This window comes from Bradyrhizobium sp. HKCCYLRH1030, from assembly GCF_051168395.1.
In the GTDB taxonomy this organism is placed as follows: Bacteria; Pseudomonadota; Alphaproteobacteria; order Rhizobiales; family Xanthobacteraceae; genus Bradyrhizobium.
The window spans coordinates 55,822-104,253 of sequence record NZ_JBNPUY010000015.1 but is presented as its reverse complement, the minus strand read 5'-3'; the positions used below and the strand labels follow the sequence as shown (position 1 = coordinate 104,253).

Here is a 48,432-nt window from a genome sequence, read left to right as displayed (position 1 = left end):
AACTCCAGCAGAAGCGCTTGACGAGCTGCTGTCACGAATGAAAACACTTGGTGTTGCGACCACCGATTGAGCCCGCCGGGTGTTCTCGGCTGAACCTGTGGTTCCTGCCGCCTGCATTTTTTCCGCAGGCGGGCCATGGGTGCGGCCAGCGCCCGGCATTCCCCGTGCCCTCTTCTCGAAGAGGGCAGGACGAACGGTAAAGCTCGGACGCGAAACGCGCCGCGAGAAGAAGACCGCATGTCTCATCTCTCCGTCATTGCGAGCGAAGCGACCTGTCCGCCAAAGCCCGAAGGGCGACGGCGGAAGCAATCCAGGGCCGCGCCCGCGACTCTGGATTGCTTCGTCGCTTGCGCTCCTCGCAATGACGCGGAGAGATCGAGGTTAAAACACAGCGTGATCGCCGCGCTCGGCGGTCGCCTCGCCGCGGATCAGCCTGGCGTAGTAGTCGAACAGCGTCTCCGATCCGGTCGACGGCGTGGCGTCGGCGTCGTAGCGGCCGGTGGCGGGATCGAGCACCAGCATGGATTCGGTCGCGTAGTAGCGGCCGATGCGGGCGAGCTCCGCCTTGTCGGCCAGCGACGGCACGATCCGCTTGGCGACATCGAGCCCGCCGATGATGACATCGAGCAGCGCCACCGGGACGTGCCGGAAGTGCGGCTTGTGTCCGAGCAGCGCGAACAGATGCTCGCCCTGTTCGATCGGCGTGATGGCGGGGCCTGGGCCGCCGATCGGCAGCACCCGGTTCCAGCGGCGCTCGTCATCGAGACATCCGGCCAAATAGTCGCCGAGGTCCCCGTCGCTGATCGGCTTGCACGCCGTCAACCGGCCGTCGCCGAACACCAGATAGGGCCGGCCCTGCTTCACCCGCGCGACCTGTCCCGACAGCGACTTGAAGAACGCGGTCGGGCGGACGATCGAGTAGGTCAGCCCCTGCTCCATCAGATGCGCTTCGAACGCCAGCTTGGCCCTCTGAAACGCCAGCAGCGGCTTCTGCACGCAGATGGCGGACAGCAGGACGAAGTGACTCACACCGGCACTCCGCGCGGCATCCAGCACGTTCACATGGGCTTGGTAGTCGATCGCCTGGGCATCCCTGGGCACGCCGGTCCGCGAGGCCATGCAGGACACCACGGCGTCGAACCGCTCACCGCCAAAGCCGTCACGTGCGAGGGAGGCGGGATCGGTGACATCCCCCGTCCTGACGGTGGCGCCCGCGATCTTCACGGCGTCATGGCGCGGACGCACCAAGCAGACCACCTCGTGCCCGCGCGCGACGAGCGCGCGTACCGTGGCACGGCCGATCGTTCCCGTCGCGCCAAGCATGAAGACGCGGCGTGGACGGGACACAGTGGCGGGAGCCGGTTCGGAAGGAGAGATCATCGGCGTGGCAAAGACTCCGAATGCCGTTCCGACCTATATCACGGGCGGCTGGCCCATGACGCCGTCGGCTCCGCTTCGACCTCACCGCGCCGCGCGCGGCGTCTTCTCGAGGATCAGCGTATGGATGCCGCAGGTGCCGCTGTACAGGCTCATCACCCGTGTGCCCGGCTTGCGGCCGGCGCGCGGCTCGGAGACCTGCAGGCCGGCGGCGAGCAGCCGCGCGCGCGTCGCCTCGATGTCGGCGACGCGCCAGCTCAGGCCCCACAGCTTGTCATGGGCCTTGTCGTTGCCGGCGACCGGCCGCTTCACCACTTCGACGATCAGGTCGCCGCAGCGGAAGAACATCAACTGGCCCCATTCCTGATGGCTGCGGTCGAGCGCCATGTCGAGGCCGAGCCGCGCGCCGTAGAGCGCGGCGGCGCGTTCGGGATCCTCGGTCGAGATCACGATATGGTCGAGGCCGAGCACGGCCGTATCGGCGGTCTTGGCGGACGGCGGGCGCGGCTCGGCGAGCTCGAGGAAGAACATGCGCACGCCACGCGTGAGATCGGTCATGGCGCGGGTGCGCTTCCAATGCAGCGTCTGGCCCGAGATGCGGTCGGTGCTGTCGACCTCGGCAATCGGATCCGGCTTCAGCGCGACCCGCTCGAGCCGCCGATGCATCTTGCCGATATCGCCGGTGGCGAAGCAGATACTGGCGAGCCCCTCGCCCCAGATCTTGATCACGTTGCGGATGCGGTCGGCGGCCACGCCCTGGCCCGCCGGCGCCATCAGCTCCAGGCTCATATTGTCGAGCGTGAACAGGACGCGATCGGCGCCCTCGCCCGAATTCTGCCAGGACGGCTTGCGCGCCAGCAGCGTCTCGAACGCGGCGCTGCCGGCCTGGATGTCCTGCAGCAGGACGACGACGTGGTCGAGGCCGGTGATCACGGAAACAGCCCTCGCGAGTTCTTGGCGGCGCGCACCTTCTCCACGCCGATCGCCATCGCCGCGGTCCGGTGGGAGATGCCGTCGGTCTTGCCGCGCGTCAGCATGCGCTCGAAGGCACGGTCAAGGATCTGGTACTCCCTGCGCATCACCTCCTCTTCCTCCCAGAACAGCTGCTGCAGGTCCTGCACCCATTCGAAATAGCTGACGATGACGCCACCGGAATTGCAGAGAATGTCGGGAATGAGGAAGATCTCGTTGCGGCGCTGGTCGAGCACCAGATCGGCATCCGGCGTGGTCGGGCCGTTGGCGGCTTCCGCAATGACGCGGCATTTCAGGTTCGCCGCCACCTTGGCGTCGATCACCCGCTCGACCGCGGCCGGCACGAGGATGTCGCAGGCCAGGGTCAGGATCTCCCGCGGATCGAAGGCGAGCTCGGTGGAGAAGCCGGCAATGCTGCCGTGCCTGGCGGCGTGCGCCATCAAGGCCGGGATGTCGAGGCCGCGCGGATCATGGAGGGCGCCGGTGTGATCGCTGACCGCAATCACCTTCATGCCCATCTGGTGGAAGCCGAGCGCGGCATACGAGCCGACATTGCCAAAGCCCTGCACGACCGCGGTGGACTTGGTCGGGTCGATGCCCAGCTCATCCATCACCCGCCTCGACACATGGGCGACGCCGCGGCCGGTCGCCTCGCGGCGCCCCAACGTGCCGCCGGAGAACACCGGCTTGCCGGTCACGATCTCCATCACCGTCTGCCCCTGGTACATGGAATACGTGTCCATGAACCACGCCATCACCTGCTCGTTGGTGCCCATGTCGGGCGCCATCACGTCGGTATGCGGGCCGACGAACGGGATCATCTCCTGCATATAGCGGCGCGACAGCGATTCGAGCTCGCGCTTCGACAGTTTGGAGAGATCGACGTTGATGCCGCCCTTGGCGCCGCCATAGGGCAACCCGACCAACGCGCATTTCCAGCTCATCCAGATCGCGAGCGCGGCGACCTCGCCAATGTCGACCGTCGGAGCGAACCGCGTGCCGCCCTTGGTCGGCCCCATCGTCAGCAGATGCTGGACCCGGTAGCCTTCATAGACCGCGATCGTGCCGTCATCCTTGTGGATCGGACACGAGACGGTGATCGCCCGCTTCGGCAAGAGCAGCCGGTCCCGCTCGTCGGCTGGGATGCCAAGGTGGTCGGCGATCACGTTGAACTGATTGGTGGCCATCTCGAAGACCGGACCCGCATAGACAGTCATATTCCACTCCCGAATCTGCGCTTCTGCAGGCCGGCAACCATAGCGCGACCCGAGCGCCGGCGGCAGGGGGCCACCGGTAGCAGACGGCCGATCTCAACCACCAAGGTGACGATTTGGCGAAGAATTTCAGCGTTGATCCGCTTTGACCGCTTGCTAATCTGCGGCGCCGGGGCCGCGATCACCCCTTAGTGAGACAGAAATGGCAATGCAGGCCCTCTTCATCGGACAGACCTACATCGACGTGACGTTCATCACCGACCACATGCCGACGGGGGACGAGAAGCACGTGGCATCCGACTATGCCGTCTCGTTCGGCGGCAATGCGGTGACTGCGGCATTTTGCTGCGCCAAGCTCGGCATCGTGCCCGACCTGATCGCCACCGTCGCGAATGACTGGCTCGGGCGGATGTTCCAGGACATGACCGCGAAATACGGCATCTCCGTCCATCCCCGGAAGGTCAATGCCTCCTCGCTGTCCTTCATCATGCCGAAGGACGGCAAGCGCGCCATCGTGCGCTGCCGCGACGATGCGCATATCCACCCGTTCCCGCTGCTCAATCTCGGCAATTGCAAGGCGCTGCATGTCGACGGCCACCAGCCCGACGCGGCGTTGCATTATGCCAAGCTGTGCCGCGAGGCCGGCATCCTGACCTCGCTGGACGGCGGCGGCCTGCGCACTAACACCCATGAGCTCCTGGAATATATCGACGTCGCGATCGTGGCCGAGCGGCTGTGCGAGCAGATGGACCTCACGCCGGAGAAGATGCTCGACTACCTGAAGAGCCGCGGCTGCCGCATCGGCGGCGTCACCCAGGGCGAAAAGGGCCTGCTCTGGTATGACGAGGTCGGCGCCGTGCATACGCTGCCCGCCTATCCGATCCCGCGCGAGCGCGTGATCGACACCAACGGCGCCGGCGACGTCTTCCATGGCGCCTATGTGTATTCGTACCTCGCCAATCCTGCGAAGGGCTGGAAGGAGCATTTCGAGTTCGCCCGCGCGGCCTCGACGTTCAAGATCCAGAAGCTCGGCAACGAGGCCGGCCTGCCGACGCTCGCCGATATCGAGCTGGTCCGGCAGGAATTCGAGGCTCGCGTCTAGCGGTTGTGGGGAGCAGGCGGATGGGGCGGGTCGTCGTCGCCGGCAGCATCAACATGGATGTGGTGGCGGCGGCCGAGCGCCATCCGCGCATCGGCGAGACCGTCGCCGGCCGGTCGGTGATGTACTTTCCGGGCGGCAAGGGAGCGAACCAGGCCGTCGCCGCGGCCAAGCTCGGCGTGCCGACGGCGCTGATCGGCCGGCTCGGTCGCGACGCCTTCGGGGAGCAGTTGCGCGCATTTCTCACGGCTCAGGGCATCGATCTCACCGCCGTGAAGGACAGCGCCAGCGCGTCGACCGGCACCGCGATCATCACGCTGGCCAAGGCCGACAACACGATCGTGGTGATATCAGGCGCCAACGCCGAGGTCAGCGCCGACGATGTGGCGCGGGTGTCTCTTGGCTCGGGAGACGTGGCCGTCAGCCAGTTCGAGATCCCGCAAGCGACGATTGTCGCGTTCTTCCAGCGTGCCAAAGCGGCCGGCGCCACCACGATCCTCAACCCCGCCCCCGCGAGCGCCTTCGACAGCCCGCTGTTTGCGCTGGTTGATGTCCTCGTGCTCAACGAAACCGAGCTCGGTTTCCTGGCCGGCATCGAGCTCGGCGACGCGCCGACGCCGCAGCAGGTGAATGAGGCGGTTCGCGCGCTCAAGCCTCGCGACGACCAGACGGTCTGCGTCACGCTCGGCGCGCGTGGCGCGGTCGCGGTTTCTGGTGCCGAGGCCCGGCTGGTCGAAGGCCGCGCGGTGAAGGCCGTCGACACCACCGGTGCCGGCGACTGCTTCGTCGGTGCGCTCGCCGCGCGGCTGTCGCAGGGCGCTGATATCGCGGATGCGATCGGCTATGCCAACGTCGCCGCCTCGATCTCGGTGCAGCGCATGGGCGCCGGCCCGTCGATGCCGACCGAGGAGGAGGTTCGCGCGTGGCTCTAGGCCAGAGCGCTCTTCAGGTCGAAGCTGGGATCAGCGGCCTTGGCTGCATCCAAGGTGCCGCCCGCAGCCAGCAACTTGCGGCCGAACATATGGTCGCCGGCGCGGTTGACCGACTCGATGCCGACCAGTCGGCCCTCCTTGTAACAGAACGCGGAGAACGCCTTTTGCGCCGGGTCACCGCGCAGAACGACCTGGTCATAGCCGGTGGTGAGCCCCGCGATCTGGAGCTTGTCATTGCCCTGGTCGCTCCAGAACCACGGCTGTCCGTCATAGGGCTTGACGTCGCCCGTCAGCCGCGCCGCGACGCAGCGGGCGTGATCGGTGGCGTTCTGCACCGACTCCAGCCGCAGCGTCCCGCCGAAGCGCTGGCTGACGAACAGGGCGCAGTCGCCGATGGCCGAGATGTGCGGATCGCTGGTGAGCAGATATTCGTCGACGACGATGCCGGAGGCGACCTGCAATCCAGCCTCGGCGGCGAGCTCGACATTCGGCAGCACGCCGACGCCGACCACGACGAGGTCAGCGGGGATGTGCCGACCATCGCTGAGGCTGACGCCGGTGACCTTGTTGCCGTCGGCCTCGATGCTGGTGGCCTGCACGCCGAGATGGATGCGCACGCCGGCTTCCGCATGCTGCTTCTGGAAGTAGTCCGAGATTTCGGCGGTCACTGCCCGCGCCATCACCCGAGCGCCGAGCTCGAGCACGTCGACCTCGAGGCCCTTGATCCGCGCAGTCGCGGCGAATTCAAGACCGATGAAGCCGGCGCCAATGACGACGGCCCGCTTGGCATCGGCGAGCAAGCCTCGCAGCGCTTCGCTGTCGTCGAGAATGCGCAGATAGCGCACCGCTGGGAGATTGGCGTTGGGAATGTCGAGCAGCCGGTTGCGCGCACCGGTCGCGAACACGAGGTGCCCATAGTCGAGCGTCCTACCGGAGGCGAGCAGCACCCGGCGCTGATCGCGCTGAACAGCGACGGCACGATCGTAGACGAGATCGATGGTCTGGTCGGCGTAGAACTTCTGCGGTCGGAACATCAGGGTCTCGGGACCGCCGGTGCCCTTCAGATACGCCTTCGACAGCGGCGGGCGCTGATACGGCAGATGCGACTCGTCGTTGATCAGATGAATCGGATCGGCAAAGCCTGCCTGACGCAGCGAGGTCGCGAGCTGGAATCCCGCATGCCCCGCACCCACGATCACCACCGGTCCCTTCGTCACTGCACCCTGCCCCATTCTGTCATTGTCCACGCCGACGGAACCGGGTTTTGGCAGACTTGTCCGGCATTGTCACCGGTCCCGCCGTACGGTTTAAATGCGGCAACAAAAGCCACGCCCCGGGAGGTATGAATGTCGGACGCCGTAGCGGAACCTGCCCGCCTGAGCATCGAAGGTCCGATCGCGACCATCACGCTCGACCGCCCGGCAGCGTTCAACGCCATCAACCTTGCGATTGCGAAGCGCTTGGAGCTGCTTGCGGCCCAGGTCGAGGCCGACGACACCATCCGCGTGCTGATCCTGAAAGGCGAAGGCCGCGCCTTCAGCGCCGGCGGCGACCTGCAGACGATCGGCGCTGCCGCCGAGGCCGACGCCATCACGCCTGTCGTCAGCGAACTGCTGCATCACTACCATGCCTTCATCGCGAGCCTGCGGCGCATGCCCAAGATCGTGCTGGCGAGCGTGCACGGCTCCGCCGCCGGCGCGGGGATGTCGCTCGCCTTCGCCGCCGACCTCTGCATTGCCGCCGAGGACGCGCGCTTCACGCCGGCCTATGCCAAGCTCGGCGTGTCGCCCGACGGCGGCGGTACAGTTGGCGTGGTCGCCACTGTGGGCATCAGGCGGGCGCTGCAGATCTTCCTGGCGGAGGACAGCTTCACGGCCGCGCAGGCCCGTGAATGGGGCTTGGTCGCGAAAGTCGTCCCCGCCCCCGAGCTCGCGGCAGCCACCGACGCGCTGGCGCAGCGGTTGGCGCAGAATGTGCCGGCGGGGATCGCGGCGACCAAGGCGCTGATCCATCGCGCGCCAACCAGCTCGGTCGAAGACCAGCTCGCCGCCGAGCGCGATGCCATCATCAACTGCATGCACACGGATGAATTCCGCGCCGCCGTGAAGCGGTTCACCAGCAAGGGAAAGTAGGACTGCGCTCACCCCTTCCCTTTCCGGCGCATGAAATCGAAATCGCAGCCGTCGTCGGCCTGCAGGATCGTTTCATGGAAGAGATGCGCATAGCCGCGCTCCGCCCATTCGGGCGTTGCGGCTTGCTTCAGCGCAGCGCGACGCCGGTCCAACTCGGCGTCGTCGACCAGCAGGTCGATGCTGCGCTTGGGAACATCGAGCCGGATCATGTCGCCGCTCCGCACCAGCGCCAGCGGGCCTCCAACCGCGGACTCCGGGGTGATATGCAGCACGATGGTGCCGAAGGCGGTGCCGCTCATGCGCGCATCGGAGATGCGCACCATGTCCTTCGTGCCGCCGCGCGCGAGCTTCTTCGGGATCGGCAGGTACCCCGCCTCCGGCATGCCGGGTGCGCCTTTCGGCCCGGCGTTGCGCAGCACCAGGACGTCGTCGGCCGAGACGTCGAGATCGGGAGCATCGACCCGCAAGGTCATGTCCTCGATCGACTCGAACACGACGGCGCGCCCGGTGTGCTGCAGCAGCTTGGGGCTTGCCGCCGAATGCTTGATGACCGCGCCGCGCGGCGCCAGATTGCCGCGCAGCACGGCAAGGCCGCCTTCCGGCTTGATCGCGTCGTCGCGCGCGCGGATCACGTCCTGCCCCGGCACGTCCTCGGCGGCGGCCACGATGTCGCGCAGCGATTGGCCGGTGATCGAGCGGCAATCGAGATCGATGAGATCGCCGAGCTGCTTCATCAGCTTTGGCACGCCACCGGCGTGATGGAAATGCTCCATGTAGTGATCGCCGGACGGCTTGAGATCGACCAGCACCGGCACCTCGCGACCGATGCTGTCGAATGCATCGAGGTCGATTTTATGCGGCGTCCGGCCGGCGATGGCGGTGAGATGCACGAGCCCGTTGGTCGAGCCGCCGATCGCCTGCAGCACCACCTGCGCATTCCGGAACGCCGCAGGGGTCAGCAGTTCGCTCGGCTTCGGTCCCTTCACCTTGGCCATCTCGGCCGCGACCCGGCCGCTGGCCTCGGCCGAGCGGAAGCGCTCGGCATGCGGCGCCGGGATGGTCGCGCTCATCGGCAAGGACAGTCCGAGCGCCTCGGTGATGCAGGCCATTGTCGAGGCCGTGCCCATCACCATGCAGGTGCCGACCGAAGGAGCGAGCCGGCCGTTGACTGCGTCGATCTCGCTGCCGTCCATCTCACCGGCGCGATACTTCGCCCAGAGACGTCGGCAGTCGGTGCAGGCGCCGAGCACCTCGCCCTTGTGATGCCCGACCACCATCGGCCCGACCGGAATGACCACCGTCGGCAGATCGGCCGACACCGCAGCCATGATCTGCGCGGGCAGGGTCTTGTCGCAGCCGCCGATAACCACCACCGCATCCATCGGCTGCGCGCGGATCATCTCCTCGGTTTCCATCGCCATCAGATTGCGCAGATACATCGAGGTCGGATGCGCAAAACTCTCGGCGATCGAGATGGTCGGAAACACGAACGGCATCGCGCCCGACAGCATGACGCCGCGCTTCACCGCCTCCAGGATCTGCGGCACGTTGCCGTGGCACGGATTGTAGTCGCTGTAGGTGTTGGTGATGCCGACGATCGGGCGATCGAGCGCGTCGTCCGAATAGCCGGCCGCCTTGATGAAGGCCTTGCGCAGGAACAGCGAGAAGCCGGCATCGCCGTAAGCGGTCAGTCCCTTGCGCAATCCATCGGTCATGGTCTTCTCTTCTTTCATTCTCAACGTCATTCCGGGGCGCGCGAAGCGCGAACCCGGAATCCAGACATTGTCTTGCGCTCTCACATCGAGATTCCGGGTTCGCGTCCTGCGGACGCGCCCCGGAATGACGAGGTCGGATCAACCCCAGTCGATGATCCGGCTGGTGTCGCCGTCGAACTCAGTGGTGCAGAACGCGCCGCCCTGGAAATAGTCGCCGATCGGATCGGCGGGCAGCTTGGCCTGCTCGGCCAAGGCGTGCTCGCGGAAATCCTCCGCGCGGCCGGTCGGGCGATAGCCGAGGTCATAGGCACGCTGGTTGTCCCACCAGGCGCGCTCGTTCAGCGATGCGCCATAGAGCACTTCAAAATGGATGTCGGGATGCTCGAGGCCGATGCGGCAAAGTTGCACCAGATCTTCCGGCTTGAGCCAGATCGACAGCCGGCGCTTGTCGAGCGGCTTGTCGCCGAAATTGCCGATGCGGATGCAGGTCACCTTCAGCCCATGCTTGTCGGCATAGAGCGAGCCGACCGCCTCACCGAACACCTTGCTGACGCCGTAGCGGCCGTCGGGGCGCGGCTGCACCTCATTGTCGATCTTGCGGTGCCGCGGGTAGAAGCCGACCGCATGGTTCGACGACGCGAACACCACGCGCTTGACGCCCTTGCGGCGGGCCGCCTCGAACAGGTTGTAGCCGCCGATGATGTTGGCCTGCAGGATGTCGTTCCACGGTCCCTCGACCGAATAGCCGCCGAAATGGATGATGCCGTCGACGCCTTCGCACAGCGCCTCGACCTGGGCGAGGTCGGCAAGATTGGCCGCCTTGAAGGTCTCCTGGCTGGAAAGATCGGCAGGCGGTTTCAGGTCGCTGAGCAGAAGGTCCGGATAGATCGGCGGCAGCAGCTTCCGCAAGGAAGTGCCGATTCCACCGCTCGCACCGGTCATCAAGATACGTGGCATTTCATCCCTCGTGTTGGGTCCGCAGGTTTGCGGTTGTGGCGGGCCAATGATAGCAGAGATCGCAACCGCGCAATAACAGGACCGGCCAAATGTCCGACGGAAACGCTCACGCGCAGGGCTGGCGCCCTGCCACCTTCTATCCCGATCCGGCGATCCAGGCGCTGGATCCGCGCTTCGAGAAATACTGGCTCAAGCTCTCGGCCGTGGAGCGGCTGGCGACGGGCCTGCGCTGGGCGGAGGGGCCAGTGTGGTTCGGCGACGGGCGCTATCTGTTGTGCAGCGATATCCCCAACCAGCGCATCCTCAAATGGGAGGAGGAAAGCGGCGCGGTCTCGGTGTTTCGCAAGCCCTCCAATTTCGCCAATGGCAACACCCGGGATCGCCAGGGCCGTCTCGTCACCTGCGAGCACGGTGGCCGCCGCGTCACGCGGACCGAGTATGACGGCTCCATCACCGTGCTGATCGACTCCTTCGACGGCAAGCGGCTGAACTCGCCAAACGACGTCGTCGTCAAATCGGACGACTCGATCTGGTTCACAGATCCGACCTTCGGCCTGCTCGGCAATTACGAGGGCTACAAGGCCGAGTCCGAGATCGACGCCAACGTGTACCGGATCGACGCGGCCACGGGCCGGGCGACCATCGTCGCCGAGGGCGTGCTGGGACCGAACGGGCTGTGCTTCTCGCCCGATGAATCCATCCTCTACATCGTCGAATCCCGCGGCGTACCGAACCGCAAGATCCTCGCCTATGACGTCTCCGCCGATGGCAGCAAGCTCGCCAACAAGCGCGTCCACATCGATGCCGGTCCGGGCACGCCGGACGGCATGCGCTGCGACGTCGACGGCAATCTCTGGTGCGGCTGGGGGATGGGCTCGCCCGAACTCGATGGCGTCATGGTGTTCGCGCCCGACGGCGCCCCGATCGGCCGCATCGCCTTGCCCGAGCGCTGCGCCAACCTCTGCTTTGGCGGCCTCAAGCGCAACCGGCTGTTCATGGCCGCCAGCCAGTCGATCTACGCGCTCTACGTCAACACGCAGGGCGCGCTGGGGGGATAATTGGCCGTCATTGCGAGGAGCGAAGCGACGAAGCAATCCAGACTTCCTTCCCGGCCCCTGGATTGCTTCGCTGCGCTCGCAATGACGGAGACCAATCAAGCCGCGTTGTAGCCCGCGATGGCCTTGACCTCGAGATACTCCTCGAGACCGAACCGGCCCCATTCGCGGCCGTTGCCGGACTGCTTGTAGCCACCGAACGGCGCGGTGCGGTCGTTCGGGACACCCTGCAGGTTGACGTTGCCGGCGCGGATCTTGCGGCCGACCTCGCGGGCCTTCTCGATCGTCGGGGCCGTGACATAGCCGGCAAGACCATAGGGCGTGTCGTTGGCGATACGCACCGCCTCGTTCTCGTCCTTGGCGCCGATGATCACGAGCACTGGTCCAAAGATTTCCTCGCGCGAGATCGTCATCTCAGGCTTGACGTCGGCGAAGATGGTCGGCCGCACATAGAAGCCCTTGTTGACGCCCTCCGGCAGGCCCGGGCCGCCGGCGACGAGGGTCGCGCCCTCCTCGATACCCTTATTGATGAGGGCCTGGATCTTGTCCCACTGGCCGCGATTGACGACCGGGCCGATCGTGGTGCCCTCGCCGCGCGGGTCACCCGCCTTGGTCTTGTCGGCGACGCCCTTCGCGATGGCAGCGACTTCCTTCATGCGCGCGGCCGGCACGATCATGCGCGACGGCGCGTTGCAGGACTGGCCGGAGTTGTTGAACATATGCATGACGCCGCCGGTCACTGCCTTCACCAGGTCGGAGCCCTCCAGGATCACGTTCGGCGACTTGCCGCCGAGTTCCTGGCTGACGCGCTTCACGGTCGGCGCCGCGCGCTTGGCGACGTCGATGCCGGCGCGGGTCGATCCGGTGAACGAGATCATGTCGATGTCCGGATGCTCGCTCATCGCAGCGCCGACCTCCGGCCCGAGGCCGTTGATCAGGTTGAACACGCCCTTCGGCACGCCGGCTTCATGCAGGATCTCGGCGAAGATCAGCGCCGAGGTCGGAGTGAATTCCGACGGCTTCAGGATCATGGTGCAGCCCGCGGCCAGCGCCGGCGCGACCTTGCAGGCGATCTGGTTCAGCGGCCAGTTCCAGGGCGTGATCATGCCGACCACGCCGACCGGCTCGCGCACCACCACGGACGCAGGCAGCGTCTCCTCGAACTCATACTTCTTCAGCACGTCGAGCGTTGACATCAGATGGCCGAGGCCGGCGCCGGCCTGCAGCTTCTCCGCCATCGGCAGCGGCGCGCCCATCTCGTCGGAGACGGCGGCGCCGATCTCCTTCATGCGGCCCTTGTAGATCGTGATGATCTTCTCGAGCAGCGCGACGCGCTCCTCGCGCGAGGTCTGTGAGAAGGTCTCGAAGGCGCGCTTGGCGGCGGCGACGGCCTTGTCGACATCGGCCTTGGAGCCCAGCGCAACCTCGTACATCGCCTCCTCGGTCGCCGGATTGATGACCTGGGTGGACTTCTTGACGACCGGATCGACCCAGGCGCCGTCGATGTAGAATTGCAGGCGATTGACCATCGGAAAACCTCTTCACGTGGAAGCATCTGGAGGGGGCGGCAGCACGCGGCCGGCATCCTGGCACGCGCGATCCGCGGGATGAACCCGCCACATGCGGGGACCGGGGTTGCGTCCCGCGGATATAGGAGCAAGGCCGCGACCGGCGCAAGCCGACCGGCCTGCGTTTCGTCGCCGCTCCATTTTGCATCGCAGCAACCGCGTGTCCCCTTCGCCCCCTCCAGATCGCCATCATTCCGGATGGCAGAATTCCCGCCGTCGAAGATTCATTTCCAAGATGTGAACTGCTTCACATCGCCGTTCGATCGCTCTGGCTAATCTCCTCTTCATAGACATCCCGGCATCTCGAAAGGACGCCGGATAAGATTTCAGAACCGATATTTTCGCCAGTTCTTATTGCGCAGCCTTTCAGTACGTAGACATTTGATCCAAGTTGCGACGCCGTCTCCTTCATCCAGGTGAGGGAGACGGCGTCCCCGTTCTTGGCCCGCCCTCACACTGCCATCTTGCGATGCCGGACCGGCGCGCCAGTGAGGCTCTCGGCCGCATCGATGATCGCGTTGGCGTCCATCCCATTGTGGCGATAGAGGTCGTCGATCGTCCCGGTCTGGCCGAATTTCTCAACCCCCAGCGCCTCGACGCGATGGCCGCGCACCGAGCCGAGCCAGCCGAGCGTCGCCGGATGGCCGTCGATCACGGTGACGATGCCGCAATCGCGCGGCAGCGGCGCCAGCAGTTGTTCGATGTGGCTGAGATGTTGCACACCGCGCCGATGCCGCCGCAGGCTGCGCGCCGCCGTCCATCCGGCATGCAGCCGGTCCGCCGAGGTGATCGCGAGCAGGCCGACGTCGCGGCGGGACTCGCCGATCAGGCCGGTGGCCTCGATCGCCTCCGGCGCGACCGCGCCGGTATAGGCGACGATCACCTCGGCATTCGGTCCCGGCTTGCGCAGCCAATAGGCGCCGGCGGCGATGTCGGATTCCAGCTCCGGCGTCATGATCCGCTGCGGCTGATCGATGGTGCGCGTCGACAGCCGCAGATAGAGCGAGCCGCCCTCGCCTGCCTCGCGCTGCATGTGGGCAAAGCCCCATTTCATGATCGCGGCGAGCTCGTCGACGAAGGCCGGCTCGAACGACGACAGCCCGTCCTGCGCCATGCCGATCAACGGTGTCGCGATCGACTGATGCGCGCCGCCCTCCGGCGCCAAGGTCACGCCCGACGGCGTGGCCGCCACCATGAAACGCGCATCCTGATAGCAGGCGTAGTTCAGCGCATCGAGGCCGCGCTCGATGAAGGGATCGTACAAGGTGACCACCGGCAGCAGCCGCGCGCCGTTGATGGCGTGCGACAGGCCAAGCGCCGAGGCCATGATGAACAGGTTCATCTCGGCGATCCCCAGCTCGATATGCTGGCCCTTCGGCGAGGCCGCCCAATTGAAGGTCGACGGGATCTTCTCGCTGCGGAACAAATCCGCCTTCTCCGCGCGGGCGAACAGGCCACGGCGGTTGACCCAGGCGCCAAGATTGGTCGAGACGGTGACGTCGGGCGACGAGGTCACGATGCGCGAGGCCAGCGCGGTGTCGCTGCGGGCGAGATCGTTGAGGATCAGGCCAAAGCCCTGCTGCGTCGACATCTGCGCCGCCGCGGTGAAGGTCAGCCGCTCCGGCACGTCGAACACCGCATCATCGAGCCGGCGGCCATCGCGATTGAACGGCACCGACGCGAGGAACGACTCCAGCGTCGAAGCATCCTGCGTCAGTCCCTCGAACTTGTCCCACTCATGGCCCGGGCGAATGTTCTGCTGCGCGCGCCACTTCTCCATCTGGGCGACGGTCATCAGGCCGGCGTGATTGTCCTTGTGGCCCTGGAACGGCAGGCCGACGCCCTTGATGGTATAGGCGATGAAGCACACCGGGCGGTCGTGGTCGATGGACTCGAAGGCATCAAGCATGCTGGCCATGTCGTGGCCGCCGAGATTGCTCATCAGCGCCAGCAACTCGTCGTCGGTGCGCTTGTCGAGCAGCCGGGTCACGTCGCCCTGATCGCCGATCTCGTCCTGGATGTGCTTGCGGAAGGCAGCCCCACCCTGGAAGCACAGCGCCGCATAAAGCGCGTTCGGGCAGTTATCGATCCAGCGCCGCAGCGCCTCGCCGCCGGGTTCGGCAAACGCCTCGCGCATCAGCCGGCCGTATTTCACGATCACCACGTCCCAACCGAAATTGCGGAACATGGTTTCGAACTTCTCCCACAGGCCCTCGCGCACGACGGCGTCCAGGCTCTGGCGGTTGTAGTCAACGATCCACCAGGTGTTGCGCAGGCCGTGCTTCCAGCCTTCGGCCAGGGCCTCGAAGATATTGCCCTCGTCCATCTCGGCGTCGCCGACCAGCGCGATCATGCGGCCCTCGCGGCGGCCCTTCATCCAGCCATGCGCGTGTACGTAGTCCTGCACCAGCGAGGAGAACAAAGTCTGCGCGACGCCGAGGCCGACCGAGCCGGTCGAGAAGTCGACATCGTCGACATCCTTGGTGCGCGACGGATAGGATTGCGCGCCCTTGAAGCCGCGGAAATTCTCCAGCTTCTCGCGCGTCTGCCGGCCGAACAGATATTGGATGGCATGGAAGACGGGGCTCGCATGCGGCTTCACCGCGACGCGGTCCTCCGGGCGCAGCACCGAGAAGTACAGCGCCGACATGATGGTCGCGAGCGAGGCGGAGGAGGCCTGGTGGCCGCCGACCTTCAGGCCGTCGGTGTTCGGCCGGATGTGGTTGGCGTGATGGATGGTCCAGGACGACAGCCACAGCGCCTTGCGGGTCAGCGCGTTCAGGATGTCGAGACGGTCTGACGATGCGGATGGCGTGGCCATGGCGCGCTGCTCCCCGGGGCCTTGTTGGATTCGCCGATTTTAATCCTGTCGCACCGGCCATAATTCTCAATTTTTCGCGTGCAGTTGCCGATTGTTGAGATATTTTCCCATTCAGAATCCACTTTGAGCGATTTTATCCCAATGCCCGAGCTCGACGCCATCGACCGCAAGATCCTCGGCCATCTCCAGGCCGACGGCCGCATCACCATGCAGGAGCTCGCCGACAAGGTCGGGCTGTCGGTCTCGCCCTGCCACCGCCGCGTCAAGCTCTTGGAGGAGCGCGGCGTCATCACCCGCTATCTCGCGACCGTCGACCAGAAGGCGCTCGGGCTGCACGTGTCCGTCTTCATCTCCATCAAGCTCGCGCGGCAGAAGGAGGAGGACCTCAAGCGCTTCGAAAAGGCGATCTCGGCCTGGCCCGAGGTGCTGGAATGCTATCTGATGACGGGAAATCGCGACTATTTGCTGCGCGTGGTGGCGGCTGATTTGTCGTCGTATGAGGCGTTCCTGAAGAGCAAGCTGACCCGCCTCGACGGCATCGCCTCGATCGAATCGAGCTTTGCGCTGAGCCAGGTGAAGTACTCCATCGCGCTGCCGGTGTGAGGCAGGCCATCGCCACGACCTCAGCTGTCGTCCCTGCGAACGCAGGGACCCATACTCCGCGGCAGACGTTGCGAAGAACGACTGGTCCAACATCGTGCGCAACAACATCTCCCTGGGGTTATGGGTCCCGGATCTGCGCGTGCTGCGCACGCTTGTCCGGGACGACGGCGGAGAGCCAAGCGAGACTTTCGGCCATCTCTGGCGCTCGGCCATGAGAGACCTCGCATGAGCCCCTCTCCCTGCGCCGTCATTCCGGGGCGCCCGCAGGGCGAGCCCGGAATCCATAACCACGATCGTGCGTATGGATTCCGGGCCCGCGCCGCTGCGCGACGCGTCCCGGAATAACGACCTTTGTTGTGTCATCGGATTTGCCGACCGGGATGGTCACATGCGTTCTCACTCCCGCGGCGCGTTGCGTCCGGGTGATGCCGATATCATCGCCCTTATGACGTGAAGGGCGCAGGGAAGGCCGGGCGCTGGCCGCGCCCGTGGCCCGCCTGCGGAAAAAATGCAGGCGGCAGGTACCACAGGTCTGGCCGAAGACGCCCGGCCCTCCCTGCGCGATGGTTTTGACGGCTGCTTCGCGTTCTCCCCGGTGCGCCGGCTTTTGGCCACCGTGCGCGACGACGCGCTGTCCGCGCGCCGCCGCGGCGACACCAGCATCGGGGTGCCAGGACCGCGCGACTTGACCGTGCGTGCATCATTGTTCGTCGGCGCGAATGATCACGCTGCAACGACACACGCCCATCGCATTCCGCTGCCGACGTCCATGACGACCGCGATACGTCCCCTCCGACGCAACGGAACGGGCTGGACTGTAATGCTGATTATACGAAATCGGCAAGCGATTTATTTTTTGCCTGACGGCTGGACAGGATTTTAGCGCGCGATCTGATTTGCCCGTCGGGTCGTTATGGCAGCGTCGAAATCATCTGCGCACTGCCCTGATCACGCCCGAACTACGTCACAGCCGAGGCCGTCATTGATCCAGATCAAACGATCTGGAAAAACTGCTCCAGCCCCCGATCAAATCCTTGATGTTCCTCGATTTGATCCAGATCAAACGGCCGCAGGCCGACCGCAGCATGGCCCAGGGACGTCCATATTGGCCGTCAAAAAGCGCCACATCTCGCCGTCAGATTCTGCGTCACAGCATGCGCTGCGACACGAAGTCACAGGGATTGCGGGACTAACAACTCCGCGCCTGTGAACGTGACGTCGGCGCGATCGTGAAGACCAACTCGCGTCCTGGAAAGCAATGCAGAACAACAGCGCTCAACGTTCGCCCCGACACGACTACGCTTCGCAACATCGAGATGCCCGGCCGCTCGCGCACGTGGCGGTGAAGGTGGCTCCCGCCAGGTATCAGCCGGCCGCACAGGCCGGCAGCCGCAGCACCGGACGGGCAGAGCGGCGATTCTGGCTGACGATGCAGACGGTCATGCTGGTCGTCGGCGTGCTGCTGGTGAACCTGCTGCTGTTCTTCCCTCCCCTCGGCATCGCCCTGATGTGGAATCTCCTGATTCCGATCGCGCCCGCGCTGGTGACGATCTCGCCCGGCCTGTGGCGCAACATCTGTCCAATGGCGACATTCCATCTGCTGCCGAACAAGATGGGCATCTCGCAGAACATCCGGATGCCGGAATGGGGCGCGGCGACGCTCGCGGTGATCAGCGTGACGCTTCTTTTCATCGTCGTGCCGATGCGACGAATCGGACTCAATGTCGACGGTCCGCTGACGGCGGTCATGCTGCTGTCGGCCGCGGTCATGGCGTTCGCGATGGGCTCTGTGTTCGAAATGCGCTCGGGCTGGTGCACCTCGCTGTGTCCGATCCACCCCGTCGAGCGGCTCTACGGCACCAACCCCGCCCTGACCTTCAAGAATGCCCGCTGCAACATCTGCGAGGCCTGCAGCAATCCGTGTCCCGACTCCACGCCCGAGCTGACGCCGACGGCGGGCGTGCCCACCAAAGTCCAGCAGTTCCTCGGCAACTTCCTGATCGGCAGCTTCCCCGGCTTCGTCTGGGGCTGGTATCAAGTGCCGGACTATCCGCCGCAGCAGGTCGACCAGGCCGCGATCATCACCGCCTATGTGTGGCCGCTGGGCGCCGCGCTCGTCAGCTACGTCGTCTTCAGGGTCGGCGAGCACATCCTGCGCTACAGGCCCGCCGCCCGCACCCGGATGCATCGCATCTTCGCGGCGGCCGCGATCAGCACCTACTACTGGTATCGCCTGCCCGGCCCGGCATCCTTGCTGCCGGACTGGTTTCCGCTGGTCTCGCATCTCATCACGACGCCGTTCTTCTTCTGGTTCCTGGTGCTGCGTTCGCCGAAGGTGAGCTGGCTGAAGCGGCCGGTGATGGCGTCGAACTACTGGTCGAGCCGGTTCGAGAGCACCGCCAACAAGAATCTCATCCGCGTGTCGCCCGGCAAGGCGTGAATCCCCGCGGTCTCATCCCACCATCGTCACAGCGTATCCGATCGAGGAGTGAACCATGTCGAACTTCAGGACCGTCACCGTCAAGGGCCGCCAGTTCCGCGTCCGCGCGGGTGACGTGCTGCTCGATGGCGCGCTCGCCAACGGCGTCGAGATTCCGTTCGACTGTCGCGCCGGCACCTGCGGCACCTGCATGGTTCACGTCTCCAAGGGCCAGACGGTGTGCGGCGAGACGCATACGCAGGGCATGATCTATGCCTGCCAGGCGCGCGTCGTCTCCGATCTCGACGTCGAGCTGGAGGACGTGCCGGAAATCGACACCAGCAAGGCGCGGCTGGTCGGCCTGCGCGAGGTCGCGCCCGACATCATGGAGCTGATGATCGCTCCGGAGAAGAGCATCAGCTATCTGCCCGGGCAGTACTTCAAGTTCACCTTCAACGGCTATCCGGCACGCGCCTACAGCCCAACGGCGTCGTTCGACGGCCGCATCGGCGGCCGCGTCATCCATCTCAACATCAAGCGCGTGCGCGGCGGCCGCGTCACGACGGCGCTCGGCAGCGGCATCCGTCCCGGCCATCGGCTGCGCATCCAGGGGCCGTATGGGCATGCGTTCCTGCGCCCGGGCGGCACCGGCCGTCTCGTCCTCGCCGGCAGCGGCACCGGCTTCGCGCCGATCTGGGCGATCGCCGCGATGGCGCTGCGCGAGTCCCGCAACCGGCCGATGGTGATCATCGCCGGCGCCAAGAAGCTGCCGCAGCTCTACATGACGCCGATCCTGGCGCAATTGGCGCGGCTGCCGAACGTCACGATCATCCCGACGGTCGAGGAAGGTCCGGTCAATCATCCCTCGATCCGCACCGGACGGATCGAGCCGCACATGCCGACGCTGACGGCCTCCGATGTCGTCTATGCCTGCGGCTCGCCGCGCATGGTGACCGCGCTCGCCGGGATGGTCGAGAAGGCCGGCGCGACGTTCTATGCCGACCCGTTCGATTCCGCGCCACCAGAAGCGCCATCCGGCCTGATCGGCCGCATCAAGACGCTCGTGGCGCGACGTCCGCCCGAGCCTGAGCCGGGCCGTGACGGCGGCAGGGGGCGTGACGCGTCGCTCGATCCGTTCGAGCGGGCGCTGTCGCTGGTGCCGAAGGATCCGATCGACGACGATCTGGGCCTGCGCCGGTCGGAGCCACGGCGCAGCACGGCCGCCGAACGCGACCACGCACTCTCGCTGGTGCGCGAGCGCGCGCTGGGCGACGCCTCATCGCTGCAGGAGCGCCCGCGCCGCGCCGCCAGCCAGATGGCCTCGGGGCATGTGTGAGATGACGCAGGAGCCCCCCAGTCTCTCCGTCACTCCGGGGCGCTCGCGAAGCGAGCGAGCCCGGAGTCCATAACCACCAGCCTGCGTGATGGAGCGCGATCGTAACTCAGGCCGTCTGCCTCACGAGCGCTGCGGCGTATGGATTCCGGGCTCGCGCTGTCGCGCGCCCCGGAATGACATCGTGGGTGTGGAGGCTGCGTGCCTCAGATCAGCTTCCGCCGCGCCAGGCTGCGCATCAGCGCACCCACGCCGAACGTCCACGGCTCGCATTCGTCGCTGTTGCGCATGCGGTTGACGAGACGACCGAGTTGAGGCGCCGAGATCGTGACGATGTCGTCGCGCTTGTGGGTGAACCCCTGGCCCGGTGCGTCGCGATCCTTGACGGGCGCGAACATCGTGCCGAGGAACAGCGCGAAGCCGTCGGGATATTGATGCACGGCACCGATGGTCTGGGCGACGAGGTCGGTCGGATCGCGGCTGATCTTGCTGATGGAGGAATGGCCGTCGAGCACGAAGCCGTCGCTGCCGGTCACGTTCAGCGCCACGTCCATTTTGCGGACGTCATCCAGCGTGAAGGTCTTGTCGAACAGGCGCAGCAAGGGGCCGATGGCGCAGGAGGCGTTGTTGTCCTTGGCTTTCGACAGCAGCAGCGCCGAGCGGCCCTCGAAGTCGCGCAGGTTGACGTCATTGCCGAGCATCGCGCCGACGATCCGGCCGCGGCTCGACACCGCCAGCACGACCTCCGGCTCCGGATTGTTCCAGGTCGATTTCGGATGCAGCCCGGCATCCATGCCGGTGCCGACAGATGACAGCGTCGGCGCCTTGGTGAAGACCTCGGCATCGGGGCCGATGCCGACCTCGAGATATTGGCTCCAGGCGTTCTGCTCGATCAGCACCTGCTTGAGGTGCATCGCCTGGTCGGAGCCGGGCTTCAGCTTGGAGAAATCGTCGCCGACCAGGCGCACCACCTCTTTCCGGATCGCCTCGGCCGAGGCCGGATTGCCGCGCGCCCGCTCCTCGATGACGCGCTCCAGCATCGAGATCGCGAAGGTGACGCCGGCCGCCTTCAGGACCTGCAGGTCGACCGGTGCCAGCAGCCATGGCTTGGCCGGATCGCGGCGATCCGGCGGGGTGTTGGCGAGGATGGCGGCGAGGTCGCCGATGCGCTGCCCGCCCATGCCGCGTAGCGCCGTCGCCGGATCATCCTGCTCGCACAGCGCGCTGACGGTGGGGAAAGCCGAGGTGACGTCATAAACACCGTCATCGCGCACCGCGACCACGGCCGGTCCGTCCACGTCGGGGCGCCAGACCCGGCCAACCAGCGTGCCGCTGGTGCCGTCGTCGGGCAGGACGGTCTCGGGCGTCAGGTTGATCATGGCGTCGTGCTCCCTGTTGTTCTTGTTGCTCAGCGCACCCCTAGCATCGGTGCACGCCGGCTCCAAGCCACACGACGTCGCGCGATCACCAACTGTAGCGCACCACGCCCTTGCCGGCGTAGGAGCGGCTGATGGACGAGAATTCGCCTTCGAAGGTGGCGGCCGCCGACCAGCCGTTGCGCCAGGCGATTTCGGCCGAGGCCGTGGTGAGCGCGAGGTCGCGCGACTGCGCGGCGCCGTTGACGACGAAGCTCGTGCCCGGCAGCGCCTGGAAGCCCGCGGTCATGGTGCGATCGGGGTTGAAATTGTGCGCCCAGGCGGCGCGGCCGCGCAGCGACAGCATGCCGTCGGCGAGCGCTAACGACCGGTCGACGCGCGCGCCGAGCTCGGTGCGCGCATCCGTCACGGTCTTGCCGGCATAGCTCAGCGCGAAGGTGCCCGCGCCGGAGAGCACCTGCTCGGCATAGGACGGCAGCACGTAAGCCGTCGCCTGGCCGCCGAGATAGGGCGTGATCCCGCCCCACGGCGTGGCATAGCGGCGGCCGCCCTCGAGGCGGGCCGAATAGGCCGACGCATCGAAGCGGGCGCGGAGCTGGTCGACGCCGGCGACGGTCACGGCGCGGTCGGTGGTCACGTCGTGCCAGCCATAGGCGAGCGCCGCGGAGAGATAGTCCGGACCAATGCGATAGCGGGCGAAGGCGCCGGCCTGGAACAGGTCGGAGCGGCCGCTGCCGCCGCCATTGACGCCGAAGCTGGTGCCGCCGCCCGACAGCGCGAAGCCGGCCAGCCAGCTCGGCGACACGATGTAATCAGCGCCGGCGGCCAAGGCGACCTCGCGGATCGTGGCGTTGTTCGAGCCGAGCGCGGCGTTGCCATCGGCGAACGAGCCGCCGCCGAACGGCGCCGCCCAGGTGCTCCAGCGCTCGTCGAAGCGCTGGGCCGGTATGGCCTTCACCGGCATGCGCGCGAAGGCATCGCGCGGCGCGGCGCCCTGTCCTGCGTCGGCGAACGCCGCTGCCGGACCGGATGCGTTCGCGCTGCGCCCGGCGACAAAGGGATCGGTCATCAGGCCAAGGAAGATCTTCATCGAGTCGAACATCGCCTGCTGCGAGGCGGTGGCGATCTCGCCGGACGCCTGTGTCAGGCCGGCTGGGGTCAACGCGCCGAAAGCGAGCGGGATGCCGCCGGTGCGGTTGAAATAGCCGGTCGTGGTGTCCGTGACGTTCTGCTGGTTGGTGTTGGTCCCGGCCGTGCCGAGCGTCAGGTTCAGATAGACGTTGTTGGCGTCGTAGCTCAGGCTCGAAGAGAAGTTGGCCGGCAGGTTGGTGTTGATCAGCGTGTTGAAGGTGCCGCTGATGCCGCCGGCGGCGTTGACGATCGTGTACTGCTTGTTGACATAGCTGCCAGGGGCGAACGCCGCCTGCACCGTGGCGCCGCCTAGCGTCGCGGTGCCCGTCACATTGACCCGGTCGGCATTGGCCGGCGACACCTCGACCATGTAGCTCGCGGCCGCCGTGAACACGAGGCTGCCCTGCACGGTGAGCAGCCCGATCGAATTGCCCGGCGCGAGCGCGCCGCCATTGACCAGCGTGCTGCCGACGATGCCGTTGCCGCCGAGCCTCCCGCCGGCATTCACGGTGACGCTGCTGCCGGCGATGGCGCCGTTGACGGCGAGGATGCCGCCATCGACCGTGGTCGTGCCGGTGTAGGTGTTGATGCCGGACAATATCAGCTTGCCGCTGCCGACCTTGGTCAGCGAGCCTGGGCCGATGGTGCCGCACCCGCAAGGATCGGTGTCGCCGATCACGCCGGAGACCTCGGTGGAGAGATTGTTGCCGCCGACCACCAGTGTGTTGAAGGCGCCGATGTAGTAGTTGCCGGAGCCCGCCAGCGAGCCGGCGGTGATGCGGCCGTCGCCATTGACACCCATGCTACCGGAGAAATCGACCACGCCGGTGCCATTGGTGACGAACTGGGCGGTGCCGCCGGTCGTATTGTCGAGGAAGCGGGTGCGGCCGCCATCATTGGTGATGATCGTGGCGGAGCCGGCGCTGGCGTGATCGAAGAACAGCGTCGATCCGCCGTCATTGGTGGTGACGGTCGCGTTCGCCGCGGTGGAATGGGCGTTGAACTGGACCTGGCCGTTCATGTTGTTGATGATGGTGGCATTGCCGGCCGACGGGGTGTCGCTGCCGAAGCCGATCCCGAACATCACGTACGAATTGCCGCCATTGGTGATGACCGCATTGGCGGCCGTGGCGGCATTGACGAACGCCAGCAGGCTGAACGTATCGTTCGTGATCGTCGCATTGCCGGCGCTGGTGTTGGCGTTGAACAGCGTGCGGCCCTGATGGTTGGTGATCACGGCGTTCCCCGCCGTGGCCGTGTCGGTGCCGCCGGCGACGCCGAACGCGGTCGTGGCGATCGACTGGTTCACGATCGTCATCGCACCGGCGGAGCTCGCGCCGAGGAAGTTGGTGGTGCCGCCGTCATTGGTGAGCGAGGTGATGCCGGAGGTGTCGGCCCTGACGATGTTGAAGATGCCGAAATTCGAAACGTCGCCGATGATGCGGGCGGTGTGGGTGGCGTCGCCGAGTTGCAGCGTCGCGACGCTGCCGATGAAGGTGCCGCCGGAATAGGAGTTGGTGCCGAGCAGGATGGTGGTGCTGTTGCCGAGCAGCTCGGCGCGCACGCCGGCAACGGTCTCGCCGAGATTGTTGCCGATCGTGATCGTCTGGCCGGAATTGGCGTTGTTGATGAAGCCCCAGCCGGAGCCGGCGACGCCGAAATTCACGTCGGCGCCGCCAATCGAATAGGACTGGGCGTTGCTGAGGAAGATCCAGGAATCCGGATTGATCGGCGCGGTGACCGTGATGGTCGATGCGCCGGTGGCGCCGAACAGCGCCTCCTGGCCGCTCGATGCCGGCGGCGCGCCGGCCGGCGGGCTCTTCCAGTTGGTCGAGAGATTGTAGTCGGAGGTCGCGGTGGACGAGCCGGTGCCGCCCCAGGTGTAGTCGGTCTGGGCCTGCGCCGACGTCGTCAGCCCGAGCCCACAGAGCCCGAGCATGAGTCCCAGCGCGCCCCACACGGCCCGCGCCGTCCGACACACCGCCGTTTCGACCCGCCTCCGCACGCAATCCCCCGATCTTGCTCTGCACCCCGTGATGCAATCCAAGACCTAGCAGGCGCACGGCGCCCGCCGAGATCGACGGCGCTCCTGTTTCTTGTTTGAAATCAGTGCGTTACGCGTTTGATCGTGGGTGTAGCGGACACGCAACGCATCCACCCAAAAAGTCGCTCCCCCGTAATGGCCCGGGGGCGTGCGACCGATGGCTCACGGATTCGGCGAGCTCTCGCCGGCGACCTGGAGCAGTTGCGAGCGGCGGACGCGCTCGCGATGGGCGGTGTAGAGGCCGCTGGAGACGATGAAGGCGGCGCCGACGATGGTCCAGACGTCCGGCACCTCGCCGAACACCAGGAAGCCGAGGATGCTGACCCACAGGAGCTGGGTGTAGGAGAACGGCGCCAGCACCGAGGCGTCGGCATAGCGGAATGCCAGCACCACGATCCACTGCCCCATGGTCGAGGCGACGCCGACCAGCACGCCGAAGCCGATGTCCTGCCAGGACGGCGTGGTCCATACGAACGGCACGATTGCCGTGAGCACGCAGACGCCGGCAATCGAGGAATAGGTCATGATGGTGATGGCGTGCTCGCGGCCGCTCATCATCCGCGTCATGATCAGCGTGCAGGCCCAGGCGAACGCCGAGACGATCGGGAACAGCGCGGCAAGATGGAACGCGCCGGTGCCGGGGCGGAGGATGATCAGCACGCCGCACAGCCCGACCGCGGTTGCGACCCAGCGGCGCAGGCCGACCTTCTCGCTGAGGAAGATGATTGACAGCGCGGTGACGAACAGCGGCGCGACGAAGCCGGTCGCGGAGGCCTCGGCGATCGGCAGATAGCGTAAACCGGTGATGAACATCAGCGACGAGCCGAGCAGCGCAACGCCGCGCAGCAGCTGGAACTTGAGCTGCTCGGTGCGCATCGCGAACAGCGGCGAGCCCGGGATCATCGCCGGCACCATGATCGCTGCGAATACCACGAAGCGGATCCAGGTGATCTCGATCGAGGGCAGCGTCTTCGACAGATACTTCGCGGTGACGTCCGAGGTGCCGAGGAACACGGTCGACAGTAGGATCAGCGCGATGCCGCGGAACGGCCGGTCGGCGCGCGCGGGCGCGCGCTTGCGCGTGGCCTGCGGCTTCTCCTGCACGGATGTCGGCACGTCGTCGAGGCGCGCGGCGGCGGCCGCACTCGGTGGCGGGGTCACGGTCGAACTCGGAAGTTTGGAAACAGGACGATTCGGTGAGTGGCGACAAGACGCCAATCGCGACGCCGCGACAACCCATCGAAGCGGGCAGCACTTATGCGTTGCTACGCGCCGGGATAGCAAACATCCGTAATTTTCCGTGATGCTGCATTACAGCATGGGCAGCCCACGCGGCTTCGGCCCGCGCGGAAAGGCGCGATCGATTGCGGCGATCTCGGCCGCGGTGAGCTCGATGTCGCCGGCCGCCGCATTCTGCTCGGCATGCCCGGGCCGCGACGCCTTGGGGATCGCGAACAGCGACGACGCCCGCGTCAGGAAGGCCAGCGCGACCTGGCGCGGCGTTGCACCATGCTGCTCCGCGATCCGCTGCAGCACTTCGCCGCCGGCGCCGCGGCGCTCCGGAAAGTCGTCATGGCCGAACGGCGAGTAGGCGACCACGGCAACACCATGCTGGCCGCACCACGGAATGACGGCATGCTCGATGGCGCGCTCCTGCAGATGATAGAGCACCTGGTTGCAGGCGATCTTGCCCTCACCTGCGACCTCCAGCAATTCGTCGAGATCGTCGACGTCGAAGTTGCTGACGCCCCAGGACGCGATCTTGCCGGCCGCCTTGAGCTCCTCGAACGCCGCCACCGTCTCCGCGAGTGGATAGGAGCCCGGCCAGTGCAGGAGATAGCAGTCGAGCCGGTCGGTCTTCAGCCGCTTCAGCGAGCGCTCGCAGGCGGTGACGGTGCCCTTGCGCGAGGCGTTGCTCGGCAGCACCTTCGACACCAGGAACACCTCGTCGCGTCGGCCGGCGATGGCCTCGGCGATGACGAGCTCGGCATCGCCATACATCTCGGCGGTGTCGATGTGGCTCATGCCGAGATCCAGGCCGCGCCGCAGGGTGGCGATGGCGCGGCTGCGATCGGCGTGGTCGAGATACCAGGTGCCCTGCCCGATGACGGAGACGCCGCCGCCGCCGGTTCCGAATGTCTTGTGCTTCATGCGGGCGAGCATAGAGAATGAGGCACGCGGCGTCGATTGGGTGCCCTCCCTGCTCAAGGCATCTGACACGCCTCCACACCCACGTCATTCCGGGGCGACGCGTCAGCGTCGAACCCGGAATCCCGAGCTTGTCTTGCGCTGTTTCATTTCCACCATGTCGAGATTCCGGGTTCGAGGCCGTTGGCCTCGCCCCGGAATGACAGTGTTCTCGGCTAGCTCGCCGCCGCGATGGGCGGGGCGTCCGTGGCCGTCTGCGCGATCAGCCGCTTCATCTCCGGAATGCACGAGCCGCAATTGGTGCCGGCCTTGAGCTGCGCGCCGATGGCGGCGGGCGTGCGCGCACCTGCCGTGATCGCATCGCAGATGGTGTCGCGGCCGACGCCGAAGCAGGCGCAGACGATCGGGCCGCCGCCGACGCCGTCGGGCGCGCGGCCGGACAGCAGCGTGCGACGCTGGTCGTCGTCGAGGCGGTCGGCGGCGAACATCGTCTTCACGACGTTCCAGTCGCCAGCATCATGGCCGGGGCCGACGAACAAACAGGTTTCGATGCGATCGTCGGCGAACGACGCGGCGCGATAGACGCCGCCGCCGACATCCATGTAGTCCGTGACATCGTCGGTGGCGCGCGCCTTGAACCAGGCCGGCCAGCGCGACAGATCGCCGTTGTCGGCGAACAGATAGCCGAAGCCGCCCTGCACCGTCGCGCGCGCCCACCACAGGTTGGACGGCAGCGTGAGCTCGTTGCGCGACAGGATGAAGCCGCGGAATACGTACTCATAAGAACTGATCGCAGCCGGGGTCGCCTTGGCCTCGGGCTGGCCGGAGAACGGATCGGTGTAGGAGGCGACCAGCGCGCCGACGCGGCCATGCGATGAGTTGGTGGCGCTCCAATGGATCGGCGCGAACAGCATGCCGCGCTGCTGGCGCTCGCTGACGACGACCTTGAGGATGCACTGGCCGTGCTCGGTCGTGACCTTGGCGAAACCGTCATGCATCAGGCCATAGCGCAGCGCGTCATCCGGGTGCACCTCGACGAACGGCTCCGGCAGATGCGCTGATAGCCGCGGGCTCAGGCCCGTGCGCGTCATCGTGTGCCACTGGTCGCGGATGCGGCCGGTGTTCAGGCGCAGCGGGCGGGCGGCGGTGGTCTCGCCGCGCAGCGCCGGCACCTCCGGCGCGACGAAGCGCGCTTTGCGATCGTTGGTGAAGAAGGCGCCTTCGGCGAAAAAGCGCGGCTCGGGCGGCTTGCCCGCGCGCGCCGGCCATTGCACCGGCGCCATCGCGTCGTATTCGTCGTCGGTGAGCGTCGCCAGCGCGCCGATGTCGAAGTCGCGCGTGCCGTCGTTCTCGAACGCCGACAACGCCGCGTGCTCGCGGAACACGTCCGCCGCAGAGTTGTAATTGAAGGCGCCCGCGTGGCCGAGCCGTTTGCCGACCTCGCTCAGGATCCACCAGTCCGGCATGGCCTCGCCGGCCGGCGCAAGGAAGGCGCGCTGGCGCGAGATGCGGCGCTCGGAGTTGGTGACCGTGCCCGATTTCTCGCCCCAGGCCTGCGCCGGCAGCAGCACGTGGACGCCAGCATCGACGGTGTCGTTGGAGCGGACGTTCTCGGACACGACGAGCAGCTCGAGCTTCTTGAGCGCGGCGCGGACCAGATCGGCGTCCGGCAGCGACACCGCGGGGTTGGTGCCGATCACCCACAGCGCCTTGATCTCGCCGCGCGCGATCGCCTCGAACATCTGCACCGCCTTGAGACCCTCATGGGTGGCGATGTCCTTGGCCTTCCAGAAGCGGCGGACGCGGTCGATGTCCGGCGGCGTGAAGCCCATGTGGGCCGCGAGCTGGTTGGCGAGCCCGCCGACCTCGCGGCCGCCCATCGCATTGGGTTGGCCGGTCAGCGAGAACGGCCCCATGCCCGGCTTGCCGATGCGCGCGGTCGCAAGATGGCAGTTGAGGATCGCGTTGACCTTGTCGGTGCCCTGCGCCGACTGGTTGACGCCCTGCGAATAGAGGGTGACGACCTTGGGAGTATCGCGGAACAGCTTGAAGAAGGCGGCGACGTCGACCTCGGACAGGCCGGTGGCGAGCGCGGTCGCCGCGGCGCTGCCGGCGAGGCTCCGGGCGCGGGCCAGGGTCTCGTCGAAGCCGCCGGTGTGAGCGTTGATGTAGTCGTGATCGAGCGCACCGCTGTCGGCGAGATGCACCAGCAGGCCGGCGAACAGCGCCGCATCCGCGCCGGGCTTCAATCCCAGGAACAGATCGGCTTCGCTCGACGTGTCGGTGCGACGCGGATCGATGACCACGAACCTGGCGCCGCGCGCCTGCTTGTTGGCCAGCATGCGCTGGTACAGCACCGGGTGGCACCAGGCGGCGTTGCTGCCGACGAAGACCAGCAGATCGGCCTGATCGAGATCCTCATAGGTGCCGGGCACGGTGTCGGCGCCGAAGGCACGGCGGTGGCCGGCGACCGACGAGGCCATGCACAGCCGCGAATTGGTGTCGACATTGGCCGAGCCGAGAAAGCCCTTCATCAGCTTGTTGGCGACGTAGTAGTCCTCGGTCAGCATCTGGCCGGAAAGATAGAACGCCACAGCGTCTTCGCCGTCGCGGGCGACGATGTGCTTCAGCCGGGTCGCGACGTGATCGAGCGCATCGCTCCAGGCCACCCGCTGCATGCCGCCCTTGCAGCGGATCATCGGGTACAGCAGGCGGCTCTCCAGCCCGAGCGTCTCGCCGAGCGCCGAGCCCTTGGAGCAGAGCCGGCCGAGATTGGCCGGATGCGAAGGATCCCCGGAGATCGCCGCGCCGCCGCGACCGTCGGGCGTGGCGAGCACGCCGCAACCGACGCCACAATAGGGACAGGCGGTGCGCACCATCGGCAGCTTCGGATCGAGCGTCGTCATCGTCGTGCGTGGCCCCTTCTCACGCTGCCTGCGGCCGCGCCCCCGCGCGGCCGAACATCATCGCTGTCCGGATCGCTGCGACCGGTTCGCGGCTCCGGATCAGGTCGCGATACCACAACGCGTCCTGAGTCTCACCGATCAGCACGGCGCCGGTGAGGCGTCCCTCGGCGATGACGAGCTTCTTGTAGATGCCGCGCCTGGCGTCGTTGAGCACGATCGCCTCGCTACCCTCGGCGCCCATGAAGTCGCCGGCCGAGAACACCGACACACCCGACACCTTCAGATTGGTCGAGACGACGCTGCCGCCATAGGCCGCCTGGCGGCCGGCGAGATGCCGCGCCAGCACCCGCGCCTGCTCATAAGCAGGTTCGACCAGCCCATAGCAGGTGCCACGGTGCTCGGCGCATTCGCCGAGCGCGAAAATGCCGGGCGCCGAGGTCTGCATCGCGTCGTCGACGACGATGCCGCGATTGACCGCGAGCCCCGCCTCCTTCGCCAGTGTCACATTCGGCCGGATGCCGGCCGCGAAGACCACGGCGTCGGTGGCAAGGCGCCGCCCATCGGCCAGCTCGACTCCTTCGACGCGACCATCGCCATGGATGGCCGCGGTGCTGGCATTGAGCAGAACCTCGATGCCCTTGCGCGCCACCAGCGACTTGAGCAACGCGGCGGCCGGCGCATCGAGCTGCCGCTCCATCAGCCGGTCCATCAGATGCAACAGCGTCACCCTGGCGCCGGCACGCGCCAGGCCATAGGCCGCTTCCAGCCCGAGCAGCCCGCCGCCGACGACCACCACGCACCCCTTCTTCGCCGCCAGCGCCAGAAGCACGTCCGTGTCCCGGCTGTCGCGGAATGTGTGCACACCCGGCAGATCGGCGCCCGGCACCGGCAGCCGCAGCGGCAGCGAGCCGGTGGCGAGGACCAGGCGCGAGAACGCCACGTTCTCGTCGTTCTCGATCCGCAGTTCGCGACGGCCGACATCGATGGCGGTGACGCGCGCACCGTATTTCAACGTTACCCCGCGCTCGCGCCACCAGGCCGCCGGCTTGAGCTCGATCTCGTGGGACGCGGCCTCGCCGGCCAGCACCGACGACAGCAGCACGCGGTTGTAGGCGAGCCGCGGCTCCTCGCCGATGACGGCGATCGCGTAGCGGCCGAGCGCAGTCTGCGACAATTCCTCGACCAGCTTTGCGGCAGCCATGCCGTTGCCGACGATGACGAGCGGTTCACTCAAAGCGCCTACTCCGCCGCCTGCGCCTTGCCATGGGCTTCCGCGATCATGTAGCCGGACAGCGTGCCGTAGGCCGCGGTCCAGGCATCGGCGACATCGGGCGTCCAGCCGTCGCCAAGTCCCTTCTCGAGGGTCCACAGCAGCGCGGCGCCGACCACCGGATAGTGCTCCGGCTTGGCGCCGTAATCGACGTGGCGCTTGGCGAGCGCGCTTGCCGCCGGCAGGATCGCGGGCAGATTCGTCAATCCATTGACGACGACCGCCAAGGTCGCCATCAGCTTCTTGCGCTGCTCGGTGAGATCGTCGGGAAACATCGCGCGCACCTGCGGCGCGACCTCGAACAGCCGATCGTAGAAGATGGTCGCGGCCTGATCGGAGATCGGCGCGACCCTGGCAAAGCTATTCTGAACCAATGCGATCTGAGACGGCGTCATGGGAAATCCTTATGATGGAAACGAGAACCCGTTAGTTGCCCGACGCGGAGAGCGGTTCGATGCGCTCTCCGCTTTCCAATCGTCACGCCGCCTCGACGTAGCGATGCCGCTCATACAGGAACTCCAGCACGCGCTGGCGACACTTGACGTAGGTGGCGTTGGTCGCCAGCTCGAGCCGCTTGCGCGGCCGCGGCAGGGCGACCTCGAGCACCTCGCCGATATGCGCGCTCGGGCCGTTGGTCATCATCACGATGCGGTCGGACAGCAGCACCGCCTCGTCGACATCGTGCGTGATCATCAGGATGGTATTGCCGAGCTTCTGGTGCAGCGCCATCACCGAGTCCTGCAGATGCGCCCGCGTCAGCGCGTCGAGCGCGCCGAACGGCTCGTCGAGCAGCAGCACTTTCGGCTCCATGGCGAGCGCACGGGCAATGCCGACGCGCTGCTTCATGCCGCCGGAGACCTCGTTGGGCCGCTTGTCCTTGGCATGGGCCATCTGCACCAGGTTCAGATTGTGCATGGTCCAGGCGTCGCGCTCGGCGCGGGTCTTGGTCTTGGCGAACACCTTGTCGACGCCGAGCCGCACGTTCTCGTAGACCGTCAGCCAGGGCAGCAGGCTGTGGTTCTGGAACACCACGGCGCGGTCGGGTCCCGGCGAATTGACTTCGCGCTCCTCCAGCAGCACGCCGCCGGTCGTGGCCGTGGTGAGCCCCGCCACGATGTTGAGCATCGTCGACTTGCCGCAGCCGGAATGGCCGATGATCGAGACGTATTCGCCCTTGTTGATCGAGAGGTTGATGTCCTTCAGCACTTCGGTGGTGGCGGTGCCGCGGGTGAAGGTCTTGTCGACGTGGTCGAGCTTCAGATAGGCCATGATCTCTACCTCTCAATTCGTCGCGGTGCCGCGGGTGACGATCTTGCCGACGACCGCAATCAGGCGGTCGAGCACGAAGCCGATGATGCCGACATAGAACAGCGCCAGGATGATCTCGCTGATATGCGAGGAATTCCACGCGTCCCAGATGAAGAAACCGATGCCGACGCCGCCGATCAGCATCTCGGCCGCGACGATCGCGAGCCACGACAGGCCGATGCCGATGCGCAGGCCGGTGAAGATGTAGGGCGCGGCCGCCGGAATCATGATCTTGGCGAAGAACTCCAGCGGATTGAGCTGCACCACCGCGGCGACGTTGCGATAGTCCTGCGGAATGTTGCGGATGCCGACCGCGGTGTTGATGATGATCGGCCATACCGAGGTGATGAAGATGACGAAGATCGCCGACGGCTGGCCGTCGCGGAACGCCGCCAGCGACAGCGGCAGCCAGGCGAGCGGCGGGATCGTGCGCAGCACCTGGAAGATCGGATCGAGGCCGCGCATGGCCCACACCGACTGGCCGATCAGCGTGCCGACACCGACGCCGACGACGGCAGCAATCGCGTAGCCGAAGGCGACGCGGCGCAGGCTGGCCTCGAGATGCCAGAACAGTCCCTTGTCGATGCCGCCATGATCGAAGAACGGATCGAAGATCAGCTCGCGGGTATCGCTGAACACCCGGGAGGGCGGCGGCAGCGCCGAGCCGGCCCGGCGGCAGACCAGCTCCCAAATCAGCAGGAACAGCGCCAGCACGATCAACGGCGGCACCACGCGCACCGCGGCCTCGCGGGCCATCTTTCCATAGCGTTCGGCTTTCGGCGCCTGCTTGGGCGTCATGGTCACGATGGACGCCGAGGTGGACGCCGCCGCGGTCGGCACGACCTGGGGAGCGCTATCGTTGGTCAACGCTGGCATGGACATCGGAAATCTTTCTCCGTGCAATGAGAGAGGCCGCGCGCCTTGCGCGCGCAGCGGGAGGTCCTGATCAGGCGTCGACGCGCTTGATCGACAGCGACTTCAGGTAGGCGGCGGGATCTTCCGGATCGAACACCTTGCCGTCGAAGAAGGTCTCCTTGCCGCGCGACTTGGAGGTCGGAATCTCGGCGGCTGCGACGTTCATCTCCTTGGCGGCCTCGCGCCAGATGTCCTCGCGGTTGACCTTGGCGATCAGCGACTTGGCGTCGAAGCCAGCCTCATACTTGCCCCACCGGATGTCCTCGGTGATGAACCAGAGATCGTGGCTCTGGAATGGATAGGACGCGAAGTCGCGCCAATACTTCATGATGTGCGGCGAGTTCTCGACGACCTTGCCGGTACCGTAGTCGAACTTGCCGGCCGTGCGTCCGGCGACGTCCTCGACCGGGCAATTCATCCACTGCCGCTTGGCCATGATGGTCGCAAGCTCCTGCTTGTTCTCCATCTTGTCGGCCCACTGCTGCGCTTCCATCACCGCCATCGTCAACGCTTTCGCGGCCTTCGGATATTTGTCGACAAAGGCGGCGCGCATCGCGAAGGATTTTTCGGGATGCTTGTTCCAGATCTCGCCCGTCGTGACGGCGGTGTAGCCGATACCCTGGTTGACGAGCTGCGCATTCCACGGCTCGCCGACGCAGAAGCAGTCCATGGTGCCGACCTTCATGTTGGCCACCATCTGCGGCGGCGGCACCACGATGGTCTCGATGTCCTTGTCGGGATCGATGCCGCCGGCGGCGAGCCAGTAGCGGATCCAGAGATCGTGGGTGCCGCCCGGGAAGGTCATCGCGGCCTTCACGGACTTGCCGGAGGCCTTCTTCTTCTCCAGCGCGGCTTTGAACGGCGCGGTATCGAGGCCGAGCTTGAGGTCCGCATATTCCTTGCCGACCGAGATGCACTGCGCATCGAGATTGAGCCGCGCCAGAATGTACATCGGCGTCGGCTGGTTGTTCTGCGTCACCTTGCCCGAGGAGATCAGGTACGGCATCGGGGTCAGGATGTGCGCGCCGTCGATGCCGTTGCCTTCAGAGCCGAGCACGAGATTGTCGCGCGTGGTGCCCCACGAGGCCTGCTTCTGTACGTCGACGTCGGGCATGCCGTATTTGGCGAAGATGCCCTTGTCCTTGGCCACGAACAGCGGACCGGCATCGCTGAGCGCGATGAAGCCGAGCTTGGCGCTGGCGACTTCCGGCCCCGCCCCCTGGGCGAACGCTCCGCCCGGCAAGTTCAGCTTCGCGGCTGCTAGCAGCGCAGCCGTGCCGGCGCCCGCCTTGAGAAGCTGACGACGGCTGAAGCCGTTGCGGCGAGCAGGATTGGCAGTCTTCGTCATGAGTGCTGTCGTCCTTTGTCTGAAGAGCGCTCGATGGGTGAAAAGGCCGTCCGTTGCGGGTCGCTGCGCCACGCACGAAGGCGCGTGTTCCGAGGTGGCCTCGGAAGGGGCAGCGTCACGATTCGGATGAGGATTGCGCGGACGGCATCGATGGCGTCGCGAATGCTCTTTCAAGCTTCGTGCCAACGCATCAATTTTGAATTTACAAGTAAATTCAATCGTTTAACTGCACACAGCAAATCCATCAGAGGCAGAAGGCCGCATCCAAAATTTGCGATTCGCCCACTTTGTGTGCGCCGCACACAAAGTGGGCATGGCGCGATTGTTCCATGAGCACCAGGGCAGCAAATCAGCCCTTTCAAGCAGCCGCGGCCCGGACGTCCAAACGTAATCGATTGAAATCGATGATCTTTTGATTGGCGTCAAAATTGGCACAGGCATTGCTTCGACGCCTACAAGTCAACGATGACTGCGGTTCGCCGGACTGTCGAGGCCGATGGCGCCTGATCTCCGGGACGGACGCGCGCTCGCGACCGGGGTCACCTCGGCGCGGTCGTCGTGACGCCCTTCCCCGCATTCGACATCCGATCCGCCTGCCCGTGGCGATGTCCCGCGAGAGCCAGAACCTCTCGCAAGGCAGCGCGCAATCTATTCCCGAGAGCAAACAAAGGACGTTTGAATGTCGTACCTCGCGCCTTCAGAATTCGTGACCAAGATGGTGGACGCAGGCGAGTCCAAGATCTTCATGTCGACCCGGGACACCGTCATCCGCGCCTACATGGCTGGCGCGATCCTGGCGCTCGCGGCCTGGTTTGCCGTCACCATCAATGTGAACACAGGCCAGCCGATCATCGGCGCGCTGTTGTTTCCGGTCGGCTTCTGCATGCTCTATTTGCTGGGCTTCGATCTGCTGACCGGCGTGTTCGTGCTGTCGCCGCTGGCGCTCATCGACAAGCGTCCGGGCGTGACCCTCGCGGGCGTGCTGCGCAACTGGGGCCTCGTCTTCATCGGCAATTTCGCCGGAGCACTGACCGTTGCCTTCATGATGGCATTCGTGACCACGTTCGGCTTCACGCAGGAGCCGGACAAGGTCGGCGCTGTCATCGGCAATATCGGTGAAGGCAGGACGCTCGGCTACGCGGCGCATGGCGCGGCCGGCATGGCGACGCTGTTCATCCGCGGCATGCTGTGCAACTGGATGGTCTCCACCGGCGTGGTCGGCGCGATGATCTCGACGACGGTCCCGGGCAAGGTGCTGGCGATGTGGATGCCGATCCTGGTGTTCTTCTACATGGTGTTCGAGCATTCGGTGGTGAACATGTTCCTGTTTCCGTCGGGGCTGATGCTCCATGCGAAGTTCTCGATCATGGACTACCTGATCTGGAACGAGATCCCGACCGTGCTCGGCAATCTCGTCGGCGGTCTCTCGTTCACCGGCCTGACGCTCTATGCCACTCACATCAGGACGCAGCCGAAGCGTGATGCCAAGATCGCAGCCCGCGTCGCGGCCTGATTTCCGTCTCCCTTGGAGAGCCCGGCTTCAGTTAAGGTCGGACTCTCCTCAAATCGCTCGATAGCCCAAATGCCATTGCGGATCACCATCGGAGCGCATTCCGACAAAGGGCAGAAGCCGGGCAACCAGGACTTCCACGGCGCACTGATTCCCGATGAGCCGGCGCTCAGCCTGAAGGGCATCGCGATCGCCATCGCGGACGGGATCAGCAGCAGCGAGGTCAGCCACATTGCGAGCGAGTCGGCGGTCAAGAGCTTCCTGACCGACTATTATTGTACGCCGGATGCCTGGTCGGTGAAGACCTCGGCGCGACGCGTGATCGCCGCGGCCAACTCCTGGCTCTACGCCCAGACCAGAGCCAGCCAATACGCCTATGACCGCGACAAGGGTTACGTCTGCACGCTCAGCGCGGTGGTGATCAAGGCGGCCACGGCGCATCTCTTCCATATCGGCGATTGTCGCATCTATCGCCCCGCAGGCCATTCGCTCGAACAGCTCACCGACGATCATCGCGTCATCATCTCGTCGCAGCAGAGCTATCTGGGGCGTGCGCTCGGGGTCAATCCCGAGGTCGAAATCGACTATCAGGCCATTCGGATCGAGCGCGGCGACATCTTCGTGCTCGCGACCGACGGCGTTCACGAACACGTGGGCAAGCGTTTTGTCGCCAACGTGTTGAAAGAGAATTCCCACGACCTCGACCAGGCGGCCCGTATCATCGTCGCTGAGGCGCTGGCGCAGGGCAGCGCGGACAATCTCACGATCCAGATCGTGCGGATCGACGAACTCGGTGCCGGCGATGCCGCCGAGATTCCGGTCCAGGCCGAGCAGCTGCCGCCGGCGCCGGTGCTGGACGCGCGGATGATCTTCGAGGGCTACCGGATCGTGCGCGAGATCCACGCCAGCAGCCGCAGCCACATCTATCTGGCCGTCGACGTCGAGACGGAGCTCGCCGTCGCCCTCAAGGTGCCTTCGATCGACCTGCGCGGCGACCCGGCCTATCTCAAACGGTTCCTGATGGAAGACTGGATTGCGCGGCGGATCGACAACCCGCACGTGCTGAAGGCCTTCCCATCGACGCGTCGCCGCGATCATCTCTACGTCGTCACCGAATTCGTCGAAGGCCAGACCCTGGCGCAATGGATGATCGACCATCCCAAAGCCGATCTCGATGCCGTCAGAGACATCATCGAGCAGATCGCCAGGGGGCTGCAGGCGCTGCATCGCAAGGAAGTGCTGCACCAGGATCTGCGGCCTGCAAACATCATGATCGACCGGACCGGGACGGTGAAGATCATCGATTTCGGATCGGTGCGCGTCAGCGGCGTGGTCGAGGCCGATCCGGCTGCCGACCACGACAGCATCCTCGGCACCCAGCAGTATACGGCGCCGGAATATTTTCTCGGCGAGGGCGGCTCCGAATGGTCCGACCAGTTCTCGCTCGGCGTGATCGCCTACCAGATGCTGACGGGCCGGCTGCCCTACGGCGCGCAGATGGCACGTGCACGAACCCGGGCGCAGTTTCGCAAGGTGCTTTATCACCCGGCCTCCGGCGATGACCAAACCGTCCCGCTCTGGATCGATGGCGCACTCCGGCGCGCCGTCCATCCCGTCGCCGCCAAACGTTACGAGAGCCTCTCGGAATTCGTCTTCGACCTTCGGCACCCCAATCCCGCCTATATCGGCGGCGGCCGGACGCCCCTGATCGAGCGCAATCCGCTGCTGTTCTGGAAGGCGACGACTGCGCTGCTCGCGATCGCAGTGATCATCCTGCTCGCGGCTCGCCACGGCGGCTGGTAGGCGGACCTGCCGGCTGCGGATCAGGCGGGTTCAGGCGCGATCGCGCCAAGCGGCCTCGGCGCCACGCCCGCTCCCGGCTTCATGCGGAAATCGTAGGTCATCAAGTGCCATGGCCCGATGGCCAGCTTGCCGTCCGGCATCACAGCGTCGCTGCGCCGCTCGACCTGGGCGATGAGCTCGTCCTTGACGCCAAAGACGACGTCGCTGTCGAGATATTCGTCGCCGCCGACGAAGACATGGGTGATGAGCGGCTCGTAGCCCTTGGCGTCCACCAGGAAATGCACATGGGCCGGGCGCATCGGATGACGCTTGGTCTCGAGGATCATCCGTCCCACCGGACCGTCGGTCGGGATCGGATAGCTGCAGGGCAGGATGGTGCGGAAGAAAAAGCGGCCATCCGCATCGGTGATGAAGCGCGCCCGCGACGACGGACCATCGCTTTCATAGGACGGCCGCTGCGAATCGTAGAAGCCCTCGTCGTCGGCATGCCAGACATCGACCGCGGCGCCTGCCAGCGGGGCACCCGCCAGATCGGTCACCCGTCCCTGGACGAACATCTTCTCGCCCTTGAGATCCGCCGAGATGTCGGTGCCGTGGGGCGTCACCTTGTGCTCGCCGACGTAGAACGGGCCGAGTACGGTCGTCTCCGTCGCCCCTGCCCGGTCGCGATGATTGATGGCGTCGACCAGCATCGACACGCCGAGCACGTCGGACAGCAGGATGAACTCCTGCCGGCTTGCGGTGCAGGTCTGTCCGGTGCGGGTGAGAAAGTCGATGGCGGCGGCCCATTCGTCGAAAGTGAGCTCCGTCCGGCGCACATAATCGTGCAGCGACTTCACCAATTCCTGCAGCAGGAATTTCGCGCGCGGATCGGGTGTCCGTTCGAGGCTCGCGACGACGGCCTCCGTGAGCTCGCCTTCATTGAATTGTGTCATTGCCAATTCCTCCCGGCGCAAAGGGTACACGACGCATGCCTGGCCTGCCATTGGACGCGGCGCGATTTTCGGCTATCACCCGGAACAAACGGGATGCGCGGCCGATCCTCGCGCAGGCCGCCAGAAACCGATCATAGCGGAGACGCCCGATGCTCGCCCCGACACCCGCCTCGCCCGAAACCGTCGGCATGTCGAAAGCCGCGCTCGATCGCATCGATGCCCATCTGCGGCAGCGCTATGTCGAGGCCGGCCGCTTTCCCGGGACGCAGTTGATGGTCTATCGCCGCGGCAAGATCGTGCATGCGAGCTCGCTCGGCTATGCCGACGTCGAGCGCAAGGTCCCGGTCAGGGACGACACGATCTACCGCATCTATTCGATGACCAAGCCGATCACCTCGGTCGCCTTCATGATGCTGGTCGAGGAAGGCAAGGTCGCGCTCGACGAGCCGGTCGCGAAATACATTCCGGAGTGGAAGAATCTCGGCGTGTTCGTCGCCGGCACCGCGCCGGCCTTTGTCAGCCGGCCGCCGTCGCGGCCGATGCTGATCGTCGACCTGCTGCGCCACACCTCCGGCCTGACCTACGGCTTCCAGCAGCGATCGAACGTCGATGCCGCCTATCGCGACGCCAAGATCGGCGCAGTCGAAAAGGCGGGAACGCTGCAGTCGATGATCGATGATCTCTCGCGTATTCCGCTCGAATTCTCGCCGGGCGAGGCCTGGAACTACTCGGTCTCGACCGACGTGGTCGGCTATCTCGTCGGCAAGATCGCCGACCAGCCGTTCGAGCAAGTCCTGAAGCAGCGCATCTTCGATCCGCTCGGCATGAGCGACACCGATTTCCACGTGCCCGCGGCGAAGGCGCACCGGCTGGCGGCGTGCTACTCGGCCGATGCCGGCGGCGCCTTGTCGTTCCACGCCGCCGATCGCAAGGGCGGCCTGACCTTGCAGGACGACCCGGCGACCAGCTCGTTCCTGAGCCCGCCCGACTTCATCTCCGGCGGCGGCGGCCTGTGCTCGACCACGGCCGACTATCTGACGTTCTGCCGCGCATTGCTCAATGGCGGCGAGCTCGGCGGCGTCAGGCTGCTCGGACCGAAGACGCTGAAGCTGATGACCTCGAACCATCTGCCGGGCGGCGTCGACCTGCCGGCGCTGTCGCGCTCGATGTTCGCGGAAGCAGCCTATAACGGGATCGGCTTCGGTCTCGGCTTCTCGGTGACGATGGATCCGGCCAAGACGTTGATTCCCGGCAGCGCCGGCGAATATGCCTGGGGCGGTGCGGCCTCCACGGCGTTCTGGATCGACCCGGCCGAGGAGCTGATCACGATCTTCATGACCCAGGTCTTGCCGTCGAGCGCCTACCCGATCCGCCGCGAGCTGCGCACGATGGTGTACGCGGCGATCACCGAAAGCAACGTCTAGGAGCGGCGTCGTGGCGGTAAAGCCGCTCAGGGAACCGGCGATCCCCGCGCGTTGCGCTTGGCGTGCACGCGGTGCTCTCTTATGCTGACAGTCATGTGAACGGCTGCAACCGCCGAGCCCTTGCGGAGGCAGCCGCTCCAGCCTGATATGCGCTCGCCGCACAAATTCGCCTCCGCCCGACGCGTCTCCCGCCTGCGTCAGTCCCAACGGCGATCAGCAGCGCCAGCTCAAACGGGGCATCCGTGCCAAAACTCTCCCTGCCGATCCGGCTTGCTCTTCTGGTCGCAGGGACCACACTGCCGCTCATCCTGTTCGCAGGCGGAATCGTCTTGCACAGCTACATGCAGGATCGCAGCGACGCCCGTCAGCGCGTGCTGGAGACGGTGCGCAGCATCCGGCTGACGCTCGATGCCGAAATGCAGCGCATGACTGGCGGCGTTCAGGTCCTGGCGCTGACCGATGCCCTGACCACCGGCGATTTCGAACGCTTCCGGCCGATCGCGACGGGCTTCCTCGAGCAGTACGGCAAGAACGGCACGATCGTGGTCGCCGACCGCAACGGACGCCAGCTGTTCTCGTCGGCGACGACGGATACGGCTCACCTGCCGACGCGCAACAACCGCGAGATCACCCGCCGCGTGTTCGAGACCCGGCAGCCGCAATATTCCGACCTGTTCTACGGCGTCGTGAAGAAGAGCCTGATCGTCACCGTCGAGGTGCCCGTCTTTCGCGACGGCGAGGTCGTCTATGACATCTCGTTCAGCCCGCCGATCGAGATGTTCCAGACCATCCTGGAAAAGCAGCGGCCGAATCCGGACTGGACCTTGTCGCTGCTCGACCGCCAGGCGACCGTCTTCGCACGCGTGCCAAATCCGGCGGAGACGATAGGCAAGCAGGCCTCGCCCTCGGTGTTTGATCGCATGCGCAGCGAGCAGGAGGCGACGCTGTCGAGCGTATCGCTCGAGGGCGTGCCGCTGCTGTCGAGCTTCACCCATTCCACCCTCACCGGATGGACCATCGGCGCCGGCATCGCCGAGGATTCGCTGGTTGCGCCGTTGTGGCGCAACCTCGCCGTCACCAGCCTGCTCGGCGGCATCATGCTGGCGATCGGTCTGGCCTTCGCGGTGCGGATGGCGACGACGATCGCGCGCGCCGAGATGCTGCACGACCTGCTGATCGAGGAGCTCAATCACCGGGTCAAGAACACGCTGGCGATCCTGCAGGCGATCGCGGTGCAGACCTTCCGCAGCGCCAGCCGCCTTGAGCGTGAGAAGTTCGAGGGCCGGCTCGGCGCGCTCGCCGAGGCGCATAATCTGCTCAGCAAGGAGAAATGGCAGGGTTCTGAGCTGCAGGACGTGATCGAGCGCGTGCTCAAGCCCTACCGCCTCAACACGCCCGACCGCATCAGGATCTCCGGCCCGAAGGTGGCGCTGTCGCCGCGGCTCGCCGTCGTGCTGTCGATGATCGTGCATGAGATCGCAACCAACGCCGCCAAATATGGTGCGTTCTCCAACGACACCGGCACGGTCGATCTGTCCTGGGAGCTGGCGAACGCGGCCGACGCGGCGAAGAAGCTGCCGGCACGGCTGCGGCTGGTGTGGCAGGAAACCGGCGGCCCGGTGGTCTCGGCGCCGATCCAGCGCGGCTTCGGCTCCCGCCTGATCGAGCGCAGCGCGCGCGATCAGCTCGGCGGCGAGGCCACGGTCGACTTCCTGCCGCCGGGCGTGGTCTACACCATCACCTGCAAGCTCGACGATTGAGCCGCGTCAGCCGAACCTCTGCAGCGCCGGGAACGTCTCGAGCAGCCAGATGCTGAAGGTCGAGACCGCGCCAGTGAGAAAGCCGATGCCGGTGGCGATCATCAGCACGCCCATCGCGCGCTCGATGTTCACGAGATGGCCACGCATGCGGATGAACAGCGCCGAGAACTGTTCGATCATGAACGCCGCGACCAGGAACGGAATGCCGAGGCCGGCGGAATAGACGGCAAGAAGCCCGGCCCCCTTGGCGACCGTCGTCTCCGCAGCTGCGATCGAGAGGATCGCCGCCAGGATCGGCCCGATGCACGGCGTCCAGCCGAAGGCGAAGGCGAGCCCCATGACATAGGCGCCCCACAGGCCGACCGGCTTGGGGATCGGCAGCCGCCCTTCGCGCATCAGGAACGAGATCCGCGTCAGGCCGAGGAAGTGCAGGCCCATCACGATGATGACGACGCCGGCGAGGATGGACAACTGCTCCGACCAGGCCCGGATCAGGCCGCCGATCAGCGAGGCGCTCGCCCCCAGCATCACGAACACGGTGGAGAAGCCCAGCACGAACAGTGCGGCCGAGATCATCACGGCGCGACGCGACGCGGCCGGAGGCTCGTCGCTCTCGATGTGCTCGATCGTGGCGCCGGTGAGATAGATCAAATACGGAGGAACCAGCGGTAGCACGCAGGGCGAAAGAAAACTGACCAAGCCAGCAATGAACGCGGCCGGAATCGATACGTTCTGGATCATGCGAGTCCCGCGATACGCCCCTCCAGGCGCAAGCCGGGGCACGACGCTTCTTGCCGCCGATGCGGGGAATACGCAACAGACGTGCCGAAGTTACGGCGGTCAACGATGATCACGGCCTGCGGGCTTTCGCCAGGATAGAGCCCGACGTCCCCGGATCGGGGCCTCATTGGCGAAGCCCCCCGCCCCGATGGGAGTGTCGCCTCGCTTCAACCGGCTCGTCTGCGAGCCGGCGCGCGCCTCACCGTGGGATCACGACATATCACAAATGCGCCAAATGCACCCTTGTGCACACACCGAACTGTGCTATTTCACCACTCGAAGCAACGGTGGCCGGCGCTGACCTGGCTGCAGCTTCGCATCGCGCAGCTTGTCGGGATTGTCGGCTTGAACCATCTCATCGCAAAGCGATTTCAGATCGTCCTCGCTCAGACGGTTCAGCTTCATGCGCAGGTCGAGGATGGCAACCGAGACCAAATGCGCCGATTCGCGATTGCCCGTCGCCGCGAGCATGGCGCGGCACTGCTCGAGGGACGCAAGCACTGCAAGCATTTGTTCGTCTGAATTGGCCACAGGCGTCGTTTCCGTTCTAGTAGCGTGCGACGAGATGGAGCCGAGCAACTCCCGACTCGCGGATGGCTTCCAAATACGTCATGTCGTTGCTCCCCTGCGCTTTGCCGATGCGGCTCAGCCGAGCCATGCACCTACCCCCTGGGACGGCACGACGGCGTCCTGGCATGACGCAGGGTGAAGAGACATCACCGCTCCCCGGCATTCGATGAATTAGCGCCACGATCCGTTCATCACGATAGCATGACAACGGCCCATCTTCGAATACCATTTCATTGCGGTCGAGGCAAAAACCGTCGATCTTAGGTTCGACTCGCGTTAAGCGTGTCCCTGTCCTACATGATGTGTCAGACCGCGCATCTGCTGGCAGTAAGACCATGCTGCAGAGAACTGAAGGTGGCAGACTCATCGACCCTCGATCGCTCAACCAAATCATGGCACGAACGTGCCCTGCCCGTAATTTATCGGAATCACTCTAGCAGGCGGAGAGAGCTTGTATGCGCGTTGCGGCGGAACGGGGCGTTCCTCAGAAGGAACGCCGGGAACTAGCCGAGACCCCTGCGACGCTGGCACCAGGGGAGCACGGCGGCTCGTCTGCTGGGGCAGGATCGAGCATTGAACTGAGCCGAGAGAGTGGCGGCGCCAAGGGCGCAACGGCGAGCAAGCCGGCAAGAACTGCGACGGGCCGGGCCGCCCCGGCCAAGTCGACCGTGAGCAAATCGGCGCAGGCAAGCCTCACCGACTGGGATGCAGCGCGGATATTCCTCGAGGTTGTCAGGGCCGGCAGCTTTCGCTCCGCGGCCGAGCGGCTGACGCTCTCGATCAATGCCGTACGGCGACGCATCGATGATTTCGAGCGGCAGATCGGCGCGACGCTGTTCACGCGCGATGTCCACGGCGCTCGGCTGACCGACGAAGGCGCGCTGGTGGTCTCCGCCGTCGAGCACATGGAGGCCGCGTCATTCGAGTTGCTGCGCGCGGGCGATGGTCTCGCCGGCGCTGCGTCGGGCGAGGTCCGGGTCGCGGTGACCGAGGGGCTCGGCACGTTCTGGCTGGCGCCCCGGCTGGTCGAATTTCAGCAGAGCTTTCCCAACGTCATGGTCGATCTCTATTGCGCGATGCGCTCGGCCGACGTGTCGCGTCACGAGGCCGACGTCGCCATCCACCTCTCCCGGCCGGCGGCGCTCGACGTCAAGCTGGTCCGGCTTGGCCGCATGCACCTGATGTGCTTTGCGAGCGAGAAATATTTGGAGATATTTGGCATCCCAAAGACGATTGACGATCTCGTCAAACACCGCTTGGTTCTGCAGGTGGCGGACGAAGCCGCCGCCAATGCCGCCTTCGCCACCATCTTCCCTGGTTTCGAGCAGCGGGACCTGATCGCGATGACCACCAATGTCTCGAGCGCCAATTACTGGGCCGTGGCGCACGGCGCCGGCATCGGGGTCTTCCCAACCTATGCGAGTGCCCTGGGCGGGAAGATCGTACCACTTGAGGTTGATCTCAAGTGGTCCTACGACATCTGGCTGTCTTACCATGCCACCACCGGACGCATCCCTAGGGTGCGTCACATGATCGACTGGCTGGTCGAGGCTTTTAACCCTGGCAAATACCCGTGGTTTAAAGACGAATTCATTCATCCACAGCAACTTAAAACAGTATATATGGGTGAACCCCTGACCCATCTATTCGGGGGCTTTCCGATGGAAGGACGGTAAAATCAGTATGAACAAATCAGCGGCAAAGAAAATGAAGCAGCGCAGTGCGGGCAAGCCCGACATCGAGCTCGGCAAGCGGATTCGCCTGCGGCGTGTAGAGCAGAAGATCTCGCAGGCCGAGCTCGGCGAGAAGCTCGGCGTGAGCTTCCAGCAGGTCCAGAAGTACGAGAAGGGCGTCAACCGGGTCGGCGCTGCGCGTCTGCAGCAGATCGCCACCGCGCTCGACGTGCCTGTGACGTTCTTCTACGACGGCGACAGCAAGGCGCGCGAGGTCGAGAGCCTCCTGTTCCTGGACTCAGCCTTCAGCCTGCGGTTGCTGCGCGCCTACAGCAAGATCAAGGACCAGACCGTGCAACGTCAGCTGGTATCCTTGATGGAATCGATCGCAGCGAACGAAGAATAGGCAAGGCTGTCTGATCCGTCAGACAGGTCTGCCCGTGATGGATATGGGCCATCTTCGCTCGAGGGCGCAACTTGGGGGCGCCAGGCGCTCTGCCAGCTCGGGCGAGTTCACTGCCTCGGCTCAAGGCCGAGCGATCGGCGCGGCCGACACACCGGCCCTTCTCGTCCGCACAGCGATCGCTGCGCGGTCTGAGGCTTCGTCGCCTTTATAATCTCGTGCTCTCTGCCGTCATAGGAAGTGGCGGCATGCCGGCGTTTCGGTCCCGTCCGGCCGACGCTGATCATGACTGCTGCGCGTCCTCTCCTGGGCCACACATGCACAGGTCGAGAGCCTCGGCCCGAACGTCCCTTTGCCTGCCCATCATGTCCTGAACTTGCATTGACGCCGTCACGGGCGCGGTGAACGATGGCGGCCGCCTGCCCTCCTGCGGACGGACCCACATGCCGACCATCTCCGAGCTCCCCACCACCTTCGCCGGGGACAAGATCCTCATGACCAGAGCGGACGATGGCGTCGGCATCATTACCTTCAACAACCCGGACAAGCGCAATGCGATGTCGCTGGAGATGTGGGAGGGGCTCGGCCAGGCACTGGTCGCGCTGCGCGACGATGACGCGATCCGGGTCGTGGTGCTGACCGGCGCCGGCGGCAAGGCCTTCGTGTCCGGCGCCGACATCAGCCAGTTCGAGCAGAGCCGCCACAATGCCGCGGCCTCGGAGGCCTATGCCGAGCGAAGCGCCGCCCAGCGGGCGCTGCTCGCCGGCTACCCGAAGCCGACGATCGCCTGCGTCAGCGGCTTCTGCCTCGGCGGCGGCCTGCAGATCGCGATGCTGACCGACATGCGCTTCGCCGCCGCGGACAGCCAGTTCGGCATCCCCGCCGCCAGGCTCGGCATCGCCTATGGCTATGACGGCCTGCGCAACCTGGTGTCACTGGTCGGCCCGTCGCAGGCGCGGCTGCTGCTCTATACGGGCCTGCGGATCGATGCCGCGGAGGCGCTGCGGATCGGCCTCGTCGACCGGATGATGAGCAACGACGAACTGCTGCCGGCCACGCTGGAGATCGCCCGCACCATTGCCGTCAATGCGCCGCTGGCGGTCAAGGCCGCCAAGATCACCATCGCCGAAGTGCTGAAGGACGAAAGCCGCCGCGACATGGAAGCCATCAAGCGGATCGGCGACGTCTGCATGGATTCGGAGGATTTCCGCGAGGGCCGCCGCGCCTTCATGGAGAAGCGCAAGCCAGCCTTCAAGGGACGTTAGAGCGCCTCCAGCACCGCCCTGGTCACGTCGATCGTGCCGGCATTGCCACCGAACTCGAATGGCTTGAGGCCGGATGCGTAGACCTGGTCGACGGCCTGCTCGATCCGCTGGGCCGCCTCGGCTGCCCCCTCGATGCCATGGGTGTCCGCCAGCCAGTCCAGCATCATCGCGGCCGACAGGATCATCGCGGTCGGGTTGGCCTTGCCCTGCCCCATGATGTCGGGCGCGGTGCCGTGGCAGGGCTGGAACACGGCTTGGCGATCGCCGATGTCGGCCGACGGCGCCATGCCCATGCCGCCGACGAGACCGGCGGCGAGATCGGACAGGATATCGCCGAACATGTTCTCGGTGACCAGAACGTCGAAATCCCACGGCCGCTTCACCAGCATGAGCGCGCAAGCATCGATGTAGAGGCGGTCCGTCTTCACGTCCGGATGAAGTTGAGCGACCTCGTCGAAGATCTTACGGAAGTAGGCGAAGGCCTTGAAGACGTTGGCCTTGTCGACGCAGGCTAAAGTCCCCGAGCGGCCGCGCGCGCGGCGCCGGGCGGCGAGCTTGAAGGAGAAGTTGAACAGCCGCTCGGATGTCTTGCGGGTGATGACGAGGGTCTCGCGCGCCTCCTCATGTGTCACGACACCTTTGCCCATCGAAGCGAACAGGCCTTCGGTGGACTCGCGGATCACGACGAAGTCGATGCCGCGCTCGGCGGCGCCGACGATCGGACTCGGCACGCCCGGGATCAGCCGCGCCGGCCGCACGCCGGCATAAAGGTCGAAATGGAAGCGCAGCTCGATCTGCGGCGCGATCTCGGTGTTGTCGGGATAGCGCACCGACGGCAGCCCGCAGGCGCCGAGCAGGATCGCGTCCGCCTCTTCGCACAGCCGGATCGTGGAGTCGGCGATCGAGACGCCGGTCGCGAGATAGTTGTTCGCGCCGGCCTGGGCCTCGGTGAACCGGAACGACAGGCCGGCCTTGGCCTCGACCTTGCGCAGCACTTCGAGTGCCGGCGCCATGACTTCAGGACCGATGCCGTCGCCGGGGAGGACTGCGATGTGGAGTGCGTTGGTGGAGGGCATGCTTTTTTCTTCGTCACACGAGGGATTTAGCGCCGTCATTGCGAGCGAAGCGACTTGTCCGCCTTAGCCCGAAGGGCGACGGCGGAAGCAATCCAGGGCCCAGGTTGAGACTCTGGATTGCTTCGTCGCTTCGCTCCTCGCAATGACGATGGAGAGGGTGTGTCCTACGGCGTCAGCACGGCGCGGCCGACCAGCTGACCCTTCTGCAGCTCACGCAGAGCATCGTTGGCCTTGGCGAGCGGCATCGGCGTCACCGGGATCGGCGCGATGTGCTTGGCGCGGACGAGGTCGAGCAGCTCCTTTGTCTCGCGGAGATTGCCGACATAGCTGCCCTGGATCGTCACCGCCTTGATCGGAATGAGCGGCAGCGCCCACGGCGCGCCGCCGCCGAACAGGCCGACGATGACCAGCTTGCCGCCCTTGGTGAGGCAGTCGAAGCCCAGCTGCGCGGTGGCGGCATTGCCGACCAGGTCGATGACGGCCCGGATCGGCTCGCCTGCGGCCTTGTTCAGTTGCTCCAGCGCATCCGGCGCCTTGCCGTCGACCGCCGCCAGCGCGCCGGCCGCCAGCGCCGCCTCGCGCTTGCGCGC

Annotated in this window: 38 protein-coding genes (1 of these 38 only partly in view); 15 read left to right on the top strand and 23 right to left on the bottom strand. The window is 65.9% G+C overall.

The features are described from left to right. Positions 1 to 381 precede the first annotated feature (381 nt). The 3 genes from ACQR1E_RS31260 to ACQR1E_RS31250 all read right to left on the bottom strand — a co-directional run bounded on the left by ACQR1E_RS31260 (position 382) and on the right by ACQR1E_RS31250 (position 3,566). Positions 382 to 1,323 (bottom strand): NAD(P)H-binding protein, encoded by a 942-nt coding sequence (locus ACQR1E_RS31260; protein WP_434897978.1) that lies wholly within the window; start codon positions 1,321 to 1,323, stop codon positions 382 to 384. 138 nt (positions 1,324 to 1,461) lie between these two features. Continuing rightward, the gene (locus ACQR1E_RS31255) at positions 1,462 to 2,310 is read right to left on the bottom strand and encodes a VOC family protein (RefSeq protein WP_316200519.1); all 849 of its coding nucleotides are present in this window, start codon (positions 2,308 to 2,310) and stop codon (positions 1,462 to 1,464) included. After that, a complete protein-coding gene (locus tag ACQR1E_RS31250; protein WP_315754716.1) occupies positions 2,307 to 3,566 on the bottom strand; it encodes a Glu/Leu/Phe/Val family dehydrogenase in 1,260 nt (419 codons plus the stop codon). Before ACQR1E_RS31250 ends, ACQR1E_RS31255 begins: the two co-directional genes overlap by 4 nt. 205 nt (positions 3,567 to 3,771) lie before the next feature. Here ACQR1E_RS31250 and ACQR1E_RS31245 point away from each other — a divergent pair, with 205 nt between their 5' ends. Both ACQR1E_RS31245 and rbsK read left to right on the top strand, forming a co-directional pair. After that, a complete protein-coding gene (locus ACQR1E_RS31245) occupies positions 3,772 to 4,665 on the top strand; it encodes a sugar kinase (RefSeq protein WP_315715822.1) in 894 nt (297 codons plus the stop codon). 20 nt (positions 4,666 to 4,685) lie between these two features. Then, the gene (gene rbsK / locus ACQR1E_RS31240; protein ID WP_434897975.1) at positions 4,686 to 5,594 is read left to right on the top strand and encodes a ribokinase; all 909 of its coding nucleotides are present in this window, start codon (positions 4,686 to 4,688) and stop codon (positions 5,592 to 5,594) included. On the opposite strand, the gene ACQR1E_RS31235 is transcribed toward rbsK, so the two are convergent. After that, positions 5,591 to 6,826: an NAD(P)/FAD-dependent oxidoreductase gene (locus tag ACQR1E_RS31235; RefSeq protein ID WP_315826399.1), complete on the bottom strand. Its 1,236-nt coding sequence runs from the start codon at positions 6,824 to 6,826 to the stop codon at positions 5,591 to 5,593. The genes rbsK and ACQR1E_RS31235 overlap by 4 nt on opposite strands. A gap of 114 nt (positions 6,827 to 6,940) precedes the next feature. Between ACQR1E_RS31235 and ACQR1E_RS31230 the strand changes: the two genes are divergently transcribed. Further along, a complete protein-coding gene (locus ACQR1E_RS31230) occupies positions 6,941 to 7,726 on the top strand; it encodes an enoyl-CoA hydratase/isomerase family protein (RefSeq protein WP_315826400.1) in 786 nt (261 codons plus the stop codon). Positions 7,727 to 7,734: 8 nt separating this feature from the next. On the opposite strand, the gene ACQR1E_RS31225 is transcribed toward ACQR1E_RS31230, so the two are convergent. Together ACQR1E_RS31225 and ACQR1E_RS31220 are read right to left on the bottom strand one after the other, a co-directional pair. Then, positions 7,735 to 9,441, bottom strand: a complete 1,707-nt coding sequence (locus tag ACQR1E_RS31225) for an IlvD/Edd family dehydratase (RefSeq protein WP_315826401.1) — start codon at positions 9,439 to 9,441, stop codon at positions 7,735 to 7,737. Positions 9,442 to 9,579: 138 nt separating this feature from the next. Then, positions 9,580 to 10,398 (bottom strand): NAD-dependent epimerase/dehydratase family protein, encoded by an 819-nt coding sequence (locus ACQR1E_RS31220; RefSeq protein WP_315826402.1) that lies wholly within the window; start codon positions 10,396 to 10,398, stop codon positions 9,580 to 9,582. An 89-nt stretch (positions 10,399 to 10,487) separates the two neighbouring features. On the opposite strand from ACQR1E_RS31220, the gene ACQR1E_RS31215 reads away from it, so the two are divergent. Then, positions 10,488 to 11,456 carry an SMP-30/gluconolactonase/LRE family protein gene (locus ACQR1E_RS31215; protein WP_315715742.1) on the top strand — a complete coding sequence of 323 codons (969 nt, stop codon included), beginning with the start codon at positions 10,488 to 10,490 and terminating at the stop codon, positions 11,454 to 11,456. Positions 11,457 to 11,551: 95 nt separating this feature from the next. Here ACQR1E_RS31215 and ACQR1E_RS31210 read toward each other — a convergent pair whose 3' ends face one another. Then, a complete protein-coding gene (locus tag ACQR1E_RS31210; RefSeq protein WP_315754729.1) occupies positions 11,552 to 12,982 on the bottom strand; it encodes an aldehyde dehydrogenase family protein in 1,431 nt (476 codons plus the stop codon). A 490-nt stretch (positions 12,983 to 13,472) separates the two neighbouring features. Next, entirely contained in the window at positions 13,473 to 15,842 is a 2,370-nt protein-coding gene (locus tag ACQR1E_RS31205) for a transketolase (protein ID WP_315715740.1), read from the bottom strand. A 141-nt stretch (positions 15,843 to 15,983) separates the two neighbouring features. Between ACQR1E_RS31205 and ACQR1E_RS31200 the strand changes: the two genes are divergently transcribed. The 4 genes from ACQR1E_RS31200 (at position 15,984) to ACQR1E_RS31185 (ending at position 20,200) form a co-directional block, all read left to right on the top strand. Further along, positions 15,984 to 16,445 (top strand): Lrp/AsnC family transcriptional regulator, encoded by a 462-nt coding sequence (locus ACQR1E_RS31200; protein WP_315715739.1) that lies wholly within the window; start codon positions 15,984 to 15,986, stop codon positions 16,443 to 16,445. 508 nt (positions 16,446 to 16,953) lie between these two features. Then, a complete protein-coding gene (locus ACQR1E_RS31195) occupies positions 16,954 to 17,328 on the top strand; it encodes a hypothetical protein (protein ID WP_315715738.1) in 375 nt (124 codons plus the stop codon). A 453-nt stretch (positions 17,329 to 17,781) separates the two neighbouring features. Continuing rightward, positions 17,782 to 18,885 (top strand): ferredoxin, encoded by a 1,104-nt coding sequence (locus tag ACQR1E_RS31190; RefSeq protein WP_315715737.1) that lies wholly within the window; start codon positions 17,782 to 17,784, stop codon positions 18,883 to 18,885. 55 nt (positions 18,886 to 18,940) lie between these two features. Next, positions 18,941 to 20,200, top strand: a complete 1,260-nt coding sequence (locus tag ACQR1E_RS31185) for a 2Fe-2S iron-sulfur cluster-binding protein (protein WP_315826404.1) — start codon at positions 18,941 to 18,943, stop codon at positions 20,198 to 20,200. A 203-nt stretch (positions 20,201 to 20,403) separates the two neighbouring features. On the opposite strand, the gene ACQR1E_RS31180 is transcribed toward ACQR1E_RS31185, so the two are convergent. The 10 genes from ACQR1E_RS31180 to ACQR1E_RS31135 form a co-directional block, all read right to left on the bottom strand. Next, the gene (locus ACQR1E_RS31180; protein WP_315715735.1) at positions 20,404 to 21,576 is read right to left on the bottom strand and encodes a fumarylacetoacetate hydrolase family protein; all 1,173 of its coding nucleotides are present in this window, start codon (positions 21,574 to 21,576) and stop codon (positions 20,404 to 20,406) included. Positions 21,577 to 21,661: 85 nt separating this feature from the next. Continuing rightward, positions 21,662 to 24,643: an autotransporter outer membrane beta-barrel domain-containing protein gene (locus ACQR1E_RS31175; RefSeq protein ID WP_434897974.1), complete on the bottom strand. Its 2,982-nt coding sequence runs from the start codon at positions 24,641 to 24,643 to the stop codon at positions 21,662 to 21,664. 267 nt (positions 24,644 to 24,910) lie between these two features. Beyond that, positions 24,911 to 25,864, bottom strand: a complete 954-nt coding sequence (locus tag ACQR1E_RS31170) for a DMT family transporter (RefSeq protein ID WP_315715821.1) — start codon at positions 25,862 to 25,864, stop codon at positions 24,911 to 24,913. 195 nt (positions 25,865 to 26,059) lie between these two features. Beyond that, positions 26,060 to 26,899 (bottom strand): aldo/keto reductase, encoded by an 840-nt coding sequence (locus ACQR1E_RS31165; protein WP_315754168.1) that lies wholly within the window; start codon positions 26,897 to 26,899, stop codon positions 26,060 to 26,062. Between the two features lie 212 nt (positions 26,900 to 27,111). After that, a complete protein-coding gene (locus ACQR1E_RS31160; protein WP_434897973.1) occupies positions 27,112 to 29,802 on the bottom strand; it encodes a nitrate reductase in 2,691 nt (896 codons plus the stop codon). 19 nt (positions 29,803 to 29,821) lie between these two features. Further along, positions 29,822 to 31,036 (bottom strand): NAD(P)/FAD-dependent oxidoreductase, encoded by a 1,215-nt coding sequence (locus ACQR1E_RS31155; RefSeq protein ID WP_409977925.1) that lies wholly within the window; start codon positions 31,034 to 31,036, stop codon positions 29,822 to 29,824. Positions 31,037 to 31,041: 5 nt separating this feature from the next. Then, positions 31,042 to 31,467, bottom strand: a complete 426-nt coding sequence (locus ACQR1E_RS31150) for a globin family protein (protein ID WP_315715731.1) — start codon at positions 31,465 to 31,467, stop codon at positions 31,042 to 31,044. Between the two features lie 82 nt (positions 31,468 to 31,549). Further along, positions 31,550 to 32,344, bottom strand: a complete 795-nt coding sequence (locus tag ACQR1E_RS31145; RefSeq protein WP_315715819.1) for an ABC transporter ATP-binding protein — start codon at positions 32,342 to 32,344, stop codon at positions 31,550 to 31,552. Positions 32,345 to 32,353: 9 nt separating this feature from the next. Continuing rightward, a complete protein-coding gene (gene ntrB, locus ACQR1E_RS31140; protein WP_315715730.1) occupies positions 32,354 to 33,262 on the bottom strand; it encodes a nitrate ABC transporter permease in 909 nt (302 codons plus the stop codon). Between the two features lie 64 nt (positions 33,263 to 33,326). Continuing rightward, on the bottom strand, positions 33,327 to 34,643 hold the full coding sequence (locus ACQR1E_RS31135; RefSeq protein ID WP_315754174.1) for a CmpA/NrtA family ABC transporter substrate-binding protein: 1,317 nt from the start codon (positions 34,641 to 34,643) through the stop codon (positions 33,327 to 33,329). Positions 34,644 to 35,322: 679 nt separating this feature from the next. On the opposite strand from ACQR1E_RS31135, the gene ACQR1E_RS31130 reads away from it, so the two are divergent. Next, on the top strand, positions 35,323 to 36,156 hold the full coding sequence (locus ACQR1E_RS31130; RefSeq protein ID WP_315715728.1) for a formate/nitrite transporter family protein: 834 nt from the start codon (positions 35,323 to 35,325) through the stop codon (positions 36,154 to 36,156). 69 nt (positions 36,157 to 36,225) lie between these two features. Continuing rightward, positions 36,226 to 37,956 (top strand): bifunctional protein-serine/threonine kinase/phosphatase, encoded by a 1,731-nt coding sequence (locus ACQR1E_RS31125; protein ID WP_315715727.1) that lies wholly within the window; start codon positions 36,226 to 36,228, stop codon positions 37,954 to 37,956. A 20-nt stretch (positions 37,957 to 37,976) separates the two neighbouring features. On the opposite strand, the gene ACQR1E_RS31120 is transcribed toward ACQR1E_RS31125, so the two are convergent. Next, entirely contained in the window at positions 37,977 to 38,891 is a 915-nt protein-coding gene (locus tag ACQR1E_RS31120; protein ID WP_315715726.1) for a dioxygenase, read from the bottom strand. A 149-nt stretch (positions 38,892 to 39,040) separates the two neighbouring features. Here ACQR1E_RS31120 and ACQR1E_RS31115 point away from each other — a divergent pair, with 149 nt between their 5' ends. After that, entirely contained in the window at positions 39,041 to 40,315 is a 1,275-nt protein-coding gene (locus ACQR1E_RS31115) for a serine hydrolase domain-containing protein (RefSeq protein ID WP_315715725.1), read from the top strand. Positions 40,316 to 40,557: 242 nt separating this feature from the next. Beyond that, positions 40,558 to 42,075, top strand: coding sequence for a sensor histidine kinase (locus tag ACQR1E_RS31110; protein WP_315715724.1), 1,518 nt, complete (start codon positions 40,558 to 40,560; stop codon positions 42,073 to 42,075). A gap of 6 nt (positions 42,076 to 42,081) precedes the next feature. Here the strand turns inward: ACQR1E_RS31110 and ACQR1E_RS31105 are convergent, their stop codons facing one another. Together ACQR1E_RS31105 and ACQR1E_RS31100 are read right to left on the bottom strand one after the other, a co-directional pair. After that, positions 42,082 to 42,816, bottom strand: a complete 735-nt coding sequence (locus ACQR1E_RS31105; RefSeq protein ID WP_315715723.1) for a cytochrome c biogenesis CcdA family protein — start codon at positions 42,814 to 42,816, stop codon at positions 42,082 to 42,084. 303 nt (positions 42,817 to 43,119) lie between these two features. Next, positions 43,120 to 43,365, bottom strand: a complete 246-nt coding sequence (locus ACQR1E_RS31100) for a hypothetical protein (protein WP_315737708.1) — start codon at positions 43,363 to 43,365, stop codon at positions 43,120 to 43,122. 515 nt (positions 43,366 to 43,880) lie between these two features. Between ACQR1E_RS31100 and ACQR1E_RS31095 the strand changes: the two genes are divergently transcribed. The 3 genes from ACQR1E_RS31095 (at position 43,881) to ACQR1E_RS31085 (ending at position 46,766) form a co-directional block, all read left to right on the top strand. Continuing rightward, positions 43,881 to 45,101, top strand: a complete 1,221-nt coding sequence (locus tag ACQR1E_RS31095; RefSeq protein WP_315754185.1) for a LysR family transcriptional regulator — start codon at positions 43,881 to 43,883, stop codon at positions 45,099 to 45,101. Between the two features lie 7 nt (positions 45,102 to 45,108). Further along, complete coding sequence (locus tag ACQR1E_RS31090) at positions 45,109 to 45,504, top strand: helix-turn-helix domain-containing protein (RefSeq protein WP_015668220.1); 396 nt, start codon at positions 45,109 to 45,111, stop codon at positions 45,502 to 45,504. A gap of 440 nt (positions 45,505 to 45,944) precedes the next feature. Then, positions 45,945 to 46,766: an enoyl-CoA hydratase gene (locus tag ACQR1E_RS31085; RefSeq protein WP_316193911.1), complete on the top strand. Its 822-nt coding sequence runs from the start codon at positions 45,945 to 45,947 to the stop codon at positions 46,764 to 46,766. Here the strand turns inward: ACQR1E_RS31085 and ACQR1E_RS31080 are convergent. Next, on the bottom strand, positions 46,763 to 47,842 hold the full coding sequence (locus ACQR1E_RS31080; RefSeq protein ID WP_316170615.1) for an isocitrate/isopropylmalate dehydrogenase family protein: 1,080 nt from the start codon (positions 47,840 to 47,842) through the stop codon (positions 46,763 to 46,765). The genes ACQR1E_RS31085 and ACQR1E_RS31080 overlap by 4 nt on opposite strands. Positions 47,843 to 48,006: 164 nt before the next feature. Next, positions 48,007 to 48,432, bottom strand: partial view of an alcohol dehydrogenase gene (locus tag ACQR1E_RS31075; protein WP_434897972.1) — the 3' portion only. 642 nt of this gene lie beyond the right edge of the window; 426 of the gene's 1,068 nt are visible here — the last part of the coding sequence; the start codon falls outside the window, past its right edge; the stop codon is at positions 48,007 to 48,009.

What these genes read in the sequence shown, in the direction of transcription:
- ACQR1E_RS31235 (WP_315826399.1), bottom strand. Translation starts at nt 6,826, where the DNA reads ATGGGGCAGGGTGCAGTGACGAAGGGACCGGTGGTGATCGTGGGTGCG.
- ACQR1E_RS31205 (WP_315715740.1), bottom strand. Translation starts at nt 15,842, where the DNA reads ATGGCCACGCCATCCGCATCGTCAGACCGTCTCGACATCCTGAACGCG.
- ACQR1E_RS31260 (WP_434897978.1), bottom strand. Translation starts at nt 1,323, where the DNA reads ATGCTTGGCGCGACGGGAACGATCGGCCGTGCCACGGTACGCGCGCTC.
- ACQR1E_RS31175 (WP_434897974.1), bottom strand. Translation starts at nt 24,643, where the DNA reads ATGCTCGGGCTCTGTGGGCTCGGGCTGACGACGTCGGCGCAGGCCCAG.
- ACQR1E_RS31125 (WP_315715727.1), top strand. Translation starts at nt 36,226, where the DNA reads ATGCCATTGCGGATCACCATCGGAGCGCATTCCGACAAAGGGCAGAAG.
- ACQR1E_RS31120 (WP_315715726.1), bottom strand. Translation starts at nt 38,891, where the DNA reads ATGACACAATTCAATGAAGGCGAGCTCACGGAGGCCGTCGTCGCGAGC.
- ACQR1E_RS31080 (WP_316170615.1), bottom strand. Translation starts at nt 47,842, where the DNA reads ATGCCCTCCACCAACGCACTCCACATCGCAGTCCTCCCCGGCGACGGC.
- ACQR1E_RS31150 (WP_315715731.1), bottom strand. Translation starts at nt 31,467, where the DNA reads ATGACGCCGTCTCAGATCGCATTGGTTCAGAATAGCTTTGCCAGGGTC.
- ACQR1E_RS31200 (WP_315715739.1), top strand. Translation starts at nt 15,984, where the DNA reads ATGCCCGAGCTCGACGCCATCGACCGCAAGATCCTCGGCCATCTCCAG.
- ACQR1E_RS31220 (WP_315826402.1), bottom strand. Translation starts at nt 10,398, where the DNA reads ATGCCACGTATCTTGATGACCGGTGCGAGCGGTGGAATCGGCACTTCC.
- ACQR1E_RS31130 (WP_315715728.1), top strand. Translation starts at nt 35,323, where the DNA reads ATGTCGTACCTCGCGCCTTCAGAATTCGTGACCAAGATGGTGGACGCA.
- ACQR1E_RS31165 (WP_315754168.1), bottom strand. Translation starts at nt 26,899, where the DNA reads ATGAAGCACAAGACATTCGGAACCGGCGGCGGCGGCGTCTCCGTCATC.
- ACQR1E_RS31250 (WP_315754716.1), bottom strand. Translation starts at nt 3,566, where the DNA reads ATGACTGTCTATGCGGGTCCGGTCTTCGAGATGGCCACCAATCAGTTC.
- ACQR1E_RS31215 (WP_315715742.1), top strand. Translation starts at nt 10,488, where the DNA reads ATGTCCGACGGAAACGCTCACGCGCAGGGCTGGCGCCCTGCCACCTTC.
- ACQR1E_RS31095 (WP_315754185.1), top strand. Translation starts at nt 43,881, where the DNA reads ATGCGCGTTGCGGCGGAACGGGGCGTTCCTCAGAAGGAACGCCGGGAA.
- ACQR1E_RS31185 (WP_315826404.1), top strand. Translation starts at nt 18,941, where the DNA reads ATGTCGAACTTCAGGACCGTCACCGTCAAGGGCCGCCAGTTCCGCGTC.
- ACQR1E_RS31195 (WP_315715738.1), top strand. Translation starts at nt 16,954, where the DNA reads ATGCAGGCGGCAGGTACCACAGGTCTGGCCGAAGACGCCCGGCCCTCC.
- ACQR1E_RS31245 (WP_315715822.1), top strand. Translation starts at nt 3,772, where the DNA reads ATGCAGGCCCTCTTCATCGGACAGACCTACATCGACGTGACGTTCATC.
- ACQR1E_RS31100 (WP_315737708.1), bottom strand. Translation starts at nt 43,365, where the DNA reads ATGCTTGCAGTGCTTGCGTCCCTCGAGCAGTGCCGCGCCATGCTCGCG.
- ntrB (WP_315715730.1), bottom strand. Translation starts at nt 33,262, where the DNA reads ATGTCCATGCCAGCGTTGACCAACGATAGCGCTCCCCAGGTCGTGCCG.
- ACQR1E_RS31105 (WP_315715723.1), bottom strand. Translation starts at nt 42,816, where the DNA reads ATGATCCAGAACGTATCGATTCCGGCCGCGTTCATTGCTGGCTTGGTC.
- ACQR1E_RS31115 (WP_315715725.1), top strand. Translation starts at nt 39,041, where the DNA reads ATGCTCGCCCCGACACCCGCCTCGCCCGAAACCGTCGGCATGTCGAAA.
- ACQR1E_RS31090 (WP_015668220.1), top strand. Translation starts at nt 45,109, where the DNA reads ATGAACAAATCAGCGGCAAAGAAAATGAAGCAGCGCAGTGCGGGCAAG.
- ACQR1E_RS31180 (WP_315715735.1), bottom strand. Translation starts at nt 21,576, where the DNA reads ATGATCAACCTGACGCCCGAGACCGTCCTGCCCGACGACGGCACCAGC.
- ACQR1E_RS31085 (WP_316193911.1), top strand. Translation starts at nt 45,945, where the DNA reads ATGCCGACCATCTCCGAGCTCCCCACCACCTTCGCCGGGGACAAGATC.
- ACQR1E_RS31135 (WP_315754174.1), bottom strand. Translation starts at nt 34,643, where the DNA reads ATGACGAAGACTGCCAATCCTGCTCGCCGCAACGGCTTCAGCCGTCGT.
- ACQR1E_RS31210 (WP_315754729.1), bottom strand. Translation starts at nt 12,982, where the DNA reads ATGGTCAATCGCCTGCAATTCTACATCGACGGCGCCTGGGTCGATCCG.
- ACQR1E_RS31225 (WP_315826401.1), bottom strand. Translation starts at nt 9,441, where the DNA reads ATGACCGATGGATTGCGCAAGGGACTGACCGCTTACGGCGATGCCGGC.
- ACQR1E_RS31230 (WP_315826400.1), top strand. Translation starts at nt 6,941, where the DNA reads ATGTCGGACGCCGTAGCGGAACCTGCCCGCCTGAGCATCGAAGGTCCG.
- rbsK (WP_434897975.1), top strand. Translation starts at nt 4,686, where the DNA reads ATGGGGCGGGTCGTCGTCGCCGGCAGCATCAACATGGATGTGGTGGCG.
- ACQR1E_RS31160 (WP_434897973.1), bottom strand. Translation starts at nt 29,802, where the DNA reads ATGACGACGCTCGATCCGAAGCTGCCGATGGTGCGCACCGCCTGTCCC.